Below are 57,671 nucleotides of genomic sequence, written 5' to 3'. Positions count from 1 at the left end.
TCGAAGGTCATGCCCTCGTTGTCGGACTTGCCGACAGAGTCGGCCACCGGATGACTGCCGACGGTCAACGCGGCAAAACCCGCGCCGACCGCGAGATTCGCCGACCACGCATCCCAGACCGTGGGCAGCACCACCGGGTTACCCGGCTGGTGCAGGGCCAGTAACGCCTCGGCCCGGGCCTGCAGTTCCTTGTTCTCGGCCATCCGTCCTCCGACTCCTTCGCTCATCAAAGTGATCTGTCTCACGCCCTACAGCGCTGATTTCGCTAGCATCGAGTGCGTACTGTGATCCATGACACCCTTCAGCCCAAGGAGGTCGCTTGTCCAATACCAGCAGCACCACCGAACTCGCCCAGCTTCACGATCTGATCGGCAGCCTACGGCGTTGCGTCACGTCGCTGGCGTCGCGATACGGGGACAGCCCAGCCACCCGTCGCATCGTCAACGACGCCGAGCGCATCCTCAACGACATCGACCGCCTGGACATCGACGCCGAGGAACTGGAACTCGTCCGCGGGGTCAGCCGGCACCAGCACGCCGCCGAGCGGATCGCGATCCCGGACACGCAGTACGACACCGATTTCTGGCGCGGCGTCGACGACGAGGGTCTCGGCGGAACCCGCTGAGCCCCGCGTGCCGTCTCCAGCGGCACGCGCGCGGGGGACATAACTTCATCGAAAGGTAACCGTGAGCGCACCCACCGCCGACCGCAAAGCGACCGGCGTCTTCTCTTCTGGCCGCGCCGAGATCTCGCAGCGCACGCTCCGGACCGACCGGTGGTGGATGTCGCCGCTGATCGTCAACCTGGGCTTCGCGGCGTTCATCATCTATGCGACAGTCCGCGCGTTCATGCAGCGGTGGTACTACGTCGCCGAGTACGGATACCTGACGCCGTTCTACTCACCGTGTGTGTCCAGCGGCTGCATCCCGGAGTCCTCGCATTTCGGCCAGTTCCTGCCGGACTGGCCGATCCTGCCCTATGCGGCGCTGTCCCTGCCGTTCCTGCTGCTGTTCCGGCTGACCTGCTACTACTACCGCGGCGCCTACTACCGCTCGGTGTGGCAGTCGCCGACGGCATGCGCGGTGGCCGAACCGCACACCAAGTACACCGGTGAGACGCGGATGCCGCTGATCATCCAGAACACCCACCGCTACTTCTTCTACATCGCCGCCGTCATCTCGGTGATCAACACCTACGACGCGATCATCGCGTTCCACAAACCGGACGGTGGTTTCGGCCTCGGCCTGGGCAACCTGGTCCTGGTGGTCAACGTCACCTTGCTGTGGGCGTACACGATCTCCTGCCACTCCTGCCGCCACATCGCCGGCGGCCGACTCAAGCACTTCTCCAAACACCCTGTCCGGTACTGGATGTGGACACAGATCAGCAAGCTCAACGTCCGCCACAAGATGTTCGCCTGGATCACCCTGGGCACGCTGATGTTCACCGACTTCTACGTGATGGCCGTGTCGGCCGGGTGGTTCTCTGACCCCAGATTCATCGGCTGACAACGTGATTCGGAGCATAGTGAGGATTGTGAATGGGTGACCTGGAACGGCACGAGTACGACGTCGTCGTGATCGGTGCCGGCGGGGCCGGACTACGCGCGGTGATCGAGGCGCGTGAGCGCGGCCTGCGGGTGGCTGTGGTGACCAAATCGCTGTTCGGCAAAGCCCACACCGTGATGGCCGAGGGCGGCTGCGCCGCGGCGATGCGCAACGTCAACACCAAGGACTCCTGGCAGGTGCATTTCGGTGACACCATGCGCGGCGGGAAGTTCCTGAACAACTGGCGGATGGCCGAACTGCACGCCCAGGAAGCCCCCGACCGGGTGTGGGAACTGGAGACCTACGGCGCGTTGTTCGACCGCACCAAGGACGGACGGATCAGCCAGCGCAACTTCGGTGGCCACACCTACCCGCGCCTGGCACACGTCGGTGACCGCACCGGTCTGGAGATCATCCGGACCCTGCAGCAGAAGATCGTGTCGCTGCAGCAGGAGGACAAGCGCGAACTCGGCGACTACGAGGCCCGGATCCGGGTTTTCCACGAAACGTCGATCACCGAGCTGCTCCTCGACGACGCCGGCAAGATCGCCGGAGCGTTCGGCTACTACCGGGAGACCGGCGATTTCGTGTTGTTCGAAGCGCCCGCGATCGTGCTGGCGACCGGCGGCATCGGCAAGTCCTACAAGGTGTCCTCCAACTCCTGGGAGTACACCGGCGACGGGCATGCGCTGGCGCTGCGGGCCGGATCGTCGCTGATCAACATGGAGTTCATCCAGTTCCATCCGACCGGGATGGTCTGGCCGCTGTCGGTGAAGGGCATCCTGGTCACCGAGGGCGTCCGTGGTGACGGCGGAGTGCTGAAGAACTCCGAGGGCAAGCGGTTCATGTTCGACTACATCCCCGACGTCTTCAAGGGCCAGTACGCCGAGACCGAGGAAGAGGCGGACCAGTGGCTCAAGGACAACGACTCCGCGCGCCGCACCCCTGACCTGCTCCCCCGCGACGAGGTGGCCCGGGCCATCAACACCGAGGTCAAGGAGGGCCGCGGCACCCCGCACGGCGGTGTCTACCTCGACATCGCGTCGCGGATGACACCTGAGGAGATCAAACGGCGGCTGCCGTCGATGTACCACCAGTTCATCGAGCTCGCCGAGGTCGACATCACCACCGACGAGATGGAGGTCGGGCCGACCTGTCACTACGTGATGGGCGGGATCGAGGTGGAGCCCGACAGCGGTGCCGCCGCCACACCGGGGCTGTTCGCGGCGGGTGAATGCGCCGGCGGCATGCACGGCTCCAACCGGCTGGGCGGCAACTCACTGTCGGACCTGCTGGTGTTCGGCCGGCGTGCCGGACTCGGTGCGGCGGACTATGTCCGGGCGCTGCCCGACCGCCCCAAGGTCACCGAGCAGGCCGTCACCGCGGCCACCGATATGGCGCTGGCCCCGTTCGACGGTCCGACGGACGGCTCGGCGCCGGAGAACCCGTACACCCTGCAGCTCGACATGCAGGACACGATGAACAATCTGGTGGGCATCATCCGCAAGGCCGACGAGATGCAGGAGGCGCTGGACAAGCTGCAGGAACTGCGGCAGCGCTACAAGCGGGTCAAGGTCGAGGGCGATCGCAAGTTCAACCCCGGCTGGCATCTCGCGATGGATCTGCGCAACATGCTGCTGGTCAGCGAATCGGTGGCCAAGTCGGCGATCACCCGCACAGAGAGTCGCGGCGGGCACACCCGCGACGACTATCCGTCGATGGACGCCGACTGGCGCAACCACCTGCTGGTGTGCCGCTCCGAGGGCGACGACCCGGTCGTGCCCGATGTGAGCGTGGCCCGCGAACGCCAGCCCACGATGCGGCCGGACCTGCTGTCCACCTTCGAGCTCTCCGAACTGGAGAAGTACTACACCGACGACGAACTCGTCGAACACCCCGAACGGAAGGGCTGAGACGATGGCCGGCTCCGCAGGAGCATATTCAGCGAAGATGCGCGTCTGGCGCGGTGACGCCACCGGCGGCGAGCTCAAGGACTACACCGTCGAGGTCAACGAGGGCGAGGTCGTCCTCGACATCATCCATCGACTGCAGCAGACCCAGACCGGCGATCTGGCCGTGCGCTGGAACTGCAAGGCGGGTAAGTGCGGCTCGTGTTCGGCGGAGATCAACGGCCGTCCCCGGCTGCTGTGCATGACCCGGATGTCGACGTTCGGTGAGGACGAGGTTGTCACCGTCACCCCGCTGCGCACCTTCCCCGTCATGCGCGATCTGGTGACCGATGTGTCCTTCAATTACGAAAAGGCCAGGGAGATACCGTCGTTCACCCCGCCGAAGGACCTTCAGCCGGGTGAGTACCGGATGGCGCAAGAGGATGTGAACCGGTCCCAGGAGTTCCGCAAGTGCATCGAGTGCTTTCTCTGCCAGAACACCTGCCACGTGGTGCGTGACCACGAGGAGAACAAGCTGGCGTTCTCCGGTCCGCGCTATCTGATGCGCCAGGCCGAACTGGACATGCATCCGCTCGACACTCACGGCCACCGCGCCGAGCAGGCACAGGACGAGAACGGGCTGGGGTACTGCAACATCACCAAGTGCTGCACCGAGGTGTGTCCGGAGCACATCAAGATCACCGACAACGCCCTGATCCCGATGAAAGAGCGGGCCGCGGACCGCAAGTACGACCCGCTGGTGTGGTTGGGCAACAAGCTGTTCCGCCGATGAGCGCTTGCGCGAAGAGGAAACGGGCGCGATGAGCGCTTGCGCGAAGAGGAAACAGGCGCGATGAGCGCTTGCGCGAAGAGGAAACAGGCGCGATGAGCGCTTGCGCGCGATGAGCGTGACGCCGGAGTCGGGAGCGGACGCGGGGCGCGCGGTCGTGCGCTCCTCAGGCACGGTGAACAGCTACGCGGTTGCGGGGTCGCTGTCGACCACCGACAGCGCCGTCGTCGCCGGGTCGATTGCGACGCAAAGCAGCGCGGTGGTGGCCGGGTCGGTGGCGACCGCAGGCAGCGCCGCGGTTGTCGGGTCGATCGCCACGGCGGGAAGCGCGGCGGTGGCCCGTTCGATCGCCACCTCGGGCAGCGCCGCGGTGGCAGGCTCCATCGCGACGGCGGGCAGCGCGGCGATCGCCGGCTGCATCCTGGTGGTGCTCTCGATCGCCTGCCGCGGGTGCCTGGCCTGTCTGGGATGCATCGCGTGCGTCAAGTGCAAGGCGTGTCTCGGATGCGTCGACTGCGAGGACTGCATCGGTTGCCTTGGCTGCGTGAACTGTTCGGGGCTACGCAACGCCGTCGGCCTGCGCAACGTGCACGCCGCCTGACTCTGCCAGCAACACCCCGTCGAGACTGCGGTCACGGCATATCACCCAGTTGAGACTGCGCTTACGGCGGCCTCTACTCGTACTTTGTCGCAGTGGCTGCAGTCTGAACGTCAGATGTGTGGGCGCACCACCCGCCCGGCCGCCGAGCTGGCCGGGGTCGACGTCGACGGGGCCGTGCATTGTCGGCGCCTCGCGTTCGAATGCCGCCGCGATGAGTGCGGCCCATGAGCCGAATCGCCGGAAGAGAGTCACCTCGTCGCTGCTCTGGGTTCCGCCGGCGGCTCAGGCATCACACGCTGACAGAGTGCTGGTGGCAAGCCGTTCAGGCGGGCGACAGCGAGCGTCCGGTCAGCGGGCTGGAGTAGACGACGTTGGTGGTGATCGGACCCAGTGTCGCGAGCCGGCCGGTGATGCGCTCGAGGTCGGCCATCGAACGGGCCAGCACCTTGAGGATGAAGCAGTCGTCACCGGTCACGTGGTGCGCTTCGATCACCTCGAGCGTGACGTCGAGCAGATCGTGTAGCGGCTTGTAGTTGCCCGACGGGTAAGCCAGCCGCACGAAGGCGGTGATGGTGTAACCCAGCGCAGCAGCCGAGACGGTGGCCGCATACCCGGTGATCACGCCGGCGTCGACCAGTCGCCGGACCCGGTCGGCGGTCGAACTGGGCGAGAGCGACACCGCGCGGGCCAGATCGGCGGTGCTCATCCGGCCGTCGCTCTGCAGCGCCTGCAGGATCGCCTCATCGGTGCGGTCCAGCGCGGGTCGTCGGTTCTCCGGCATACCGCCGATGATCGCATCGAAGCGCCGGATCGGCCCCGACGGCCGCGCTACATTCCACACATGTCGACGCCCCCTGGTCTGTTGCTGAATCCGAACACCTTCGATCCGCCCGGACTCGACCCGGAATCCGCCCGCCAACTGCGCGCCCTGATCGAGTGGTTCGAGGCGCGCGGCAAGACGCGACTGTTGCGCGACGACCTCGACGCCGCATGGGTCGGAGACTTCTTGGACTTCGTGAAACAGGAGCGGCTGTTCGCCACCTTCCTGACCCCATCGGAGTTCGCCGACGGGGATCCGGCCAAGCGGTGGGACACCTCACGCAACGCGGTGCTGAGCGAGATCCTCGGGTTCTACGGGTTGTCGTACTGGTACGCCGAGCAGGTCACCATCCTCGGTCTGGGCCCGATCTGGCAGAGCGACAACGTCAAGGCCAAGGAGCGGGCGGCTGCGCAACTGGAAGCCGGCGGCGTGATGGCGTTCGGGCTCTCCGAGCGGGACCACGGCGCCGATATCTACAGCACCGACCTGCTTCTCACGCCGGCGGCAGACGATGACGACGACGGTGTGGTGTTCCGGGCGTCCGGCCAGAAGTACTACATCGGCAACGGCAACGTCGCGGGCATGGTGTCGGTGTTCTCCCGCCGCACCGACATCGCAGACAGCGACGCCGCCGAACAAGACCCCGCCAAACAAGACGCCGCCGAACAGTACGTGTGGTTCGTCGCCGACAGCGCACACGAGAACTACGAGCTGATCGGCAACGTCGTGCACGGCCAGATGTTCGTCTCCCATTTCGCCCTGCACGACTACCCGGTGTACGAGGAGGACATCCTGTCCACCGGGGCGGAAGCGTTCTCGGTGGCGTTGAACACCGTCAACGTCGGTAAGTTCAACCTGTGCAGCGCCTCGGTCGGGATGTGCGAGCACGCGTTCTACGAGGCGATCACCCATGCCAACAATCGCATCCTCTACGGCCACCCGGTCACCGATTTTCCGCATGTACGCGCCAGTTTCGTCGATGCCTACACCCGGCTGATCGCGATGAAACTGTTCAGCGACCGCGCCGTCGACTACTTCCGCAGCGCCGGTCCTGACGATCGCCGCTACCTGCTGTTCAATCCGGTGACGAAGTCGAAGGTCACCTCCGAAGGCGAGCAGGTCGTGACCCTGCTCTGGGACGTGCTGGCCGCCAAAGGGTTCGAGAAGGACACCTACTTCTCGCAGGTCGCCCGGTTGATCGGGGCGTTACCGCGGCTGGAGGGCACCGTGCACGTCAACGTGGCGCAGATCCTGAAGTTCATGCCGAACTACATGTTCGCCCCGGCCGACTACCCGCAGATCGGCACCCGCGAGGATCCGGCCGACGACGTCTTCTTCTGGTCGCAGGGTCCAGCCCGGGGCGCGTCGAAAGTCCGGTTCGCCGATTGGGCCCCGGTCTACCGGCGCAACGCCGCCATCCCGAACGTGGACCGGTTCTTCGAGCAGGTGCAGGCCTTCAAAGATCTGCTGACCACCGCGGCACCTGATGCCGACCAACAGCGCGACCTCGACTTCGTGCTCGTCGTGGGCCACCTGTTCACGCTGGTGGTGTACGGCCAACTGATTCTCGAGCAGGCCGAGATCACCCGGCTCGATCCCGACCTGGTGGACCAGATCTTCGATGTCGCCATCCGTGATTTCTCCGCCTACGCCATCGCGTTGCACGGAAAGCCGAGCTCGACGCCCGCGCAACAGCGGTGGGCGCTCGACGCGGTCCGAAAGCCGGTGGTGGACGCGGCGCGGTTCGAGCGGGTGTGGGAGCAGGTGAGAGCCCACGACGGCGCCTACGCGATGCGGCCGTGACTGGCGGGCGCTGGTCGTGGCCGTCGACGTAAGGTCGTGGATCGTGCGGTGAAAGCTGACCCGAACCGGGGATACTGCGGCCGAATCCCCGTTCTTGCGCGGATCGTCTGTTCCGGCCGCGCAGGCGGCGCTGTTCGATGAACGCATGACAACCTTCGACACCTGCCCGGACGCACAGGCATTCTTCGCCGCCAAATTGGCCTATGAGATCGACGCGGCCGATCTCGCCGCCGCACGGTCGGCCGGTGCGGCACCGCTCGTGGTCGACACCCGCTCCCGCGCCGCCTGGGATCAGGGTCATCTCCCCGGCGCGCTGCACATTCCTGCCGCGGAACTCCCGCGGCAGGCCGCAGCCGCACTGCCGGATCTCACCGCCGACATCGTCGTCTACTGCTGGGGGCCGGGCTGCAACGGCGCCACCAAAGCCGCGCTGACCCTCACCGGCATGGGCTATCGACGGGTCCGTGAACTGCTCGGCGGCTTCGAGTACTGGGCCAGAGAAGGCCTGTCGATCGTCACCGCTCACGGCCGCGTCCGCCGTCGCCCCGATGAGCTGACCGCAGTCCGGGTGCACTGACAGGATCCAGGAGTACGCTGCGGGCAGCAGCCAATCACCGACGAAAGGCAGCTCCGATGTCGCTTCGGCAGCCCTACAGCATCAACGACATTCGCACTGCGATCCGCGAACTGAGCACCCGCGCAGACCTGGCCCGTAAGGAGGGTCGCAGCGCCGATGCCGCCGAGTTGGATCAGCGCGTCAGAAACTACCGCGACGAACTGGCCGCCCGTCCCTGACGGCCGGCACCGAGACCTCCGATCAGGCGCCCAGCCTGCGGAACGTGCTGCGGTGAAAGACAATCGGCGGTACATCAGGATGTACCGTGATGTCGCTGACCCGTAACACCACGATGGTGTGATCCCCGGCCGGGACCAGCTGCTCGATACTGCTCTCCAGCCACACGCTGGTGCCATGGATGAACACCGCACCGCGCTGCGTCGACGCCGTCTCCAGGCCGGCGAAACGGTCCCCGGTCTTGGCCGCCAGCGTGCGCGCGGCCTCATCGTGGGCTTCCCCGAGCACGCTGATGCCGAGGTAGGGCAAGTCCTTGAGCTTGGGCCAGGTGGTCGACGAGTTCTGCACACAGAACGACACCAGCGGCGGGTCCAGCGAGACCGGCACGAACGTACTGGCCGCCAACCCGACGCGGACACCGTCCACCTCGGCGGCGATCGCGATGACACCGGACGGGAAATGCCCGAACGCCTCGCGCAACGACGTCGGGCTGAGATTGGTCTCCGGGGGTGTACCTGGGCCGCTCATCGACGCCATCATCCCACGTCCCCGCGAGCGGCGACCGGGTCCCGGCGGGTCAGGAGAAGTCACCCCGCCATCGTCGCGGCGCATCGCCGAATTGGCCAGCGTCCGGATCGGCATGATCGCAAGCCGTTTCGGCCGGTAACGTGACGCCCACCATGTGGATCCCGCTCCTGATGATGGCCGTCGCGGTCAGCCTGGAGCCGTTCCGGATCGGCATGACGGTACTGATGATCAACCGGCCGCAACCCGCCCTTCAGCTGCTCGTGTTCCTCGCCGGCGGGTTCGTCATGGGCACCACCGTGGGCCTGGTCGTGCTGTTCGTGCTGCGGCCCGCGATGGGGTCGGCGCATTTCACGTTGCCCCGGGTGCAGATCGTGGTCGGGGCGGTGGTGCTGCTCAACGCCGCGCTGGTGGCGCTGGGGGTGCTGGGACGGGATCGGGCAGACGGATCACCGGGTCGGGTGAAACAGCTGCTGCTGCCGTTGCTGACCCGGGCCCGGCGCCTGCTCAATGGGCGTTCGCTGTGGACGGCCGGGGTCGCGGGCCTGGGCATCGCACTGCCCTCGGTGGACTACCTCGCCGCGCTGGCGCTCATCGTCGCCTCCGGCGCCGCGGCCGCCACCCAGTTCGGTGCGCTCGTGGCGTTCAACGTGGTGGCGTTCGCGCTGGTCGAGATCCCGCTGCTGTGCTACCTGGTTGCCCCGGACCGCACCCGCGCCGCACTGGCCGCGCTGTATGACTGGCTCAGGGCCCGCGGGCGCATCGGGGTCGCGGCCCTCCTGGCCGTGGTGGGCTGTGTCCTGCTCGGCGCGGGCGTGGCCGCGCTGTAGCCTGCCGAGCTCCGCGTCAGCGGGCCGGCTGATTGTTCAGCACGTACTGCAGGCCCGACAGCAGCTGCGACAGCGGGTCCGCGTCGCCGCCGAACGCGGCCTGCGTCGCCGGCGCGGTGACCTCCGCGGGGTCGTAGCCGTTCACCGGATCGACGGTGACCGGAGCGGACGCCGGGTCGTCGTTGCGCGAGTAGCCCGCATCGACGTAGGGCAGCAACACCTTGTCGAGCTCGATCAGGGTCTCCTGCGGGACACCGAGATATTTGAAGGGCAGCACCAGCGGCAGGTGCTCCTCGGGAATCATGAAGGTGGTCGTCTTGGCTCCGCGTGAATTCACGGTGGTCCGGATGTTCTGCGGCGGGACCATGCTCGGCTCGGTGAACGCGACCGCCGTGTGACCGGTCGCCAGCCCCACGATCGCGTTGGCGACCGAGATCCAATTGTCCGGTCGGTCCGGCCAGTCGGCGATGCTGTCGTAGGCAGAGATGAACTGATAGGTGTCGTACTGGCTCTCCACCGGCGGCGGGATCCGGTAGTCCAGCGACGGGACCACACTGCCGACCGGGAAGTTCTGGGTCAGGAAGCTCTCGCCGAACGCGTGTCGGGCCACCGGGTCGCCGTACATCGCGAAGCTCAGCTCATGCGGCGGCGGCGCGGCCGGATCGTAGGCCAGGCGCGCCTGCACGTCGTTGAGCACCATCGCGCCCTCGGACAGGCCGATCGCGGTGCCCGGCCCACCGGCCCTGATCGCGGCGATGGTGTCCGGGGAACCCACGTCGACCGACTCGCCGACACTGGGCCCGTCGATCCCCAGACCCGGGAAGTACTCGTCGAGTCGCCCGATGCCGGGGAACAACCGCTCCAGCGTGTGACCCTGAACCTGGCCCGCGGGGTAGTCCACGATCTGACGGTCCAGCCCCGGAAACCAGTCCGCACCCGTGCGCATGATGTATTCGTCGTACGGAATTCCCAGCACGTGCGCGCCGCCCAGGGCGTAGGCGCGTCCGGGTGTCCCCAGCGGCGGAGGGGCCTCGGCCGGCAGCAGCGGCGCCGGCGGCGGGGGCGCGGGTTGAGCTGCGGCGCTGCCGAATCCGAGACAGCCGGCCGCACCGAGTGTCGTCAGGGCGGTGCCGAACGCCAGAAGCCGCCTCATGCCTGTCCGACACCCACTTCCCGCCCCGTTCGGCCGGCCGGTCCGGCCGCGTCTGCAGACCAAGCTACCCGAGCGAAGCGATCGCTCACGGCTCAGGCGTCCAACCGGATGAACTGGTCCTGCCGGTAATGCTCGACACAGGCCGCGCGCCGGACCTTGCCGCTCGTCGTAGTCGGGATGGAACCCGGGGGCACCAGCACGAGGTCTTCGACGTTGAGTCCGTGCGCATTGGAAATCGCCGAGGTGACATCGCTTTTGACCTCGCTGAGCCAGCCCATCGCATCGCCGTTGAGGTCGACGCGCTTCTTGAGTTCGATCACGGTGACCAGCTTTTCGGTGCTGTTGACCGGCACCGCGATCGCCGCGACCCGGCCCCGGGTGATCCCCTGCACCGTCGCCTCGATGTCCTCGGGATAGTGGTTGCGCCCACGGATGATCAGCAGATCCTTGATGCGACCCACGATGAACAACTCGCCCCCGTCGACGAAGCCGAGATCGCCGGTGCGTAGCCACGGCCCCGGCGCGGTGCCGGGTGACGGGTCGACCAGCGTCGCGCCGAAGCACTGCTGGTCCTCCGGTGGTCGGCTCCAGTACCCGGCTGCGACGTTGCTGCCGTGCACCCAGATCTCACCGACGACGTCCGGCGGACACTCCCGGCCGGTGTCGACGTCGACGATCCGCACCACCGGCGACTGCGGCAGCGCATACCTGACCAGTTCCGAACCCGCTCCCGCCGGGCACCGCCGGACCCGGCCGGCGGACAGCTCGTCGGTGTCGAAGCGGGCGGGCTCGGCCGAATCGCTCCAGCTGCCGCTGGCCACGAACACCGTCGCCTCCGCCAGACCGTAGGACGGGCGCAGCATGTCATCGCGGAAGTTGAAATGCGCGAAGCGATCTGCGAACCGCTCCAGCGTTGCCGGGACGACACGCTCGGCGCCGTTGATGATGCCGAGGACCCCACCGAGGTCCAGACCGGCCAGATCGGCGTCGGTGGTCTTGCGCGCGGCCAGTTCGAACGCGAAGTTCGGCGCCCCCGAGAACGCGTCGACGTTCTGCGCCAGCGCCCGCATCCATCGCGACGGCTTCTCCAGGAACGCCACCGGACTGGTCAGCTTGGCGGGATGACCCCCGAGGATCGGTGCGCACACTCCCAGCACCAGACCCATGTCGTGATAGAAGGGCAGCCACGACACGATGGTCAGATTCGCTGTCGACCTGACCCGCGGCACCGTGAAGAGGCTGCGCATCAGCTGCTCGTAGTTCACCTGCAGGTTGCGGTGCGAGATCATCACCCCGGTGGGCAGCCGCGTGGACCCCGAGCTGTACTGCAGGTAGGCGATGTCGGGAAGATCCGATGCCGAGAGCCGCGTCTCGGCCTCGCTGTCGAGGTCGAGCGTGTCGATCGAGAGCATGGCCGGCGCGGTCGGCATGCCGCACCGGTCCACGTAGTCGCCCACGTCGGCGGCCACCGCGGAGGTCGTCAGCACCACCGTCGGTGACGTGTCTCCGAACACCGAACTCACCCGGTCACCACTGGAACCGCGGTGCGGCATCGGCAGCGGGACCGCGATCAGCCCGGCCTGCATCGACCCCAGAAACGCCAGGATGTAGTCCAAGCCCTGCGGCGCCAGGATCACCGCGCGGTCGCCGGCCGAGCCGTGGCGGGCGATCTCGCGGGCCACATTCATCGTGCGCCGTGACAGCTGCGACCAGGTCAGGCTCTCGACCACGCCGGCCGGGTCGGCGGCGTAGTCGGTGAAGGTGAACGCGACGTCGTCGGGCCGCAGGCTGGCGCGCCCGTGCAGCATCGACAGAATCGACGACCGGGACGCCGGCGTGGAGGCCGTCACTTCACATCCGTTGAATGTCCTGCGAGGAGCTTCATCCCTACCCCCGAACCGCCCGCTTGATTTCGTAGTTTCACATACATCCCGCGTGTTTGATAAACCGGCCGTCGCTATCCGGTCTCGGCCGGAACCCTCGGCTCGGACGGACGGGCGGCCACCTGTGAGGGCCACCAGTTCGCCCGGCCGAGCAGTGCGGCGATCGCGGGCACCGTGATCGTGCGGACCACAAACGTGTCCAGCAGGATGCCGACGCCGATCACGAAACCGCCCTGCACCACGATGCCGATGCTGGAGAACAGCAGACCGGCCATCGAGGCCGCGAAGATCAGTCCCGCCGCCGTGATCACCCCGCCGGTGGAGCCCAGCGTGCGGATCACCCCGAAGCGGACGCTGTGCGGGGATTCGTCACGCATGCGGGAGATGAACAGCATGTTGTAGTCCGCACCCACGGCGATCAGCACCACGAACGCCAACGGCGGCACACTCCAGTGCAACTGCTGCCCCAGCAACAGCTGGAACACCAACACACCGATGCCGATGGCCGCGAAGTAGGACACCACCACCGAGCCGACCAGGTACAGCGGCGCCACCAGGGACCTCAGCAGGATGCTCAAGATCAGCAACACGATGCACAGGGTCACCACGATGATGAATCTGATGTCGTTCTCGTAATAGTCGCGGGTGTCCCGCAGTGCGGCGGGGAAACCGCCCATCGAGATGGACGCGTCGGCGAGGGTGGTGTTGGGCTGGGCGCCCGCGGCGATGTCGCCGATCGCGTTGACCTGGTCCATCGCCTCGGAACTGAACGGGTTGAGGTTGGTCTGGACGAGGTAGCGCACCGAATGGCCGTCCGGCGAGACGAAAGCTTCCGAGGCCTTCTGGAACTCGACGGCGTTGAGCACTTCGGCCGGAATGCTGAACCCGGCCATGTTCGCGCTGGCCGCGTTGTCGCGCATGGTGAGCAGGAATGCCGCGGCCTGGTCGAGCCCGTCGGCCATCACCTTGATCTGGCCGACCAGTTCGTCGACGCCGCCCGCGACCTGCCGACTGCCGTCGGCCAGCCGGTCCGCACCGTCCTGCAGTTCGTCGAGGCCCGAGCGCGCCCCGGCGGGCGTGTCCAGGCCCATCGCCGAGATCGCCCCGGTCAGCTTCGCGAACGCGGTGTTGAGCTGGTTCACCGTCGCGGTCAGGCTATGCCGGTCGTCGACGCCCTGGAGTTGTCCGGCCAACTGGTTGATCTCGTCGACGCGGCCGTCGTTGCGCGCGTCGATCAGCATCTCGAACTGCCGGCGGGTCTCCACACAGGACGGATTCGCGTCACACACCTGGTTACCCTGCAGCGCCGTGAGGACAGGGCCGATCCAGGCGAACATGTCCCGCACGGCGCGGAAGTTCACGCCCATGGACAGCCCCAACTTGTTGACGCTGTCGACGAGCTTGGCGGCGGTGGCCACGTCGCGGACCAGCTTGTCGCCGCCGTACTCGGTGCGCACCGAGGAGAAGGTGTCGATCAGACCCGCCAGACTGGGCGCGATCTCGTTGACCTGCGCCCGCACGTCGCCCAGGGTGTCGGCCAGCGTGGCGGCACCGTCGCTCAAGGTCCGCAGGTCGCCGCTGCGCTGTCCGATCTGAGCCGACCCGGCGGCCAGCCGGTCACCGACGATGCCCGCTTGGAAGGTGGCCCGGAACTCCGCGGGCACCTCGCCCAGGGGCCGCGTGACGCCGCTGACCAGTGAGATGTCCGGCAGTTGGGCGATTCGCGACGCCATCTGCTCCAGATCCGCGAGCGCCCGCGGCGAGCGCAGGTCGTGCGGCGACTGGACCAGGATGTACTGCGGAATGGACTGGCTGATCGGAAAATGCCGCTCCAGTGCGGCATACCCGACCGAACTCGGCGCGGACGCGGCGACGGCCTTGCGGTCGTCGTAGTTGAACGTGGCGAACGCCGCGCAGCCGGCCAGCAGCGCCAGCACCAGCATGCTGGCCACCAGGTGCGGCACCGGCCGGCGCACGATGCGGATACCCGACCGTCGCCAGAACCTGGCAGTCAGCTCGCGGCGCGGGGTGACCCATCCGCGCGGCCCGGTCAGCACCAGGATGGCCGGCAACAGGGTCACCCCGGCCAGGTAGGCGACCCCGATGCCGATCGCCGCCGACACCCCGATCGTGCGGAACACGCCCATCTCGGCGAAGTTCATGGCCAGGAATGTGACGCCGACGGTGAGGGCCGACGCGGTGATGACCTTTCCGATCGACATCATCGCCTTCTTGACCGCCTCGGTGGAATCCGAGCCGGAGCGCACGTAATCGTGGTAGCGGCTGATCAGGAAGACCGCGTAATCGGTTCCGGCGCCGGCCAGAATCGCGCTGAGGAAGACGATGGACTGGTTCGACACACCCGCACCGGTGAGCTGCGAGTAGCCCGCCACCACGCCTTGGGCGATCAGCACCGAGGAGCCGATGGTCACCAGTGGCAACATCATGGTCAGCGGATTGCGATAGACCAGCAGCAGCACACCGAGCACCAGCACGGCGATGGCCAGTTCGATGGGCAGGCGATCCTGTTGCCCTGCGACGGTGAGGTCGGCCACCGTCGCGGCCGGCCCGGTGATGTAGACCGTCAGATCGCCCTCGTCCGCGGCGCCGTGGTCGGGCACGTTGTGACGGACGATGTCGGCGACGCGGTTGAAGGCCTCGTAGGCGCGCGGGGTCCCCAGCTCGCCGGCCAGGCTGACCGGCAGCACCCATGTCGTCTTGTCCTCGCTGGTCAGGAACTGACGCAGCTGGGGTGTGCTGACGAAATCCTGCACCGACACCACATCGGCGACGTCGTCGTGCAGCGCGTCGACGAGTTTTCGGTAGGCGAGCTCATCGGCCGGGGTGAGGCCGGTCTCGTTGATGAACGCGAGGACGACGAGGTTGTCCGACCCCGGCTCCTGGAACGCTTCGGCCATCTTGGTCGCGGTGACGCTCGACGGCGCGTCGGCAGGCAGGATGACCAGCGGATTTCGCTGGGCCATCTCGTTGAGCGAGGGGAACGACAGCGGCAGCGTGACAGCCATCGCCACCCACACCGCGATCACCGCCCACGGCCACCGCGCCACGATCTCGGCCAGACGTCGCATCTAGCCCTCACCCCCGACCGGAGTCCTGCGATCGCGGCCTGGCGCCGGAACGGTTAAGCGGTCACTGTGTCCCACGCTAGGCGACGCGTCCCCAGTGTCCGCCGTCGGCGACCAGTCCCGACACCGACTTCATGGTGTTCATATAGCGTTCGACCGATTTCTTGGCGACCGGATTGTCGGGGTGCATTATCGCCATCACGGTGCCCTCGCCGTACCGGAATATGTAGATCGTCAGCTGATAGGAATACCGGCCGTCGGGATAGATCCCGATATTGTCGGCCAGGCCCAATTCACCTGCCGCCAGAATGGCGTTCAGCGGTGCGGCCCCGCCGTGCAGGAAATTCGACACCGGGAAATTCGGCTGCGGCCATTTCAGCCACGGCGCCAACTCCAGCACCCGGTAGTACGGCACCTTTGCCATGTTCAGGCCCGAGTCGAAAGATGCCTGCGCCGCCCAGGCGGCCTCACCGAAGGAGGCCGCGCCGATCGGCACCACGATCGGGATCAACCCGGTGAACCAGCCCTGGGTCATGAAGTTGTCCGAGGCGTTGCGCGAATCCCGCGGGGTCAGGCCGTAATAGGTCAGCGCCCCGGTCAACTCGTGTTCCACCTGGGCCAGGCACGCGAACAGTCCGCCGACGAACCGCGCCCCGGCGCCGGCACAGGCCGCTTCGAAGCGCTCGGTCTGCGCGGTGTCCATCAGGACCTCGGACGTCATGGTGCTGCGCGCAGAATCCTTCGAATTTCCCAGCGGCAGCGGAAACTCCGGAAATCCGTCGCCGTTGTTCTCCGCGAAATCGATCCATGCCCGCACCCCCGGGGAATCCTCGGTCAGCTCCGAGGTGTGCTCCCGTTCGCGGACACAAAAGGCATCGAAGCTGCCGGCATCGGGCAGGACCAGCGCATCGCCGCCGCCGCTGAGCGCCGAATACATCCCGTTGGCCTCCATCATCGTGGTGCCGATCAGGGTGGCGTCACCGTGCACATGATCCATGGAGGCGAAGAAGCTGAAATGGTGCTCGTTCTGGATGACGCCGAAGGTGAAGCAACCCCATTCGAGTGGGCTCGGTATGTCGACGACGTGGGCGTGGATCTGGTCGACCGTCATGTGTCCGTGCTCGACCGGGACGAACTCGATGTCGGCCGGATCCTCCAGCGCATGCCGGATGAATGCGCTGTCCCCGGCGCGTTCGAACCAGCTGCGGAAGGTGTCGTGCCGGCGCAGGTAGGCGTTGACCGCATGGTCCATCGCCGCGATGTCGCACTGACCGGCGACATCACAGCTGGCGATGATCTGCCGGGAGAAGTTCAGCCCCTCGGCCGCCCGCTCGCAGTAGTTGCGCAGATGTTGGCCCTGCATGTAGCTGACGGGTACCGGGCTGACAGGCGCCTGCCGCGCCTTGTCAATTGACGCCGGCGTCGGATGCCAGGAGGTGACCGATCCCGGGCGCAGCGACCATTCTTCAAGCGCGCCAACCGTGATCTTGCCGATGCGCAAGGTTGTGGACCTCCCCGTTCAGCCGGTCCGGATCCGGCGGCACCCCGTGTCGCGGATCAACATACCCAACATCGCACCGGCATTGCCCCGCCCCGGGCGAAGCCCGGCAGCAACACCGCACACACCGTGCGGGCACGTGCGATAGTGAGGCGTCCGAGCCCGGTTCCCGGGTCTATATCCGTGGCAGTGAGTGTCATTGCGGCCGTCGATCACGATAACCTGACTGCCGAGTAAGGTGACCGCTGATTAAGGGGGAAGCGGCATGGAATCCGCAGTGCATCCGATCGAGCCGGCCCCGCGTTTCGCGGTGATCGGCTACGCGGCGCGACTCCCCGGCGCCCCGGATGCGGACGGGTTCTGGGAGCTGCTGCGCGACGGACGGGACGCAATCTCCGAGGTACCCGCGGATCGGTGGGACGTCGAGGACTTCTTCGACCCCGAACCGGGCGCCCCCGGCAAGGTCGTGACGCGACGCGCCGGTTTCGTCGACGACGTCACAGGGTTCGACGCCCCGTTCTTCGGCATGTCCGCGCGCGAGGTCCGGCTGATGGACCCCCAGCACCGACTGTTGCTGGAGACGGCATGGCAGGCCGTCGAGCACTCCGGCATCGCACCGTCAGCCCTGGCCGGCTCCAACACCGGTGTGTTCGTCGGCCTGTCCACCCACGATTACCTCGGAATGGCCTCCGATGAGTTGACCTACCCCGAGATCGAGGCCTACATGGCCATCGGGACGTCCAATGCGGCCGCGGCCGGCCGGATCAGCTACCGACTGGGGCTGCAGGGCCCCGCGGTCGCCGTCGACACCGCATGCAGTTCGTCGCTGGTGGCGATCCATCAGGCGTGCCAGGCGCTACGCCTGGGTGAATGCGACCTCGCGCTGGCCGGTGGCGCGAACGTGCTGCTCACTCCGGCCACCATGATCACCTTCTCCAGTGCCCAGATGCTCGCACCCGACGGCCGGTGCAAGACATTCGACGCCGCCGCCGACGGCTACGTGCGCGGCGAGGGCTGCGGCGTCATCGTCGTCAAGCGACTCGAGGACGCGGTGCGCGACGGGGACCGCATCCGTGCCGTCATCCGAGGCAGCGCGGTCAACCAGGACGGCGCGTCGGGCGGCCTAACCGTTCCCAACGGCGTTGCCCAGCAACGGGTTATCGCCGATGCGCTCACACGCGCCGGTGTCGAGCCCGCCGCCGTCGACTACCTGGAAGCCCACGGCACCGGGACCTCGCTGGGGGACCCCATCGAGGCCCAGGCAGCGGGCGCGGTGCTCGGCGCCGGGCGTGACCCGCGCCGGCCGCTGCTGATCGGATCGGCCAAGACCAAGATCGGGCACCTGGAGGCCGCCGCCGGGATCGCGGGCGTCATCAAGGTCATCCTGTCCCTGGAGCACCAGACCCTGCCCAAGCACCTCAACTTCACCAACCCGTCGCCGCACATTCCCTGGGACCGGCTCGCGGTCGAAGTGGTCCGCGAGACCATGCCGTGGGACAGCGACGGCACCCCGCGCATCGCCGGTGTCAGCTCGTTCGGATTCGCCGGGACCAACGCGCACGTCGTTCTCGAAGAGTCGCCCGGGGCGGCTCCGGTGTCCCAGGTCGCCGCCGGGGCGGCTCCGGTGTCCCAGGTCGCCGCCGGGGCGGCTCCGGTGCACAAGGTCGCCGCCGGGGCGGCTCCGGTGCACAAGGTCGCCGCCGGGGCGGCTCCGTACCTCCTTCCGGTCTCGGCGCGTACACCCGCGGCCCTGGCTCGGCTCGCCGGTCGCTACCGCAGCTGGCTGACCGCCAACCCGGACGCCGCGCTGGCCGACGTGTGCTTCACCGCCGGCACCGCGCGCGCCCACCTGGAACACCGCGCGGCGGTGGTGGCCGACAGCAGGGAGACCGCCGTCGAGCTGCTGGGGGCGCTCGCCGACGATCGCCCCGCGCCGGGCCTGGTCCGCGGCGAAGCCTACGAAGCCCCGAAGACGGCCTGGCTGTTCACCGGACAGGGCAGCCAGTACCCTGGTATGGCGCGCGAGCTGTTCGCCACCGAGCCGGTGTTCGCCGACACGCTGAAGCGGTGTGCCGCAGCGGTCGCCGATGTCGTCGACAAGCCGCTGCTGGACGTCATTTTCGCCACCGACGACCCCGACGCCGACCAGACTCTGCGGCAGACCCGCTACGCCCAGCCTGCGTTGTTCGCCGTGGAGATGGGTTTGGCCCATCTCTGGCAGTCGTGGGGTCTGCAACCCGATGTGGTGTTGGGCCACAGCGTCGGTCAGTACTCGGCGGCATGCGTGGCCGGCGTCCTCGGCGTCGAGGACGGCGCGCTGCTGATGGCCGAGCGCGGCCGGCTGTTCAGCAGCCTGCCCGCGGGAGGACGCATGGCTGCGGTATTCGGCGACCCCGACCGGGTCGAGGCGCTGACCGATGAGTTCACCGGCCTTTCCGTCGCGGCGTACAACGGCGCCAACACCGTGTTGTCCGGACCTGCGCACGAGCTGGAGCAGGCCGTGGACCGGCTGGTCGCCGACGGCGTGCGCTGCGACTGGCTCGAGACCAGCCACGCCTTTCACTCGGCGTTGCTCGATCCCATCCTCGACGAGTTCGAGTCCTACGCCCGACGCTTCACTTTCTCCGCGCCACAACGGATCCTGATCGACAATCGCACCGGCACCGCATTGGGCCGCAGTGTGGCACTCGACGCCGCCTACTGGCGCAGGCACGCCCGCCAACCGGTGCAGTTCGCCAAGAGTGTGCACACGCTGGCCGAACTGAACTGCAAGCTGCTGATCGAGATCGGTCCCCGACCGGTGCTCACCGCCGCGGCGTTGAGCACCTGGCCGGAGCCGGCCAACACTCCGCGGGTCATCGCCTCCCTGCGCCCCAACACGGCCGACCCGCGACAGATCACCGAAGCCGTCGCCGACGCCTATGTACTCGGCCACCTGCCCGACTTCACGGCGATCCACCCGCGGCACACAAACAAGCTCGACCTGCCGACCTACCCGTTCGAACATCGGCAGTACTGGTTCTCCGACCACCAGGATCAGGCCCGTCCCGCCGCACCTGCCGGCCCGCGCACCGAGACCGTACGCCTGCTCGAGGACGGCCGGATCGAAGAACTCGCGGCCCTGATCGACGGTGACAGCGGCGACGGTGGCACCCTCGATGTGCTGAACAAGCTTGCCGCCCAACATAATCAGCAACTCGCCAGCCAGTCCATCGCCGATGACCGCTATGAGATCCGGTGGACCCGAGCCGGCGCCGACATCGGAGCCGGCAGCGCCGAAGACTGCCTCTGGATCGTCGTCGGTGCCGACACCGGCGGCAGCGGTTCACCGGTCGACGTGGTCACCGCGCGCGGGCACCGGTGTCAGACCGTCGATCTGCCGGTGTCCGACGCCCAGGAAGACGACCTCGCCGAGACGCTGCGGGCGGCGGCCGCCGACGGACGCGAACTGCGGATCCTGCACGTCGCCGCACTCGACACCGATCCGGCCACCTCGATGAAGTCCCTGCTGCGCATGCAGCACCGCATCCTCGGCGGCACCCGGCGACTGTTGCGCGCGGCGAACGCTGCCCAACTGCGCGCCCCCGTCTGGTTGGTGACCCGGCGGGCCCAGCGCGTCACCGACGGTGACGCGGTCGCACCGGATCAGAGCTGCTTATGGGGTTTCGGCCGCGCGGCGGCACTTGAGCTTCCTCAGCAGTGGGGCGGTCTGGCCGACCTGTCCGACGGCGGCACCGATGAATGGGCCGGTCTCATCGACCGGATCACCGCCTCGCCGGGCACCGGTCCGCGTGAGGACCAGATCGCGCTGCGTGGACCGGCGGTCTACCTCCCGCGGCTGATTCGGCGGGACAGCCAATCTGACCAGCGTCCTATCGAAATACGCTCCGAAGCAACCTATCTGGTTACCGGCGGGCTGGGATCGTTGGGATTGGCGATCGCCGGTCAGCTGGCCGCGCGCGGCGCCGGGCACCTGGTGCTGACCAGCAGGCGAACGCCCGACGAAGCCACCCGCGCGCGAATCGACGCCCTGAGCGCCCAGCACGGCTGCGAGATCCGTGTGGTCGCTGCCGACGTCGCCGACGCCCACGACGTCGCACGCCTGTTGGCCGGCGTGACGGCCCAGCTGCCGCCGCTGGCCGGGATCGTGCACGCTGCCGGCGAGATCGGCACCACCGCGCTGAGCACCCAGGACGACGGCGAGATCGATCGCGTGTTCGCCGGGAAGGTCTGGGGTGCATGGCATCTCAGCGAAGCCTCGGCAGACCTGGACCTCGACTTCTTTCTCTGCACCTCCTCGATCGCCTCGGTGTGGGGTGGTTTCGGTCAGACCGCCTACGGCGCAGCGAACGCCTTCCTCGACGGTCTGGCCTGGCGACTCCGCGAGCAGGGCGTCCGCGGGATAAGCGTGAACTTCGGCCCGTGGTCAGCCGGTATGGCCGATGCGCAGGCGCGCGCCCGGCTCGACCAGCGCGGGGTGCGCGCCCTCTCCCCCGCGGACGCACTGGCGGCCCTGACCGACGTGGTCGCCGGCGCTGGACCTGCTGAACCGGCCCAGGCCGTGGTGGCCCGGATCGACTGGGCACGTTTCCTTCCGCTCTACCAGCAGGCAGGACGGCGGGCCTTCCTGTCGGAGTTGGAGCGTGAACTGCCCGCCGAGGCGCATGCGCCGGCCGCCACCACCCCGTCCGGGACGACACCACTGGTCGAGCAGCTCACCGCCGCGCCGGTTCAGCAGCGCAGGAAGCTCATCACCGACTACCTGCGGAACGCCGTCGCCGAGGTGACCCGGGTGGACGCCACCGAGATCCGCGAGGACGCCGGATTCTTCGATCTCGGTATGGATTCGCTGATGGCCGTCGAGCTGCGACGCCGCATCGAAGCAGGAGTGGGCCGTGAAATTCCGGTCACCCTGGTGATGGACCACCCACGCCTGTCGGATGCGGCGCACTATCTCCTCGGTGAAGTCCTCGGGCTGGCCGAACAGCCCGTGCCCGACCCAGCCGCCCGCACGGCGATGACGGCGCGCACCGACGAACCCATCGCGATCGTCGCGGTCTCGTGTCGTTTCCCCGGCGCCGCGGACCCGGAAGCGTTCTGGGAGTTGCTATCCGGCGGCGTCGACGCGATCCGGGAGGTGCCCGAGGACCGGTTCGACATCGACGAGTTCTACGACCCGGACCCCGACGCCCCCGGAAAGACGTACACCCGGTTCGGTGGTTTCCTGGACGGGATCGACGGATTCGATCCCGAGTTCTTCGGCATCTCCCCGCGCGAGGCGGTCTGGATCGAGCCGCAGCAGCGACTGGTGCTGGAGACGGTGTGGGAAGGCATCGAGAGGGCCGGGTACGCTCCGGCCGCGCTGCGCGGCAGCCGGACCGGGGTCTTCATGGGCGTCGCGGCCAACGAGTACGCGCATCTGCTCTCGGCCGAGTCGATCGACAAGATCGAACCGCACTTCATCACCGGTAACGCGCTCAATGCCATCTCGGGCCGGGTCGCCTTCGCGCTGGGACTCGAAGGTCCGGCGGTCGCCATGGACACCGCCTGCAGTTCGGCGTTGGTGGCCGTGCACCAGGCCTGTCTGGCATTACATTCCGGTGATTGCGATCTGGCCCTGGCCGGTGGAGTCAACGTCCTGCTCAGCCCGGTGACGGTGGTCGCGGCGTCCCGCGCCAGGATGCTCTCACCGGTCGGACGTTGCAAGACCTTCGATGCCTCGGCGGACGGTTACGTGCGCTCCGAGGGCTGCGGCGTCCTGGTACTCAAACGACTCAGCGACGCCGAACGCGACGGTGACCGGATCTGTGCGGTCATCCCCGGCAGCGGGGTCAATCAGGACGGCGCCTCCAGCGGCCTCACGGTGCCCAACGGGGGCGCGCAGCAGCGACTCATCGGGACGGTGCTGGCCCGGGCCGGTCTGACCGGCGGTGAGGTCGACTACCTGGAAGCGCACGGCACCGGCACCCCGCTGGGCGATCCGATCGAGGTCCAGGCGGCCGCGGCCGCCTACGGCGGTTCCCGTGAATCCGACCGGCCGTTGCTGATGGGGTCGGTCAAGACCAATATCGGTCACACCGAATCAGCCTCCGGCGCAGCCGGTCTGATCAAGGTCGTGTTGTCGTTGCAGCACGAGATGCTGCCGCAGAGCCTGCATTTCGACAACCCCTCCCCGCACATCCCATGGGACACACTCCCGGTACGGGTCGTCGACCAGGCGATGCCGTGGCACACCGACGGACGGCCCCGCCGCGCGGGGGTGAGTTCGTTCGGATTCACCGGCACGAATGCTCATGTGCTGGTGGAGGAGGCGCCCCGACCGGCCGTCCCCGCGCCCGTCGCCGACATCCCCGCTGAGCAGGACCGCCCGGCTGCCGAGGCGTCCCAGCAGCCGGTCGATGTGCTGCCCCTGTCTGCCCGGTCTCCGGAGGCCCTGGTGGCACTGGCCCAGCGCTACCAGGCCTGGTTGGCCGCGCACCCGGATGCCGACCTCGCCGACCTCTGTCGCACCGCCGGCGCGGGTCGCTCGCACTTCGAGCATCGCGCCGCCCTGGTGGTCGATTCCGTCGCCGCGGCCCGGGACGGACTTTCCGACCTCGCCGAGAACCGGCTGCGGCCCGGTGTCGTGCGGGGTGAGCACACCCACCACCCCACCACCGCCTGGCTGTTCACCGGCCAGGGCAGCCAGTACCCGCAGATGGCACGCGAATTGTTCGACGCTGAACCGGTTTTCGCCGAGACCGTGAACAGATGCGCCGAGGCGGTCGACGACATCCTACCGAGACCGTTGCTGGAGGTGCTGTTCACCACCGACCGGCGTACGGGAGAGTCCCTGCGGCACACGTCATTCGCGCAGCCGGCGATCTTCGCCGTGGAGATGGGACTGGCCCGGCTCTGGCAGTCATGGGGTATCGAGCCCGATGTGGTGCTCGGGCACAGCGTGGGGCAGTACGCGGCGGCGTGTGTGGCCGGTGTGTTCAGCCTCGAGGACGGTGCACGCCTGATGGCGCAGCGCGGCAAGCTGTTCGGCAGCCTGCCCGAGGGCGGGCGAATGGTGGCGGTGTTCACCGAGGCCTCGCAGGTCGAGGACGCCGCAGGTGAGTTCCCACGGGTGTCGGTCGGGGCGTACAACGGACCCAACACCGTGCTCTCGGGCCCCGGCGAGGACCTCGAGCAGCTGGTGGGCAAGTTCACCGACGAGGGCATCCGCTGCACCTGGCTGGAGACCAGCCACGCCTTCCATTCCGAGCTGCTGGATCCGGTGCTCGACGAGTTCGAGACCTACGCCGCGCAGATAGCGTTCGCCGCACCGACGCTGCCGTTGGTCTGCAACCGCACCGGCGCCGTCATCACCGGCCAGACCCCGCTGGACGCACCGTACTGGCGGCGGCATTCACGGCAGCCGGTGCAGTTCGCCGAGAGTGTGCGTACCGCGGCGGCGCTCGGGTGCTCGGTGCTGATGGAGATCGGTCCGCAGCCGGTCCTGACCGGTGCCGCGGTTCAGGTGTGGCCCGAGCACCTGCCGCCTCCGCGTGCGATCGCGTCCTTGCGCAAGAGCGTGTCCGACCGGCGTCAGATCGCCGACGCCTTGGCGGCCGCCTACATTGCGGGGCTGCGACCCGATTTCGCCGCGCTGCACCGGGGCGCCCCGCGCCGGCTCGAGCTGCCCACCTATCCGTTCCAGCGCCGCCGCTTCTGGCCCAGGACGGCCGGGATGGCCCTCGACGGCGGCGTCGGTCCGGCGGTGTCCGGAATTCTGGGCAGCGGCAAGGATCTCGCCTCCGGCGATTCGGTGTACACCAGCAGGCTGTCGGTGAAATCGGCGCCGTGGTTGGCCGACCACGTCATCTACGGCACCGTCGTGGTCCCCGGTGCGACATACGCGGCCATGGCGCTGGCCGCCGTCGGGACCCCGGCGCACGCCGACGACGTCTTCTTCTACGAGCCGATCATCCTGCCCGAGAAGAGTTCTCGGGAGGTACAGCTGACCTTGCATCCGCTCACCGACGGCGGGGGCTGGTCGTTCACGGTGCACAGCCGGCCATACGGCGAGCGCGCCGCAGAGTGGTCCCTGAACGCCGAAGGCAAGGTGTCCACCGGGCTTGCGGACGGGCTCGGGGACGGCTCGCGCGACGCCTCGGGCGACGACAGAGCTGAGGTCGACGCCGTTCCGGTGGACGAGGCGATCGAGCGTTGCACCCGGCTGCGCCCCCAGGAGTTGTTCGAGACGTTCGCCGATCTGGAACTGGCGTGGGGGCCGACCTGGTCGGGGTCGCTGAAATCGTTGTGGCTCGGCGACGGCGAGGCCATCGGCGACATCCTCGTCGGCGAGGAACTGGCCGAACAGCTCGGTACCGAACCGATGCACCCGGTGCTGATGGACCTGTGCACCGGCGTGGCCTTCCCGGCGTTCCCGGCGCTGCTGGCCGCCGAGCAGGGAGTCAACGACCTGTTCCTGCCGTTGCGGTACGGGCAGGTGACGCTGAAGGAGAAGATGCCGCGGCGGTTCTACTGCCGCGCCCGCTGGCGCAGCGGTCCGCTTGACAGCGAGACCCAGGTCTTCGACATCGACTATGTGGATCGGGACGGCCGAAACCTGGGCGGCATCCGGGAATTCACGGTCAAACGCGCGCCCCGCGAGGCACTGCTGCGCGGCCTCGGCGGTGATTCCACTCGATTGCTCTACACCCTCGGGTGGCATGAAGTCCCCCCGCCCGCCCCGGATGGCGGCCCCGTCGGCGGTTGGCTGGTTGCCGGTTTCGACGAACTGGCCACCCGAATGCCGGGTTGTATCCCGTTCGACCGCAACACCGACTCCGAGCTGCTGGGGCAACTGCTGGCGCAGGCCAACCACCGGGGCGTCCCGTTCTCCGGGGTGGTGTGGCGTTGCGCCGGCGCACCGACCGGCACCGGCCCTGCGGGTGCGAGGAGTTCGCCGGCCGCGAGCGCACGCATCGAAGCCGAGATCTCGCAGTTGCTGAGCGCCGTGCACGCAGTGCAGAGCGACGGGGTGAAGCTGCCCGGCGGGCTGTGGATCGTCACCGAGCGCGCCGTGGCCACCGAATCAGGTGAACCGGTCGACCCGGCGCAGGCCGCGGTGTGGGGATTCGGACGCACTGCGATCAACGAGGAGCCCGCACTGCACTGCAGGCTGGTCGACTGCGACGGCTCAGCGGAGGCGGTGCACGCGCTCGCCGATCTGCTGGCCGCGCCCGTCGACGAGCCGGAGATCGCGGTGCGACAAGGCAAACTGCTGGCTTCACGATTGCTGCCGTGGTCGCGCAGCGGACACCTGACTGTGCCGCGCTCCACCGACTACGCCCTGGCCCCCACCGAGCGGGGTGCCATCGACAACCTGCGGCTGACCGAGGCGGAGGTGCCGGCTCCGGCCGAGAACTATGTGCAGGTCCGGGTGGAGGCCGCCGGCTTGAACTTCCGGGACGTGCTCAACGTTCTGGGCCTCTACCCCGGTGATCCCGGGCCGATCGGCGGGGACTTCGCCGGCACCGTCACCGCGCTGGGCGAGGGCGTGACCGGCCTGGAGGTCGGCCAGCGTGTCTACGGGTTCATGCAGGGCGCCTTCGCCAGCCGGTTCAACGTGCCCGCACAGCTGGTTGCGCCGGTCCCCGACGGGGTCACCGCCGTCGAGGCAGCCACCATTCCCGCTGCGGCACTGACGGTTCGGCTCGCGTTCGATTGGGCGCAGCTGCGTCCCGGCGACCGGGTATTGGTCCACGCCGCCAGCGGCGGCGTCGGTTTGGCCGCGGTGCAGATGGCCCAGCAGTGCGGCGCGACGGTCTTCGCGACCGCCAGCACCTACAAGCGGGCGACACTGCGCGAGCTGGGTGTCGATCACGTCTACGACTCGCGCAACACCGATTTCGCCGACCAGATTCTGGCCGATACCGACGGCGCCGGCGTGGACGTGGTACTCAACAGCCTCACCAGCGAGGGGTTCCTGGACGCGACGGTGCGCGCGACGGCCCGGGGCGGCCGCTTCGCCGAGATCGCCAAGCGCGATATCTGGACACCCGAGCAGATGGCCGAAGTCCGTCCCGACATCGCCTACGAGATCGTGGCGTTGGACACCGTGACCATGGTCGAACCCGAACGGATCCGGCGGCTGCTGACCGAGGTGTCGGAGGGGCTGGCCAAGGGTGAGTGGACCCCGCTGCCCGCCGAGGTGTACCCGCTGACCGAGGCTCGCGCCGCCTTCCGGCGTATGCAGCAGGCCCGCCACATCGGCAAGATCGTGCTGCAGACACCGCAACCGTTGCAGCCGCGCGCCGACCGTAGCTACCTGATCACCGGCGGCCTCGGCGCCATCGGCCTGCACACCGCCGCCCACCTGGCCCAACTCGGTGCCACAGACCTGGTGTTGACCAGCCGACGCGCCCCCGACGCGGACGCCGAACGCCGGATCGCGGAAATCACCGAGCGCCACAAGTGCCGCATTCACGTCTACCCCGGCGATATCGGTGACGAGGGTGAGGTCACCGGGTTGCTGGAGCGCATCCGCGCGGAGTTGCCGCCGCTCGCCGGGGTTGTGCATCTGGCCGGTGTGCTCGACGATGCGCTGCTGTCCGCGCAGACCGTGGATCGCTTCCGAACTACGCTCACGCCGAAGGCTTTCGGCGCCCTGCATCTGGATCGGCTGACCGCTGAGGACGATCTGGACTTCTTCATCGTGTCCTCGTCGGTGTCGAGCTTGTTCGGCTCGCCGGGGCAGGCCAACTACGCGACGGCCAACGCGCTGCTCGACGGACTGGTCGCGCAGCGCAGGGCCGCGGGCCGGCCGGCGACGGGTATCAACTTCGGCCCGTGGGCCCAGGGCGGGATGGCCTCGTCCGAGGCCGCGACCGCCAATATCAGCGCCCAGGGGCTGATACCGCTGGACCCCTCGGCCGCGTTGAGCGCGCTCGTCGAGGTCCTTGCCAACGGCACCGGCCAGGCGACGGTCATCAAGGCCAACTGGGCACGTGCGGCGAAGGTGCTGGGTAGCTCGCGCCCCCCGATCCTCGATCTGGTGTTGCCGAGTGCGGCCGGGGAGGTGGTCGGAGACAGCGAGTTGCTGCGGCAGCTGCAGGAGATTCCGGTCCCGCAGCGCGCCGCGTTCGTCACCGAGTTCCTGCAGCGGGAGGTGCAGAACTTCCTGCGGCTGGCCCAACCGCCCGCCGCGACAAGTCGATTCCTCGACCTGGGCACGGACTCGTTGATGGCGATCGAACTGCGCAACCGGCTGCACAGTCAGTTCGGTGGCGCGTTCACGATCAACGCGACCGCGGTGTTCGACTATCCGACCATCGGCGGTCTGGCCGACTACCTGGTGAACCAGCTACCCGACGCGCAACCGCAACCGGAGGACCCTGGTCCCGACGTCACCGAATGACCACAACCGCGCTCCGCGGAGCGCGGGCCGGCTGCGGTAGCGTGCCGACCATGGAGGCCGAGTCCACACGTACGCGGTCCACCCGCACCCGCCCCACGTCGATGGTGGCCTTGGCCGTCTCGGTGCTCGCGGTCGTCGCGGTTTCGGCGATCGGTGGGTTGGCGAGCAGCAACTCCGCCGAGGAGTACGGCCGATTGCAGCAACCCGCATTCGCGCCGCCGTCGTGGGTGTTCGGCCCGGCGTGGACCCTGCTCTACGGGCTGATGGCGATCGCGGCATGGTTGGTGTGGCGCACCGGACCGTCTCCCGAGACGCGGCGCGCCCTGACGTTGTACGCCATCCAGCTGGTGCTCAACGCCGCGTGGACCCCGTTGTTCTTCGGTTTGGGTTGGCGCGGAATCGCGTTCTTCGAACTCTGCGCGCTGCTGCTGGTGCTCCTCCTCACCGTGGTCATGTTCTGGCGGCGCAGCGCGGTCGCGGGGGCGCTGTTGCTGCCCTACCTGGCCTGGTCGGTCTTCGCGTTGTGTCTCAACTTCGCGGTGTGGCAGCTGAACTGAACTCCTCGAGGAGCACGATGACGAAGTCGGTGTTCATCACCGGAGCAGCGACCGGAATCGGGCGTGCCACAGCGCTGCTGTTCGCGCAGCGCGGCTACCTCGTCGGCGGTTACGACATCGACGAGGCGGGTCTGGAGGTGCTGGCCGCCGACGTCACGGCGGTCGGCGGCACACCGGTGGTCGGCCGGCTCGACGTCACCGATCCCGACCAGGTCGCCCAACGGCTCGCCGAGTTCGTGGACGCGGCCGGCGGCCGGCTCGACGTGCTGATCAACAACGCCGGGTTGCTCAACGCCGGCCGCTTCGAGGAGATCCCGCTGGAGGTCCACCACCGGGAGATCGAGGTCAACGTCAAGGGGGTGGTGAACGGGCTGCACGCCGCGTTCCCCTACCTGGCCGGCACCCCGGATGCCGTGGTGGTCAACCTCGCCTCGGCGTCGGCGATCTACGGTCAGGCCGAACTGGCCAACTACAGCGCCACCAAGTTCTTCGTCAGGGCGATCACCGAGGCGCTCAACCTCGAGTGGGGTCGCCACGGCGTCCGCGTCGTCGACATGTGGCCGCTCTATGTGAACACCGCGATGACCAAGGGGGTCAAGACCGGCACCACCGAGTCGCTCGGAATCCGGCTGACGGCGCAGGATATCGCCGAGGACATCGTCGCCGCGGTCGATCCCACGCTGCCACGAAAGGTGCTGCGCCAGGTGCACTTCCCGGTCGGCATCCAGGCCAAGGCGCTGGCCGCCGGAGCGCGTTTCTCCCCGGCCTGGCTGACCCGGCTGGTCAACAAGCGGCTCGCTCGAAGCTAGGCCCAGCGGCCGGCTTCCGCTTGCGGTGCCAGCGCCGAGCGCAGCGGCACCTGCAGTCCGTCGTAGATGCCGGGCTTCTGTTCCACCAGCCAGTTCAGCGCCCCGAGCAGTCGGTTGGCCGCGGTGGTGTTGCCGCCGTCGGCGCGGGTGCCCCCGGAGACATCGGCGCGGGTGGTGATGGTGAGCTGCGGGTCGCCGTCGACGATGACCCGGTGATCACCCACTCCCTGGTCCGGCTGCGGCCAGTCCGGGGCGCAGGACGGGTGAATCCGGGTGATGTGCTCGATGACGACGCGGCGCCGCCCACCCGACCAGCCGACCACCTTGAGGAAGAACGCGCCCTGGGTGCCCTTCTCGAACGGGCCCATCACCGTGTCCACGGTCTCCTCGAGTGGAAGGCGTTCGACCCCCTCGGTGATCTCGTCGATCTCGATGCCCAGCCCCCGGCCGATCAATCGGACGTTGCCGCCCCACACCATCGTCGGGATGGACGGCAGCAGCATCATCGGTGTCTCGTCCATCGACCCTCCGAAACCGCAGGACACCTTCACCGCGAACGGCTGGTTGTAGGTCGAGTAGTCGAAGATCTCCTGGCAGGTGATGGTGCGGATCCGGGTGCACAGGCTGGCCGCGGTCACCGCCAGCGCGTCGTTTCCCCAGCCCGGATCCACTCCGCTGACCAGCAGTGTGACGCCGCCCTCCTCGGCGGCAGCAGTCAACCGCTCCAGCCATTCGGTCGGCGCCGATGCCGGATCGTAGAGCGAGTACAGCGACGGCGTCACCACATGCTTGCCCGCGCGCAGGCATCGTTCGATATCGGTGATCGCCTCCTCGGGCCGGATGTCACCGGAGGCCATGTAGGCAACCGCGTCACAGCCGGACAGCACGGCGTCGACGTCGGTGCCCGCGGTGATGCCGGTCGGCGCGTCGAGCCCGGCAAACGATGCCGCATCCCTGCCGGCCTTGTCCGCCGACGATGTGATCACCCCGGCCAGCGCCAGGCCCGGGAAGGCCGTCACCGAGCGGATCGCCGTCGCTCCCATGTTGCCCGTACCCCACACCGCGACCGCGGTCGATGCCTGCATGACACCACCCTATAGGCCAAACGTGACTATCATCACATGACCTCAAAATCCCAGTTCAGGCGGCATTCATCGGCGAAAAACGAGGCCCGGCCAACCGCCCGGTCGGCAGGCGGGCAGAAATTGCTCACACTCGTCTTGCGTTGACGTTACCGGACGGTATAGTCAGCATCAGTTACTGGTGGGTAACTTAGCCGACAAGTACCCAACCGAAGGTGGCGTTCTCGATGAGGAGGAACCCGTGAGCCATTACAAGAGCAATGTCCGTGACCAGGTATTCAACCTGTTCGAGGTCCTCGGCGTCGACAAGGCGCTCGGCCAGGGCAGCTACACCGATCTGGACCCCGACACCGCCGCGGAGATGCTGGCCGAGATGGCTCGCCTTGCCGAGGGACCGGTTGCCGCCTCCTTCGAGGACGGTGACCGCAACCCGCCCGTCTTCGACCCCAAGACCCACACGCTGACGTTGCCGGAGTCGTTCAAGAAGTCGGTGCGCGCCGTGATCGACGGCGGCTGGGACAAGATCAGTGTCAGCGAGGAGCTCGGCGGCATGCCGATGCCGCGCGCACTGTCGTGGGCCCTGCAGGAGCACATCCTGGGCGCCAACCCCGCCGTGTACATGTACGCGATGGGGGCCGGCTTCGCCGACATCTTCTATCACCTCGGCACCGAGGAGCAGAAGAAGTGGGCCATGCTGGCCGCCGAACGCGGCTGGGGTTCGACGATGGTTCTCACCGAGCCCGACGCCGGTTCCGACGTCGGCGCCGGACGTACCAAGGCAGTCCAGCAGCCCGACGGCACCTGGCACATCGACGGCGTGAAGCGCTTCATCACCTCGGCCGACTCTGACGATCTGTTCGAGAACATCATGCACCTGGTGCTGGCCCGCCCCGAGGGCGCCGGTCCGGGCACCAAGGGTCTGTCGCTGTTCTTCGTGCCGAAGTTCCTCTTCGATCCCGAAACCGGCGAACCGGGCGAGCGCAACGGCGTCTTCGTCACCAACGTCGAGCACAAGATGGGACTCAAGGTCTCCGCGACCTGCGAGCTGTCGCTGGGACAGCACGGCACGCCGGCGGTCGGTTGGCTCGTCGGCGAGGTGCACGAGGGCATCGCGCAGATGTTCGACGTCATCGAGCAGGCTCGAATGATGGTGGGCACCAAGGCCATCGCGACGCTGTCGACCGGCTATCTGAATGCGCTGGAATACGCCAAGGAGCGAGTCCAGGGCGCCGACCTGACCCAGATGACCGACAAGACCGCACCGCGCGTGACTATCACCCATCACCCGGACGTGCGCCGCTCGCTGATGACCCAGAAGGCCTACGCCGAAGGTCTGCGCGCGCTGTACCTGTTCACCGCGACCCACCAGGACGCGGAAGTGGCCACGACGCTGTATGGCATCGAGCCGGAGCTGGCGGTCAAGGTGAACGATCTGCTGCTGCCGATCGTCAAGGGTGTGGGCTCCGAGCAGGCCTACGCCAAGCTCACCGAGAGCCTGCAGACCTTCGGCGGCTCGGGATTCCTGCAGGACTACCCGATCGAGCAGTACATCCGCGACGCCAAGATCGACTCGCTCTACGAGGGCACCACGGCCATCCAGGCGCAGGACTTCTTCTTCCGCAAGATCGTCCGCGACAAGGGTGTGGCCCTGTCGCATGTGGCCGGCCAGATCGAGCAGTTCGTCAAGGCCGAGGCCGGCAACGGTCGGCTCAAAGCAGAGCGGGCTCTGCTGGCCACCGCGCTGGAGGACGTGCAGGGCATGGCCGCGTCGCTGACCGGCTACCTGATGGCCTCGCAGGAGGACCCCAAGAGCATCTACAAGGTGGGCCTGGGGTCGGTGCGCTTCCTGATGAGCGTCGGCGACCTGGTCATCGGCTGGCTGCTCCAGCAGCAGGCTGCGGTGGCGATCGAGAAGCTCGACGCCGGTGCGTCCGGTGACGACCGGGCCTTCTACGAGGGCAAGGTCGCGGTGGCGTCGTTCTTCGCGAAGAACTTCCTGCCGCTGCTCACCAGCACCCGGTCCATCATCGACAACCTCGACAACGAGGTCATGGAGCTGGACGAGGCAGCCTTCTAGAAGAACCGCCTCTTCCGTACAGCCAGGACGCCCCCGGACTCTTCCCGGGGGCGTCTTGCGTTGCGGTGCAGCACTTCCACCGTGCGCCGGGGGCGATCGGCCGCCGCCGGGCTTCTGCGCCGTCCACGTCCCGTCCACGTCCCGTTCACGGCCCTCTCCCGCCGGCCGGCACGGAGGACGGGCCCATCGATCGCACCGATCCACGTTGTGCAGGGGAAGTGCGAGTAGACCTCTGCACTACGTGGATCGGTCAGGCGGGTCGGGGTGCCACGGCGCCGGGGCGGGGCTACTTCGCGGCCCGGCTCTTGGCGACCGCGACGAGTCCCGCGGCGAGGAAGCCGACAGCGATACCGCCGAGCAGGTAGCGCGACCAACCGAGCCGGTCGACGGCAAGTGCGGCGAAAAATGCGGCGCCGGCGGTCATCGCCAGCCCCGAGTACAGCCGCGTCGTACGGCTTCGCTTCGCCGGGTTCGCCTCCCGCGGCGCCACCACCGCGTACCCGAGCAATCCCAGGAAGGCCACGAAGGCGAGCAGCTGCAGGACGCTGAGGACCGTCATCGCTGCTCTGTACCGGACACGTCGACAACGTGCCCGTGGGCACCGCGCACTGCGACAACGCATCCGTGGGCAGTGCGCCCGGCTTTACTGTGCACTCGCGTCACAAGCCCCGACTTCGCACCGTGTCCGCGACATGAGGGCGGGTTCGGGAGGACACCTGGGTGCGTCTCTTTATCTCTCGCGCGTCCGACTTTCATCCCTTGTCGGCTCTTCGGATCAGTCACTCCCGAACCCGTCGTGCCCGAAAGTCTACGCCTACTGTGATCCACGCAACAGGGGTGAGCGACGGAAAATTCGGCGACGGGAGTGCCCGTCCCCGAGCGGTCACACCGAACCGTCGACGTCTCGGAGCAGGGCGCGCGTGCGTGCTCTGCCCTCCTCGGAGCTGTCGAACGTCGCGCCGACGTACTCGTCGACCCCGGCGTCCCGCAGTTCGGCCAGCCGGTCACGCACTGTCGTCTCGTCGCCGATGATCGCGGCGTCCTCGGGACCGGCGTAGCCCTCGCGGTCCAGCATCGCGCGGTAGGACGGCAGGGTGCCGTACATCGCGAACTGCTCAGCGGCCCGCTCTCGTGCCGCGGCGACGTCGTCGGTGACCGCGATCGGTAGGGCTGCCACCACGCGCACCGCGTCCTGGGGTCTGCCCGCGTCCGCCGCGGCCTGCCGCAAGGCCGGGCTGACGTGTTCGCGCAGCGTCTTCGGTCCGGTCATCCACGTGCAGGTGCCCGAGGTGCGCCGGCCGGCCAGTCGCAGCAGCTGCGGACCGAGTGCGGCGATGTAGACATCCGGACGCGCCGCGCCGGGGATCGCCAGGGCACCGCGGGTGGTGACGGTCTCACCCGTCGCGTCGGCGGGGTCGCCCGCCAGCAGCGGCAACAGCCCGTCCAGGTATTCGTTGAGGCGACGGACCGGCTTGTCCCAGGGGATACCCCACATGCCCTCGGTGACGGCGGCGTGGCTCATGCCGAGCCCGAGGATGAAACGCCCGCCCGAGGCCACGCTGACGGTCAATGCGCGTTGGGCCAGCTGCATGGGGTGCTGGTTCTGGATCGGCACCACGCCGCTGGCGACCTCGATGGTGTCCACCTCGTGCAGAGCCACCGCCAGCACGGTGAGCAGATCCGCCTCATTGGGCAGCTGACTCATCCAGACCCGGGCGAAGCCCTCGTCGCGCAACTGGGAAAGATAGGCGATGGTGGCGTCGATCGGATTGCCGCCGAGCCCGCTGATCTGTCCGAACATGCTGATCTGCATGTCCTCAAAGTTAGTGCCCCGTGTTGCCGTCGGGTCGGGGGGTCAGACGGCAACACGGAGCTATCCCATGTATCGACGCACTGGCGATGGGCGTTACAGCGATCCGGAAAGTTTTTTCCCGCGCCCGGCTCAGGCCTCCAGGATGGCCGTCACACCCTGCCCACCTGCGGCGCACACCGAGATGAGGCCGCGCACGGGGCGCCCGGTCGGCCCGGAATTCTCGGCCTTCTTCTCGGCGAGCTGCTTGGCCAGCTGGGCGACGATGCGCCCGCCGGTCGCGGCGAACGGGTGCCCGGCGGCCAGCGACGAGCCGTTGACGTTGAGCTTGGACCGGTCGATCGCGCCGAGGGCCCCGGCGAGTCCCAGCCGCTCCTTGCAGTACTCGTCGGACTCCCAGGCCGCCAGCGTCGCCAGCACCACCGACGCGAACGCTTCGTGGATCTCGTAGTAATCGAAATCCTGCAACGTCAGGTTGTTGCGGGCCAGCAGCCTCGGCACGGCATAGGTCGGTGCCATCAACAGGCCGTCGCGGCCGTTGACGTAGTCCACCGCCGCGGTCTCCCCGTCGACGAAATAAGCCAGCACCGGGATCGAACGCTCGGCGGCCCACTCCTCCGACGCCAGCAGCGCCACCGAGGCGCCGTCGGTCAGCGGGGTGGAGTTGCCCGCCGTCATGGTGGCGTCGCCGTTGCGGACCCCGAAGACCGGCTTGAGCTTCGCCAGCTTTTCCGGCGACGAGTCCGGCCGCAGATTGTTGTCCCGGTAGATCCCGAGGAACGGGGTGACCAGGTCGTCGAAGAAGCCGCGGTCGTAGGCGGCGGCCATGTTGCGGTGACTCGCGGCGGCCAGCTCGTCCTGGTCGACGCGTTTGATCTTCATCTCCTTGGCGGTCACCGCGGCGTGCTCGCCCATCGACATCCCGGTACGTGGCTCGCTGTTCACCGGAATCTCGATGCCCAGAGCGGCCGGGAGCCTGCCGACCAGCTTGAGCCGCTCAACGTTGGACTTTGCCCGCCGCAAACCGAGCAGCACGCCGCGCAGATCGTCACCGAAGGCGATGGGTGCGTCCGAGGCGGTGTCCACGCCGCCGGCCGCGGCGACCTGGTAGCGACCCATCGCGATACCGTCGGCGGCGGCGATCGCCGACTGCAGCCCGGTCCCGCAGGCCTGCTGCAGGTCGAACGCCGGGGTGTAGGACGACAGCGAGCTGCCGAGCACGCATTCGCGCATCAGGTTGAAGTCGCGGCTGTGCTTGAGCACCGCCCCGCCGATGACCGCGTCCAATCGCTCGCCGTGCAGGTTGAAGCGGTCCACCAGACCGTCGAGCACCGCAGTGAACATGTCCTGGTTGGATGCCTTGGCGTAGGCGCCGTCCGAACGCGCGAACGGAATCCGGTTACCGCCGAGAACCGCTACCCGGCGCGTTGTCTTGCTGTCAGCCACGTCTGCCTCCCGGCTTGCTCATGGGGTGTCGAGGGTCATACTACCCACGGTTCTTACTCTGGAGTAAGTTCGTGAGGGATGTAACGGTGATGGGTAACCCCATCAGCGTCGAAGTAGAACTACCCGGATCTCGTACCCAGGTCACCAGAAAGGCAGCACTGTGGCTTCCGATCTTCTCTCCCAAGTCGTCAACTCCGGACCTGGCTCGTTCCTCGCCAAACAGCTCGGGGTCCCGCAGCCCGAACAGCTCCGCCGCTACCGGCCGGGTGACCCGCCGCTGTCGGGTTCCCTGCTGATCGGTGGGTCCGGCCGGGTGGTGGAGCCGCTGCGTGATGCGCTGGCCGACGATTACGACGTGGTCGCCAACAATCTGGGCGGGCGTTGGGCCGATTCGTTCGGGGGGCTGGTCTACGACGCGACCGGCATCACCGAACCCGAGGGTCTCAAGGGCCTCTACGAGTTCTTCACCCCGCTGTTGCGCAACCTCGGACGGTCCGGTCGCGTCGTGGTGATCGGCACCACCCCCGAGGAGACCTCCACCGTGCACGAGCGCACCGTGCAGCGCGCCCTGGAGGGTTTCACCCGGTCGCTGGGCAAGGAATTGCGCAACGGGTCCACCGCCGCGTTGGTCTACCTGTCGGCCGACGCCAAACCCGCCGCGACCGGCCTGGAATCGACGCTGCGCTTCATCCTGTCCGGGAAGTCGGCCTATGTCGACGGCCAGGTTTTCCATGTGGGCGCCGCCGACGCGACCCCGCCCGCCGATTGGGACAAGCCGCTCGACGGCAAGGTCGCCGTGGTGACCGGCGCCGCCCGCGGTATCGGTGCGACGATCGCCGAGGTGTTCGCCCGTGACGGCGCCAAGGTCATCGCCGTGGACATGGAGAATGCCGCCGAAGCCCTCGCCGAGCTGGCGACGAAGATCGGCGGCACCGCGCTGGCCCTGGACGTCACCGCGGCCGACGCCGTCGACCGCATCGCCGAGCACGTCCGCGAACATTACGAGGGCAGACTCGACATCCTGGTCAACAACGCAGGCATCACCCGCGACAAGCTGCTGGCCAACATGGACGAGTCTCGCTGGGATTCGGTGATCGCGGTGAATCTGCTTGCGCCGCTTCGTCTGGCCGAGGGTTTGGTGGGCGACGGCCTGATCGGGGACGGCGGCCGGATCATCGGACTGTCGTCGATGGCAGGTATCGCCGGCAACCGCGGACAAACCAACTACGCCGCGACCAAGGCCGGCATGATCGGGCTCACCGACGCGTTGGCGGCGCAGTTCGCCGGGAAGAACATCACGGTCAACGCCATCGCCCCCGGCTTCATCGAGACCAAGATGACCGACGCCATTCCGCTGGCCACCCGTGAGATCGGCCGACGGCTCAATTCGCTGTTCCAGGGCGGCCAACCGGTCGACGTCGCCGAGGCGATCGCGTACTTCGCCAGCCCGGGCTCCAATGCCGTCACCGGCAACACCATCCGGGTGTGCGGCCAGGCCATGTTGGGGGCCTAGGCATGAGTGATCAGCAGCCCTCAGGGCTGAAGAATCTCGTGCTGGCGGCGGTCGGCGCGCTGCCGATCGTGCGGCGCGGTGACACGTTGCCCGCCCGCACCCTGACCGTCGACGATCTGAGCATCGATGCGGTCGACGTCGCCGAATACGCCAACGTCACCGGTCTGCGTTTCGGCAACGAGGTGCCGCTGACCTATCCGTTCGCGCTGACGTTCCCGACCGTGATGTCGCTGATCACCGGGTTCGACTTTCCTTTCGCCGCAATGGGTTCGGTGCACCTGGAGAACCACATCACCCAGTACCGCCCGATCGCGGTGACCGACACGGTCTCGGTGCGCGTGCACGCGGAGAACATGCGCGAACACCGCCGGGGACTGCTGGTCGACATCCTCACCGATGTCAGCGTCGGCAACGAACTGGCCTGGCACCAGGTGACGACGTTCCTGCATCAGCAGCGCACCAGTCTGTCCGGTGAGCCGAAGGCGCCGCCGCAGAAGCCGCCGAAACTGCCACCGCCGAACGCGGTGCTGCACATCACCCCCGGGCGGATCCGGCACTACGCGTCGGCCGGCGGGGACCACAACCCGATCCACACCAACGCCCTCGCGGCCAAGCTGTTCGGATTTCCGACGGTCATCGCGCACGGCATGTTCAGTGCCGCGGCGGTGCTGGCCAACGTCGAAGGCCAGCTCCCCGACGCGGTCACGTACTCGGTGCGGTTCGCCAAGCCGGTGGTGTTGCCCGCGCGGGCCGGGCTGTACGTGAACCGCACCTCCGAGGGCTGGGATCTGACGCTGCGCCATCTGACGAAGGGCTACCCGCACCTGTCGGCGACGGTCGCTAGCTTGAGATGACGGCCGTGGCGTCGGTGGCTTCGGCGTCCAGCGAAGCGGACGGCGCCCCCTTGAGACCCAGCCAGAAGAGATTGATCATCAGCTCGGCCGCCTCGTCGACGTCGGCGTCGCCGGTGCTCACCCGCGAGGCGATCGCCTCCCCCGCACCGACGAGTGCCACGGCCATCATGTCGAAATCGGTGTCCGGCTCGGGGTGCCGCGTGCCCGAGCGCAGCAGCCGGCCGACGAGTTCGATGATGCGCTCGCGGCCCTCACGCACGGTGTGGGCGAACGCCTGCGAGCTGGTGGCCTGGGTGTAGAGCACCATCCACGACGCGCGGTGGGCGTCGATGTACTTGAGAAACGCCAGCACCGCGGTGCGCAGCAACTCCTTGGGCGCCGCGGTGAAGTCGATGTTGCTGTTCACCTCGTCGACGAACCGGCCCAGCTCACGGTTCAGACAGGCGCCGAACAGCTCCTCCTTGGAGCCGTAGTACAGGTAGAGCATCGGTTTGCTGATCTGTGCCTCGGCGGCGATCGCGTCCATCGAGGTCTCGTGGTAGCCGTTCACGGAGAAGATCTCCACCGCGGCATCGAGCATCTGCTGCTCGCGGACGGCACGCGGCAACCGCTTGGTCCCACCTGCCATACGCGTGCCTTCCTGACCGATAAGCGACGAAAGTTTTATCACAGGGTAAGCACTGACCGACGGGTCAGCCGCCGCAGCGCGGAGAGGGCCCCTTCATCGCGATGATGCGCATCACGGCCTCGTCGATGCGGGGCATGGTCAGTTCCCCGGCGGCGACGGCCTGTTCGAGCCGGTCCAGCACTGCGGGCACCTCCGCGGTGGTCAGCCACAACGCGACGTCGGCGCCGGCCTGCAGACTGCGCAGGACGGCGTCGGCAACGCCCAAACGGTCGGTGATCGCCTGCATCCCGGACAGGTCGTCGGTGAACACCGGACCGGTGAACGGCGGGCCGCCGTAGTTGCCGGACCGCAGCAGCGCGTAGGCAGGCGGGCTGAGGCTGGCCGGCTCACTGCCGGTGAGACCGGGGACCTCCAGATGGCCGACCATGACGCCGACCGGCGCCTGGGCGGTCAGGGTCCGGTACGGGACCAAGTCGTCGGCTTGCAGTTCGGCCAGCGGCGGCGTCACGACACTGCCGGTGTGCGAGTCCCCGTCACCGCTGCCGTGGCCGGGGAAATGCTTGAGCACCGGCAGCAGACCGGCGTCGCGCAGGCCGCGAGCGTATGCACCGGCGAAATCGGTGACCACCGCCGGATCGGCGCCGAACGACCGGTCCCCGATCACGGTCCCGTCGGGGGCGTCGGTGACGTCGACGACCGGAGCGAAATCGATCGTGATGCCGAGGCTGCGCATCTTGCGGCCCCGGTCGAGCGCGACCTGGTACACCTGCTCGGGGGTGCTGGAGGCTGCCAGCCGGCGCGGCGACGGCTGGGCACCGATCAGGCCGGACAGCCGCGACACCCGGCCGCCTTCCTCGTCGACACTGACCGCCAGCGGCAACGGCGTGGCGTCGGCGGCGATACCGGCCAGCGAGTTGTCCGACAGCATCGACAGGTCGCTCCAGCTGCCGACCATGACGCCGCCCACCCGGTGGTTGTCGACGACCGAGCGCGCGTCCGCGGCACCGGTCACGCCGACCATCAGCTGCTGAGCCAGCTTGTCGCGGGTGGACATCGCCGCGACGATGGCCGCCGGGTCGCCGCACGCCGGCACGGCCGGCGCCGGCGCTGCTGGGGCGGGGGCTGGGCCGACCGCCATCCACGGCGTCGCCCGGGGGGCGGGCGGCTCGGAATCGGCGGGTGTGGTGCAGCCCGCAAGCAGCGCCGACGCCGCCAGTACACCGACGAGAGCTTTCGGGACGTTCCGTCGCGCAGCCATACGTCCTGACCCTAACGGCAGCGGCGCCCGCGATCACGTCCCGGGTGGGCACGCCACCCGAAGGTGCCCGCCGCGCACCTTCGACCCAATATTCTGTCGGTACGAGGAGCGAAGAACAGGAGCGTCGATGCCCGGCCCCGCAGCACGGGACAGGAAGACAGTGATGGTCATCGCCTTCGACGGGTCGCCGACCGCGCGTCGCGCCGTACAGTACGCCGGCCAGTTCCTCACCGCCGACCGCGCCGTGGTGCTGACCGTGTGGTCGCCGATGGACCGGGGTGACAACCCGGGAGGCTACGACTACGACCTTGACGGACCGCCGGATCCGAGCGATGACGACGAGATCGACATCGCGCTCGCCGAAGCTCAGCGGATCAACGACGAGGGTCTGGAACTCGCGGTGGCCGCCGGACTTCCCGCCGAACCGATGCGCCGGGCGGTCACCTTCACGGTGTGGCAGACCATCATCGAGGCCGCCGACGACCTCGACGCCGACCTGATCGTCACCGGAACCCGGGCCACCACCGGGTTGCGGTCTCTTCTGCAGTCCAGCGTGGCCGACCATGTGCTGCGTCGGGGGCACCGCCCGGTGCTGATCGTGCCACCCGAGCCGTGATTGCGCCGCTCGCGGACGCCCACCCCGATTGCGCCGCTCGCGGACGCCCACCCCGATTGCGCCGCTCGCGGACGCCCAGGCGCGACGGACCACCGTGCTAGGTTGGCCGCATGGACCGGTTCCTCGTGCCCGCTGCAGCCAGCATCGTCGTCGGCCTGCTGCTCGGTGCGGCGGCCGTCTTCGGGGTGACGCTGATGGTGCAGCAGGACACCAGGCCTCCGCTGCAGGCGGGCGATCCGGCGTCATCGGTGCTCAACAGGGTCGAGTACGGCGACCGAACCTAGAGTCCCGGTCGCTACGCTCCTGCCCCCCGAACCCCAACTGATCGAGCCGCTGTCGCGGCGCTGGCTGTGGCCGGCCGCGGCGGCCGCGCTGGTCCTGACCTTCGCCCAGTCACCAGGCCAGATCTCCCCCGACACCAAGCTCGATCTCACCGCCAACCCGCTGCGCTTCCTGACGCGCGCGTTCAGCCTGTGGAACAGCGAGCTGCCGTTCGGGCAGGCGCAGAACCAGGCGTACGGGTATCTGTTCCCGCACGGCACCTTCTTCCTGGCCGGCGACCTGCTCGGGGTGCCGGGATGGGTGACCCAGCGGCTGTGGTGGGCGCTGCTGCTGGTCGCCGGGTTCTGGGGCGTGCTGCGCGTTGCCGAAGCGCTGGGTATCGGTACCACGACGGCGCGGGCGATCGGTGCGCTGGCGTTCGCGCTGTCGCCGCGGGTACTGACGACGATGGGCGCGATCTCCTCGGAGACCTTGCCGATGATGCTCGCGCCGTGGGTGCTGCTGCCGGTGATCCTCGCCCTGCGCGACCCCACCGTCGGGGACCGGGGCGATCCCCGGGTCCGGATACTCGCCGCGCGCTCGGCGCTGGCAGTCGCGTTGATGGGGGCCGTCAACGCCGTCGCGACGCTGACGGCATGTCTGTGCGCGGTGGTCTGGCTGCTGTGCCACCGGCCCAACCGCACCTGGCGCCGCTTTGTGGCGTGGTGGCTGCCGTGTGTGGCGCTTGCGGTGACCTGGTGGGTCGTCGCCCTGCTGCATCTGGGCCGGATCAGCCCACCCTTCCTCGACTTCATCGAGTCCTCCGGTGTCACGACCCAGTGGATGTCGCTGACCGAGATGCTGCGCGGCACCGGGGCCTGGACGCCGTACGTTGCACCGAGTGCCACCGCCGGCGCACCGCTGGTGACCGGTTCGGTGGCGGTGCTGGCCACCGCTCTGGTGGCGGCGGGCGGTCTGGCCGGTCTTGCGCTGGTGTCCATGCCGGCCCGGGGCCGGCTGGTCACGATGCTGGTGATCGGGGTGGTGCTGCTCGGTGCCGGCTATTCCGGCGGGCTGGGGTCTCCGATCGCACACCAGGTGCAGGCGTTCCTGGACGCCGACGGCACCCCGCTGCGCAATCTGCACAAGTTGGAACCGCTGCTGCGGTTGCCGATCGCCCTGGGGCTGGCGCACCTGCTCGGGCGGGTGCCGCTACCGGGCAGCGCACCACGGCGGGTGTGGCGTGACGCGTTCGCCCACCCCGAGAACGACAAACGGGTGGCGGTCGGCATCGTGTTGCTGGCCGCGCTGACCGCGGCCACCTCGCTGGCCTGGACCGGACGTCTCACCCCGCCCGGCGCATTCGACGGCATCCCCTCCTACTGGCACGAGGCGGCGGCCTGGCTGGACGAGAACAACGTCGAAGGCAGGGTGCTCGTCGCCCCCGGGGCGCCGTTCGCCACCCAGCTCTGGGGCAACAGCCACGACGAACCCCTGCAGGTGCTGGGCGAAAGCGCTTGGGGAGTAAGGGATTCCATTCCGCTCACCCCACCCGAGACGATCCGCGCGCTGGACTCGGTTCAGCGCCTGTTCGCCGCGGGGCGGCCATCGGCGGGTCTGGCCGACACCCTGGCCCGCCAGGGCATCTCCTACGTGGTGGTACGCAACGACCTGGATCCGGAGACCTCGCGGTCGGCCCGACCGATTATGGTGCACCGCGCGATCGACGGGTCGCCGGGGCTGACCAAGGTCGCCGAGTTCGGCGATCCGGTCGGCCCGGGCACCCTGGCCGGGTTCGTCAGCGACAGCGGGCTGCGTCCCCGCTACCCAGCGGTGGAGATCTACCGGGTCGACCCCGCGGGTTCGATGAAACCCTATCTGGCCGAGGCTGATTCGATGGCCCGGGTGGACGGCGGCCCCGAGGTGCTGCTGCGGCTCGACGAGCGACGGCGGCTGGCCGGGCAGCCACCCCTGGGGCCGATGCTGCTGACCCAGGATGCCGTCCGGTCCGGGTTGGCGGTCCCCCTGGTGACGGTCACCGACACGCCCACGGCGCGCGAAACCGACTACGGCCGTGTCGACGACCACTCGTCGGCCATCCGCGGTCCCGACGATCCGCGCAACACCTTCAACAGAGTGCCCGATTATCCCGCCACCGGCGCCGACCTGGTGTACGGGCAGTGGGACGGGGGCCGGGTGTCGGTGTCCAGCGCCGCCTCGGATGCCACCGCGCTGCCGAACGTGTCACCGTCCTCCGGGCCGCCCGCCGCCATCGACAGCGATTCGTCGACGAGCTGGGTGTCCAACGCGTTGCAGACCGCGCTGGGGCAATGGCTGCAGGTGGATTTCGATCGTCCCGTCACCAACGCCACGCTGACCATCACCCCGAGCGCCACCGCGGTGGGTGCGCAGGTTCGGCGGATCGAGGTGTCGACGGTCAACGGCACCAGCACCGTCCGGTTCGAGAACGCAGGTGAACCGCTGACCGTGGCGTTGCCCTACGGCGAGTCGCCGTGGGTACGGATCACCGCCACCGGAACCGACGACGGTTCACCCGGCGTGCAGTTCGGTATCACCGATCTCAGCGTCACCCAGTACGACGCCAACGGCTTCGCCCACCCGGTGAACCTGCGGCACACCGTCGACGTTCCCGGACCACCACCGGATTCCGCTGTCGCCCAATGGGATCTGGGATCGGAATTGCTGGGACGAGCCGGCTGCGCAGAGAGTCCGACCGGTACCCGGTGCTCCGCGGCGATGGCGCTGGCGGCCGAGGAGCCGGTGAACCTCAGCCGCACCCTGACCGTGCCCGAACCGACCCCGGTGATCCCGACGGTGTGGGTGCGGGCCCGCCAGGGCCCCAACCTGGCCGACCTCATCGCGCAGCCGGAAACCAGCCGAGCCTTCGGCGACGCGGACCCGATCGACGTCCTGGGTTCGGCGTATGCGGCCACCGACGGGGATCCCGGCACCTCCTGGACCGCCCCGCAGCGCACTGTGCAGCCCCGCACACCGCCGGAGTTGCAGCTCAAACTTCCACAACCGCGCGAGGTTTCGGCTATCCGGGTCACCCCGAGCCGATCCCCGCTGCCCGCGCATCCGACGCTGATCGCCGTCGATCTCGGCGACGGGCCGCAGGTGCGGCGCATGACCGCCGGAACCGAGACGTTCCGGCTGCACCCACGGGTCACCGATACCGTCACCATCGCGCTGCTCGACTGGGACGACGTGATCGACCGCACCGCACTGGGTTTCGATCAGCTCAAGCCACCTGGCCTGGCCGAGGTGGTCATGCTCGACGAGCGCGGGGTGCCGATCGGTGCGGCCGACGCGACGGCCAACCGCACCCGCGCGGTGACCCTGCCGTGTGGGCGCGGCCCGGTCATCGGCGTGGCGGGTGAGTTCATCCAGACTTCGGTGTCCACCACGGTCGGCGCGCTGCTCGACGGGAGCCCGATCCCGGCCCGGGCGTGCCGTGGCGAACCCATCCCATTGCCGGCCGGGCAGCAGGAACTGGTGGTCAGCCCCGGCTCGACGTTGATCGTCGACGGTGTCCAGCTGTCGACTCCGCGGGCCGGTGAGGTGCGCCCGGCGACAACCTCGGCGGTCACCGTCGATCGGTGGACCAGTGTCGCGCGGCAGGTCACGGTGGACGCGTCGGACACCTCGCGGGTGCTGGTGGTACCGGAGAGCGCCAACCCGGGGTGGGTGGCACGCACCGAGGGCGGCCAGACGCTGACCTCCGTCACCGTCAACGGGTGGCAGCAGGGCTGGGTGCTGCCAGCCGGCACCGCGGGCACCCTCACGCTGGACTTCGCATCCGACGCCACCTACCGCGCCGGGCTGATCGGCGGGCTGGCGCTGCTGCCGCTACTGCTGGCGCTCGCCTTCGTCCCTGCACGTCGTCCCGGCCGTCCCGGGCCGGCCGCCCAGCCGTGGCGCCCGCGTCCGCTCGGGGTCGGCGCCGCCGCGATCGCCGCTGCCGCGGTGATCGCGGGAGCAGGCGGGGTTCTGGTGGCGGCCGCCGCGGTCGGTGGGCGCTATCTGCTGCGTCGACGGCAGCACCTGTGCGACGCGGTCACGGTGGGCACCGCGGCATTCGGTCTCATCCTGGCCGGCGCCGTCCTGAGCCAGAACCCGTGGCGCTCGGTGGACGGATACGCCGGGCACTCGCCGGGGGTGCAGTTGCTCGCGCTGCTGTCGGTCGTCGCGGTGGCAACCTCGCTGGTGACGTTCCCGGAACCGGGGGACGGTCGCCCAGGCCGCGCGACCTGATCGACGACCGGTCCCGTTCACCGAGCCCGGGCGGGCTCGACCTCGTCGCTGACCGAAGAGTCCAGCGGCGTCGGGTGGTTGCGCCGCTCCCAGCGGCGCAACGCGTTCCGGCACGGCGACTCCACCAGCGCGTAGCTGACCGCGGCGATGGCGAAACCGAACAACACCGTCAACGCCAACACGACGGTGAAGTGCCCGTTGAACGGGAACGCGCCGATCATCGGGAACACCATCGCCAGTGCGGCCAGATGCCAGACGAACAACCCGTAGGACCAGCGGCCCAGCGTCACCATGACGGGACTGCCCAGGATGCGGTGTGAGGTGTCGAGGCGGTCGAGCACCAGCGGGGCCAGCAGCGCCCCCGCCACGACCGCGCCCATCGCGGTCTTCAGGGTCACCTGTGCGACCGAGCCGGGATGCAGCCCCTCCCGGCCGGCCAGCGGCGACGCCGCCACCAGGAACGCCGTCGCCGCGACGGCGGCCATCAGCACCCGCCGGCGGGCCATCCGGTGCATCCAGCCGACCGGGCTGACGGTCAGTTCCGCCAGCACCATGCCCGCGGCGAACCACGAGAAGAACGCCGGCGGCCAGTTCCACAGGTTGTGCCCGGAGTCCGGGTCGAACGGGATGTGCACCCAGAACAGGCTCGCCACGGCGAATGTCACCAGCACCGGGATGCGGGCCCGCACCGGCAGCCGGCGCGCCAGCAGTGCCAGCATCGGCAACACCAGGTAGAAGGTCATCTCGACCGACAGGCTCCACATCTGGGTCAGGCCCGCGGTCAACGTCAGCGGCACATAGATCTGCGTCAGCGTGAGATTGGCCAGCCACACCGTGAAGTCGGCGTTCACATCCGGTAGCAACGTCATGATGACCACGACCGCGACCAGATAGCCCGGCATGATCCGCACGATGCGCGACCGCAGATAGTGCCCGGTCTCCGGACGCTCCCGCAGCCCGCGTGCCGCCGCGGCGTGACCGCGCCACAACAGAAATCCCGACAACGCGAAGAACACCGCGACGGCCAGGTCGAAGCGACCGAGTACCCGGCCGACCACACCGCCGCTCTCCCCGGTCTGGAAGGCGACGTGGGTGACGACGACCCCGATCGCCGCGCAGGCGCGCATACCCTCCACGGCGGGGAGGAACCCACGGGTCCCGCCGACGGCGCCGGCGTCGCGCCCGGTGTCGGTGTCGGTCACGCCGAACAGTGTGCCCGCATCACGACCACCGCGCGCAATCCCGCCGGTGAAGTGCAATCCTGTGGATGAACGGGTAGTCCTGCGCTGCCGGCGAACGTCTCGGCGTAAGCGACGACCTTAATCTGTGCTGTTAGGGTCGAACGGACTTTTGGGCGTCTGGCTGGCGCCGCCACCGCCACGTCCGTGGCGGCGCGCGAAGGGAGACACGGTATTGAACCGCGCAGTTGCGCTGAGGATCGCCGCGTGCGGAATCATGGGCCTCGGAGCTGCCCTGCTCATCGCTGCGCTGCTCTTGTCCACCTACACCCAGGGCAAGATCTCCAAGATTCCGCTCGACACCGATGCCACCCTGGTCAGCGACGGGACCGGCACCGCGTTCGAGCCGGCGTCACTGCTCGGTGAACGGTTCGTCGTCGACGAGGACGTTCCGGTGGTGATGCAGCAGCAGATCAGCGTGGAGTCCCCGGCGAACGCCGATGTCGTCACACTGCAGGTCGGCACGTCGCTGCGGCGCTCGGATCAGCAGCAGGACAACGGACTGCTGCTGGCCATGGTCGACACGGTGACGGTCGATCGCTCGACCGCGCTGGCGGTGTCCAGCGAGACCAACCCCGGTGGCTCGGTGCAGAGACCGCGCGCCATCGAGGAGGAGAACCCGCCGACGAACATCGCGCTGCCGCACGAGGGGCTGGCCTACCGGTTCCCGTTCGACACCGAGAAGAGGACCTACCCGGTCTTCGACCCGATCGCGCAGGAGGCTTTCGATGCCAATTACGCGGGCGAGGAGGACGTCAACGGCCTGACCACGTACCGGTTCACCCAGAACGTCGGCTTCGACGCCGACGGCGAACTCGTCGAACCGGTCCGGTACGCGTCGCTCTACGACGACGACGCCGACAGCCAGGTGACGGCGCGGGCCGCGCTGTGGGGCCTCGAGGGCGACCCCGAGGAGATGATCACCATGACGCGGTATTACGCCGCGCAGCGGACGTTCTGGGTCGACCCGGTCTCGGGCACGATCGTCAAGGAGACCGACCGCGGATTCCACTACTACGCCCGCGAGGCGTTGGAGCCCGAGGTCACGTTCGTCGACTACACGGTGACCTCCACCGAGGAAACGGTCGAAGCGCAGGTCGCCGCCGCGCAGGACGAGCGCGACCGGGTGTCGCTGTGGGGACGCATCTTGCCGATCACGTTCACCGCCCTGGGTCTGGTCGCGTTGGTCGGCGGCGCGCTGCTGGGCTCGTTCAGCCTCCGGGCCGAGTCCCAGCTGATCGATCCCGGCCTCGATGACACCGGCAACCGGTTCTTCGGCCGGCGTGGCGACGACGACGAACCGGTGCCCGGCGCGGAGGCCAAGACCGAGAAGCTACCCGCCCAGCGACCGTCCGACCTGCCGCCGGACAGACCGGTCTGATCGCGTCGATTCCGGCGCTTCGATGGCGCGCACTGATCGCGCCGGGTTACGCGTTGGCGTTGACGCTGGGCGTGACCGCGCCGCTGCTGGCTCCCGGGTATCTGCTGCTGCGTGACGCGGTGTCCACCCCGCGGTCCTATCTGACCGACGCGGCGCTGGGACTCACCGAGGCTGCGCCGCGCGCACTTCCCCAGGATTTCGCGGTGGCGCTGGCCTCGGCGCTGGTCGACGGCGGCGTCGTGGTCAAGGCGCTGCTGGTGTTGGGCCTGTGGCTGGCCGGCTGGGGCGCCGCGCGGCTGGTGGTGCTGTGCCTGCCCGACGCCGGGCCGACCGGCCAGCTGGTGGCGGTCACCGTCGCGATCTGGAATCCGTATGTCGCCGAGCGGCTGCTGCAGGGCCACTGGAGCCTGCTGGTGGGATACGGGTGCCTGCCGTGGGTCGCGGCGACGGTGCTGTCCCTGCGCGGCGCGGCGGACGGCGGACGGCCGGACCGCACCCAAGGCGAGCTCGGCAGGGTCGGGGCGCTGCTGTTCTGGGTGGCGCTGGCCGGGTTGACCCCGACCGGGCTGATGCTGGCTGCGACGGTCGCCCTCGCAGGTGCGCTGGCTCCGGGCACCGGCCGGCCGCGGTGGTGGTGTGCCGGCGCAAGCCTGGCAGCCGCGGCGACGGCTGCGGTGCCGTGGCTGGTCGCGTCGGCGGTGGCCGGCGGCTGGGCCGGCGCGGTGGACCAGCGGCCCGGGATCGAGGCATTCGCCGCGCGGGCGGAGCCGGGTCTGGGCACCTTCGGCAGCCTGGCCGGTCTCGGCGGTATATGGAATGCCGAGGCGGGACCTGCCTCCCGGACAACGCTTTTCGCGGTGGCGTCGACGTCAGTGCTGCTGGCGTTGGTGGCGGTGGGGGCCACGGTGCTGGTCCGTCGCCGCACCGCGCCGCCGCTACTGATCCTCGCGGTGGTGTCCGTGGTGGTGCCGGCGCTGATGGCCACCGGACCGGGTTTGGCGGCCGCCGAGGCGGTGATCGGCGCCGTGCCCGGTCTCGGGGTCGTCCGCGACGGGCAGAAGTGGGTGGCGCTGGCGATGCCCCCCTACGCGCTCGCCGGTGCCGGCGCGGTGATCGCGTTGCGCCCTCGCCTGCCCTCGGTGGCCACTGCGACGGTGTTCTGCGCCGCGTTGGTCGCCACGCTGCCGGATCTCGCCTGGGGCGTCGGAGGGCAGGTCAGGTCGGTGCAGTACCCGCCGGGTTGGCAGGCTGCCGCATCGATCATCAACGCGCGCCCGGCGCCGGTTGCCGTACTGCCCGTCGACAGCATGCGACGATTCCGGTGGGCCGGGACGGCGCCGGTGCTGGACCCGTTGCCGCGCTGGCTTCGCCCCGACGTGCTGAGCACCGGTGATCTGCTCATCGCCGGGCAGACCGTGCCGGGTGAGGGAATCCGGGCCCGCGCGGTGCAGCGGCTGCTGGTGTCCGGCGCCGGCGCCGAAGAGCTCGCCGCGGCGGGGGTGGGCTGGGTCGTCATCGAAAATCAGGCAGGTCCGGCGCCGGAACTCGGACTTCCGGTTGCCTACTCCGACGACGATCTGACGGTGTACGACGTGGGCGGCGACACCGCACCCTCACCCCATCGGCCCCTGTTGCTCGCGGCACACGCGGTGTGGCTCACCCAACTCGGCATCGGACTCCTGGGGCTGGTACTGGGCAGGCGCCGGCAGACCTCGACGGGCAGAACCCGGCTGCCGTCCTGACGGATCCGAGCTCAGATGACGCCGCTGACCGGACGGCCCGCGCGCACCGAGTCCAGTACCGCGCGCAACGCGTCGGCGCTCTGATCCCAGGAGAATTCGCCGCTGCGCACCTGGGCTTTGGCGCCCAACTGTTCGCGCAGCACATGGTCACGCAGCAGCCGCTCCAGGCTGTCGACCAGTTCGTCGCCGTCGTCGACCAGCATGCCGGTCACGCCGTCGACCACCGAATCGGTGAGTCCACCCGAGCAGCGGTAGCCGATGGTCGGCACCGCGTGCTGGGCCGCCTCGACCACCGACAGTCCCCAGCCCTCCTTGCGCGACGGCAGGATGTGCACCCAACTGCGCTGCAACACAGCGTGTTTGGTGGCATCGTCGACATGCCCGTGGAAGGTGACCAGGTCAGAGATCCCGAGCCGGTTCGCATGGTCGACGAGCCGCTGCGCCCACCAGCCGTCGCCGAGTACGTCCAGATGCAGGTCGGGGATCCGAACCCGCAGCCGCGCCACGGCGTCCAGCGCGTCCTCGATCTGCTTGTGCGGCACCAGCCTGGACAGCACGACCACCCGCGGCGTCGCAGAACGTGGGACGGTCAGGGTGCCTTCGGGCGCTGCATCGACACCGTTGCGCACCACCGCGATCCGCTCCGACCGCACACCGAGCAGTGCCAGGTCGCGAGCCGACGGCAGCGACACCGTGACGTACTGGTTGTGCCGGTGCAGGCGCGGGGAGAGCCGGGATTCGACGAACCAGCCGATGCGGCTCATCACCGGCCCGGCCACCGGCCACTGCTCGCGGTGACAGTGGTGCACCAGCACCACGGTGCGCCTGCCGTAGACGAGTCGGGACAGGAACGGCAGCCCGTTCTGGGTGTCGATGACGACGTCGGGCCGGACCCGGCGCATCGGGCCCAGGCCGATGCGGGCGGCGGCCATCGCCAGCCCCGCCCAGACGTACACCGTGTACGGCCCGCCCCGGCGCTGGATGCGCACACCGTCGACGGTCTCCCGGCGCGCGGAACCGGGATAGCGCGCGGTGCGCAGCGTGACCCGGGTACCTGCGGCGGCGAGCTGGGCCCCGATGCGCTGCAGGTAGGTTTCGCTGCCGCCGCCCTGGGGGTGGCCGGTGTCACGCCAACAGAGCAGCAACACCGAGCGGACGGGCAGGTCAGACATCCCCGCCAGCGTAGCGGCAGGTCTGCGTAGGGTGTCCGGGTGGCAGCTACCGATCGCTTCGCCGACCGGGCGACGCTGGCCCGGTCGGTTCGTCTGCTCGCAGCGTTCCGCTTCGAGCAGCGCGAACCGGACCGTTTCTACGGCGCGTTGGCCGCCGACACCGTCGGGCTGGTCGCTGACCTGTGGCATTCGACCGTCGGGACGCCGTCAGCAGGGCTGGTGTTGCTCGATGTCGGCGGCGGACCCGGATACTTCGCGTCGGCATTCACCGACGCCGGTATGCACTACATCGGCGTCGAACCCGACCCCGCCGAGATGCATGCCGCCGCCCCGCGCAGCCATGACCCGGCCGGAACGTTCGTGCGGGCCTCGGGGACCGCACTGCCGTTCGTCGACGACAGCGTCGACGTGTGCCTGTCGTCCAACGTCGCCGAACATGTCCGCGACCCGTGGGCGCTCGGCAACGAGATGCTGCGGGTCACCCGGCCCGGTGGGCTGGTCGTGCTGTCCTACACGGTGTGGTTGGGTCCGTTCGGCGGGCACGAGATGGGATTGACGCACTACCTGGGCGGACGTCGCGCCGCCGAGCGCTACACCCGCAAGCACGGCCACCGGCCCAAGAACGACTACGGATCGTCGTTGTTCGCGGTGTCGGTCGCCGCGGGCCTGCGCTGGGCGGCCGGGACCGGCGCACTGGTCGCCGCATTTCCCCGCTACCACCCGCGATGGGCGTGGGGAGTGACGCAGCTACCCGGAGTCCGGGAATTTCTGGTGAGCAATCTGGTGCTGGTGTTGCGGCCTTCTTGACGGCTGTACTGCAACAGGTTCTCGTTTCGCCGTTCCGTCGGTAGTGTGACGGTGACGACATCGCGCACGCAGGCAGCGACATGCCACCGCGCGCGCACGGAGACCAATCGCGCACGCAAGGAGCGACATGACACAGAGCACCGCGTTCAGGACCGAGTGGGACAAGCTGTTCATCGGCGGTAAATGGGTCGAGCCGGCCACCTCGGACGTGATCGAGGTGCACTCCCCCGCCACCGGCGAGCTGGTGGGCAAGGTGCCGCTGGCCTCGGCCGCCGACGTCGACGCGGCCTGCGCCGCGGCCCGCAAGGCCTTCGACGAGGGTCCCTGGCCCCAGATGTCGCCGGCCGAGCGCGCCGAGATCCTGGGCCGTGCCGTCAAGATCATGGAGGAGCGCGGCGACGAGCTGAAATTCCTGCTCGCCGCCGAGACCGGCCAGCCGCCGACCATCGTCGACATGATGCAGTACGGCGCGGCGATGTCGGCGTTCCAGTTCTACGCCGGGGCCGCCGACAAGTTCACCTGGCAGGACATCCGCGACGGTGTCTACGGCCAGACTCTGGTGGTGCGCGAACCGGTCGGTGTCGTCGGTGCCGTCACGGCGTGGAACGTCCCGTTCTTCCTGGCCGCGAACAAGCTGGGCCCGGCGCTGCTGGCCGGCTGCACGCTCGTGCTCAAGCCGGCGTCGGAGACACCGCTGTCGGTGTTCGCGATGGCCGAGATGTTCGCCGAGGCCGGTCTGCCCGAGGGCGTGCTGTCGATCGTGCCGGGCGGCCCGGAGACCGGTCAGGCGCTGACCGCCAACCCCAACCTCGACAAGTACACGTTCACCGGATCGTCGGGTGTCGGCAAGGAGATCGCCAAGATCGCGGCCGACCGGCTCAAGCCGTGCACGCTGGAGCTCGGCGGGAAATCCGCCGCCATCATCCTGGAGGACGCCGACCTGGATTCCACGCTGCCGATGCTGGTGTTCTCCGGACTGATGAACTCCGGTCAGGCCTGCGTCGGGCAGACCCGGATCCTGGCACCGCGCTCGCGCTACGACGAGGTCGTCGAGAAGTTGGCCGCGGCCGCGGCCGGGATGCAGGCCGGCCTGCCGGACAATCCCGCCGCCATGATCGGTCCCCTGATCAGCGAGAAGCAGCGGGACCGGGTCGAGGGCTACATCGAGAAGGGCATCGAGGAAGGCGCGCGGGTGGTCACCGGCGGCGGCCGGCCCGAGGGCCTCGACAGCGGCTGGTTCGTCCAGCCGACCGTATTCGCCGATGTCGACAACTCGATGACGATCGCGCAGGAGGAGATCTTCGGTCCGGTCCTGTCGGTGATCCCCTATGAGGACGAGGAGGACGCGGTGCGGATCGCCAACGACTCGGTCTACGGGCTTGCCGGCTCGGTGTACACCACCGACAACGACCGGGCGTTGAAGATCGCGCGGCGCATCCGTACCGGGACCTACGCGGTGAACATGTACGCGTTCGACCCGTGTGCGCCGTTCGGCGGCTTCAAGAACTCCGGCATCGGCCGCGAGAACGGCTGGGAGGGCATCGAGGCATACTGCGAGCCCAAGAGCATCCTGCTGCCCTTCGGGTACACCCCGTCGGCCTGAGTCACCCCCGGGTGTTCCGCCGCAAGGCGGCGCCCGTCCTCAGTCGGTGGTCGCGAACGAATGGTGTTCATGCGCGATCAACCAGCGCCCGTCCACCTTTCGTAGGCCCAGTGTGAGGCGCAGGCGGTTACCCGGGTTGGTTGCAAGGAACTCGGGCCGACCGCACCGCAGCAGCGCGTACGCGTAGGCCACTCGATCCCCGGTGACCACATCGAGGTTCGCCAGTTCGAATGTCGCTCCGGTGGCGAGGAATTCGAAGAACGGTGGCCAGGATTGCCGATATTCGACGATTCCGCGGATCCCGTCGTGTGGCGGCGGCACGTCGAACATCACGATGTCGTCGGCGTGGGCCGCGACGACGCCGTCGATATCGCGGGCCCGGATCGCCTCGACCCACGCGACGACGGTTCGGGTGATCTCGGTCTGGTCATCGCTCATGTGGGTGTAGACCGCCGCCACCGGCGGAACTCACCGCGCCCGCCGACTCGACACGAACACGATGTCGTCGGCCGGGCGGGGAGCTGCCCCGATCTAGAAGCCCGCTTCGGAGAGCTCCATCGCGGTCAGGTCCACCGCCTGCAGCACGGTGCGCTGCGCGGTCAGCTGCGGTAACACGTTGCGGGCGAAGAACTTCGCGGTGGCCACTTTGCCACTGTAGAAGGCACGGTCCCGCTCGCTGACGTCGTGATCCAGCGCGGCCAACGCGGTCTGGGCCTGCTGCAACAGCAGCCATCCCAACAGCAGGTCCCCGACCGCGAGCAGGAACGGCACCGATTCCAGTCCGAGCCGGTAAAGCTCGCTGGGGTTCTCCTGCGAGTCGACCAGGTATTTGGTCATCGCCGTGACCATCGCCTGGACGTCGTCGACGGCCGTTGCCAGCAGTGCCCGCTCGGCGTGCAACTCGTCTCGGCCCGACGGGTCGTCGAGGTACCCGCGTATCGCGGTCACCAGATGCAGCAGCGCACCGCCCTGGTCCCTGGCGATCTTGCGGAAGAAGAAGTCCTGCGCCTGGATGGCCGTGGTGCCCTCGTAGAGGGAATCGATCTTGGCATCACGGATGTACTGTTCGATCGGGTAGTCCTGCAGGAATCCGGAACCGCCGAAGGTCTGCAGGGACTCCGTCAGGCACTGGTAGGCACGTTCGGAACCGACACCCTTGACGATCGGCAGCAGCAGGTCGTTGACGCGGCCGGCCATCGACGCGTCGGCGCCCGAGACGATGTCGGCGACCACCCCGTCCTGGTGCACGGCGGTGTACAGGTAGAGCGCCCGCAAGCCCTCCGCATACGCCTTCTGCATCAGCAACGCGCGTCGCACATCGGGGTGGTGGATGATGGTGACGCGCGGTGCGGCCTTGTCCGTCATCTGCGTCATGTCCGCACCTTGAACCCGGGTCTTTGCGTACTCCAGCGCGTTCAGGTAGCCGGTCGACAGCGTGGCCATCGCCTTGGTGCCCACCATCATCCGGGCGTACTCGATCACCTTGAACATCTGGGCGATGCCGTTGTGGGTGTCGTTGACCAGGTACCCGACTGCAGGAACTCCGTGCTGGCCGAAGGTCAGCTCACAGGTGGCCGATGCCTTCAGTCCCATCTTGTGTTCCAGCCCGGTGACGAAGACCCCGTTGCGTTCCCCGGGTTCGCCGGTCTGCGGGTCGAAGTGGAACTTGGGCACCAGGAACAGGCTCAGGCCCTTGGTTCCCGGTCCGGCGCCCTCCGGCCTGGCGAGCACGACGTGCAGGATGTTCTTGAACAGGTCATCGGTGTCGCCGTTGGTGATGAAACGTTTCACCCCGTCGAGGTGCCAGGTACCGTCGGGCTGCGCGACGGCCTTCGTGCGGCCGGCCCCGACGTCGGAGCCGGCGTCGGGTTCGGTGAGCACCATCGTCGCACCCCAATTGCGCTCGATCATCAGCGCGGCCCAATGCCGTTGCTGCTCATTACCGATCGCGTTGAGGATGTCGGCCATCTTCGGCCCGGCCGAGTACATGAAGACCGCCGGTTGGGCACCGAGAGCCAGTTCGTTGATCGCCCACTCCAGCATCGACGGTGCCGGCACCCCACCGATGGCTTCGGCCATGCCGACGCGGAACCATTCGGCGTCGTGCCAGGCCCGGAACGACTGTTTGAACGGTTCGGGGATGGTGACCACATGGGTGGCCGGATCGAAGGACGGCGGATGGCGGTCGGTCTCGGCGAATGCCTCGGCCAGCGGGCCTTCGGCGAGCCTGGCCGCCTCCTGGAGCATCTCGCGCACCGACGGGGCGTCGAGGTCACCGAATTCGCCGCTGGCGAGTACCTTTTCCAGCGCAAACATCTCGAAGAGGTTGAACTCCAGGTCGCGGATGTTGCTCTTGTAGTGGCCCATACGGCGCCCTCCAGATTGTCCGAGTCTGCCGCCACACTACGACGGTCGGGGCGGTCGCGTCAGGCCCGTCTCCAGTGTGCGCACACGAAGTCGGCGTTGACCGCCGAGGAGACCAGCACCCATTCCGAGCGGATCGGCAGCACGCGCGATCCGGCGCCGAGCGTGCACGGGGCGTAGGAGACGATCATCTCGTCGACCAGTCCGGCGGCGACGAACTGGGCGGCCACCTCGCCGCCACCCACCACCCAGACGTTCCTGCCCTGCGCCGCGGACACCAGCACCGGGTGCAGGTCGGCGACGTCCCCCGCGAACGTCGTCACGTCGTGGCCTTCGGCGATGATTTCGGGCCGGTGGGTGAGCACCCACGTGGGTTGGGCGTACATCCACTGGCCCGGGTGGTTCTTCAGGATCCACTCGTAGGTGTCGGCGCCCATCACCAACGAGCCCACCGTCTCCATGAACGGGTCGATCGCAAACGGCCCGTCGGCGGCGATGTCGCGCGAGACCAACCAGTCCAGGCTGTCGTTCTCGTCGACGATGTAGCCATCGAGGCTGGACGCGGTGTAGTACACGGTCGCCATCTAGTTTCCTCTCATCCAATCCAGTGGGTCCCCGAGACGTGTGGTCACGCCGTGGCCGGCCAGCATGGCGCGAGCGAGTTCACGGCGGTGCGCCGAATAGGTGAGGACGTGCGCGACGATGCCGTAGAGCTGGAAGGACTCCGGCGGATCACACAGCGCGTCGATCACCGTGTCGCCGAGCCGGCCCGCCGCGGTGTACTCGGAGACCATTGTGCGCCAACGTTTCCCGATGTCGTCGTGATGGGCAGCCAGTGTTTCGGCGTCGACGAACTCGGGTTGTGTGCAGGCCCGGGCGGGGAAGTCGTCGCCGGCGATGGTCGCCAGCCACACCTGTTTGGTCCACACGATCGCACCCAGTACCGCGCCTACACTGGGCTCGGGCCCGTCCCATTCGAGTACCGTCCGGCCCGGCGCGACCTCGGCCACCCACTGCTGCGGGCTCAGCAGTGCCGCCTGCCCGAGCAGGTGCGCCGTGTCGGCGATGTCGTGGTCGATCATGAGCGCGGTGATGTCGGATGTGTGCGCCCCTGGAGTTGGGCTGTCGCCGGGATCGCTGTCCAGCCAAAGCGATTGTGGCGGATGGAAATGCAGACCGTTGGGGGCGGGCAGCCGGAAGTGGACCTCGGCTGCCTGCGACGGTGGCAGCCCGTACACCCGCCGGAACGCCCGGGAGAAGACCTCCGCCGAGGACCACCCTTCGTCGGCCGCGACCGCGGACACCGCCTCACCGCGCTGCAGGCGCCACGCCGCGCGTTCCAGCATGACGCGGCGGCGCAGGGACGCGGGCGACTCACCGGTCAGCCGGCGCACCTCGCGGGAGAAGTGGAACTCCGAGGCGTAACTGCTGCGGGCCATGTCGCCCACATCGGTGTTGGCCGAATCGGTGACGGCGTCGAGCAGTTCCCGGAGCCGGTCGCGGCCAGTCTGGTCCGGATGATTGCTTGCACGAAGAGCAGAGGGCTCCGGCGGAGCCGGGTGCTCGGGCGA

General features: G+C 68.6%; 42 protein-coding genes (1 of these 42 only partly in view). 22 read left to right on the top strand and 20 right to left on the bottom strand.

Features of this window, described 5'->3' with window-relative positions:
- Window positions 1-227, bottom strand: partial view of an isocitrate lyase/PEP mutase family protein gene (locus ACNUDN_RS01610; RefSeq protein WP_431959211.1) — the start only. It extends 559 nt beyond the left edge of the window; only the first 227 of its 786 coding nucleotides appear in the window; it begins with the start codon at window positions 225-227; the stop codon falls past the left edge of the window.
- A 92-nt stretch (window positions 228-319) separates the two neighbouring features.
- Between ACNUDN_RS01610 and ACNUDN_RS01605 the strand changes: the two genes are divergently transcribed.
- The 5 genes from ACNUDN_RS01605 (at window position 320) to ACNUDN_RS01585 (ending at window position 4,827) form a co-directional block, all read left to right on the top strand.
- On the top strand, window positions 320-625 hold the full coding sequence (locus tag ACNUDN_RS01605; protein ID WP_419120313.1) for an Rv0250c family protein: 306 nt from the start codon (window positions 320-322) through the stop codon (window positions 623-625).
- Window positions 626-686: 61 nt separating this feature from the next.
- Window positions 687-1,508 (top strand): succinate dehydrogenase subunit SdhC, encoded by an 822-nt coding sequence (gene sdhC / locus ACNUDN_RS01600; RefSeq protein ID WP_419120312.1) that lies wholly within the window; start codon window positions 687-689, stop codon window positions 1,506-1,508.
- 32 nt (window positions 1,509-1,540) lie between these two features.
- Window positions 1,541-3,460: a fumarate reductase/succinate dehydrogenase flavoprotein subunit gene (locus tag ACNUDN_RS01595; protein ID WP_419120311.1), complete on the top strand. Its 1,920-nt coding sequence runs from the start codon at window positions 1,541-1,543 to the stop codon at window positions 3,458-3,460.
- A 4-nt stretch (window positions 3,461-3,464) separates the two neighbouring features.
- Window positions 3,465-4,229 (top strand): succinate dehydrogenase/fumarate reductase iron-sulfur subunit, encoded by a 765-nt coding sequence (locus ACNUDN_RS01590; protein WP_419120310.1) that lies wholly within the window; start codon window positions 3,465-3,467, stop codon window positions 4,227-4,229.
- A gap of 109 nt (window positions 4,230-4,338) precedes the next feature.
- Window positions 4,339-4,827 (top strand): RodZ family helix-turn-helix domain-containing protein, encoded by a 489-nt coding sequence (locus ACNUDN_RS01585; protein ID WP_419120309.1) that lies wholly within the window; start codon window positions 4,339-4,341, stop codon window positions 4,825-4,827.
- Here the strand turns inward: ACNUDN_RS01585 and ACNUDN_RS01580 are convergent.
- Window positions 4,786-5,079 carry a hypothetical protein gene (locus ACNUDN_RS01580; protein ID WP_419125349.1) on the bottom strand — a complete coding sequence of 98 codons (294 nt, stop codon included), beginning with the start codon at window positions 5,077-5,079 and terminating at the stop codon, window positions 4,786-4,788. The two genes, ACNUDN_RS01585 and ACNUDN_RS01580, sit on opposite strands and share 42 nt — an antisense overlap.
- Before the next feature lie 70 nt (window positions 5,080-5,149).
- Window positions 5,150-5,608 (bottom strand): Lrp/AsnC family transcriptional regulator, encoded by a 459-nt coding sequence (locus tag ACNUDN_RS01575; protein ID WP_419120308.1) that lies wholly within the window; start codon window positions 5,606-5,608, stop codon window positions 5,150-5,152.
- Window positions 5,609-5,668: 60 nt separating this feature from the next.
- On the opposite strand from ACNUDN_RS01575, the gene ACNUDN_RS01570 reads away from it, so the two are divergent.
- The 3 genes from ACNUDN_RS01570 to ACNUDN_RS01560 all read left to right on the top strand — a co-directional run bounded on the left by ACNUDN_RS01570 (window position 5,669) and on the right by ACNUDN_RS01560 (window position 8,245).
- Entirely contained in the window at window positions 5,669-7,450 is a 1,782-nt protein-coding gene (locus ACNUDN_RS01570; RefSeq protein WP_419120307.1) for an acyl-CoA dehydrogenase family protein, read from the top strand.
- A gap of 145 nt (window positions 7,451-7,595) precedes the next feature.
- Entirely contained in the window at window positions 7,596-8,027 is a 432-nt protein-coding gene (locus tag ACNUDN_RS01565; protein ID WP_419120306.1) for a rhodanese-like domain-containing protein, read from the top strand.
- A 56-nt stretch (window positions 8,028-8,083) separates the two neighbouring features.
- Complete coding sequence (locus ACNUDN_RS01560) at window positions 8,084-8,245, top strand: hypothetical protein (protein WP_419120305.1); 162 nt, start codon at window positions 8,084-8,086, stop codon at window positions 8,243-8,245.
- 22 nt (window positions 8,246-8,267) lie between these two features.
- Here the strand turns inward: ACNUDN_RS01560 and ACNUDN_RS01555 are convergent, their stop codons facing one another.
- Window positions 8,268-8,771: a flavin reductase family protein gene (locus ACNUDN_RS01555; RefSeq protein ID WP_419120304.1), complete on the bottom strand. Its 504-nt coding sequence runs from the start codon at window positions 8,769-8,771 to the stop codon at window positions 8,268-8,270.
- A gap of 152 nt (window positions 8,772-8,923) precedes the next feature.
- Here ACNUDN_RS01555 and ACNUDN_RS01550 point away from each other — a divergent pair, with 152 nt between their 5' ends.
- Window positions 8,924-9,598, top strand: coding sequence for a GAP family protein (locus ACNUDN_RS01550; RefSeq protein WP_419120303.1), 675 nt, complete (start codon window positions 8,924-8,926; stop codon window positions 9,596-9,598).
- 16 nt (window positions 9,599-9,614) lie between these two features.
- On the opposite strand, the gene pe is transcribed toward ACNUDN_RS01550, so the two are convergent.
- From pe to ACNUDN_RS01530, 4 genes are all read right to left on the bottom strand, one after another.
- Entirely contained in the window at window positions 9,615-10,751 is a 1,137-nt protein-coding gene (gene pe / locus ACNUDN_RS01545; protein ID WP_419120302.1) for an acyltransferase PE, read from the bottom strand.
- A gap of 92 nt (window positions 10,752-10,843) precedes the next feature.
- On the bottom strand, window positions 10,844-12,601 hold the full coding sequence (locus ACNUDN_RS01540) for an AMP-binding protein (RefSeq protein ID WP_419120301.1): 1,758 nt from the start codon (window positions 12,599-12,601) through the stop codon (window positions 10,844-10,846).
- A 107-nt stretch (window positions 12,602-12,708) separates the two neighbouring features.
- Window positions 12,709-15,723, bottom strand: coding sequence for an MMPL/RND family transporter (locus tag ACNUDN_RS01535; protein WP_419120300.1), 3,015 nt, complete (start codon window positions 15,721-15,723; stop codon window positions 12,709-12,711).
- Between the two features lie 76 nt (window positions 15,724-15,799).
- Window positions 15,800-17,221: a condensation domain-containing protein gene (locus ACNUDN_RS01530; RefSeq protein ID WP_419120299.1), complete on the bottom strand. Its 1,422-nt coding sequence runs from the start codon at window positions 17,219-17,221 to the stop codon at window positions 15,800-15,802.
- Between the two features lie 262 nt (window positions 17,222-17,483).
- Here ACNUDN_RS01530 and ACNUDN_RS01525 point away from each other — a divergent pair, with 262 nt between their 5' ends.
- From ACNUDN_RS01525 to ACNUDN_RS01515, 3 genes are read left to right on the top strand one after another with little or no spacing between them, the layout of a single operon-like run.
- A complete protein-coding gene (locus tag ACNUDN_RS01525; RefSeq protein ID WP_419120298.1) occupies window positions 17,484-28,607 on the top strand; it encodes an SDR family NAD(P)-dependent oxidoreductase in 11,124 nt (3,707 codons plus the stop codon).
- Window positions 28,608-28,657: 50 nt separating this feature from the next.
- Entirely contained in the window at window positions 28,658-29,164 is a 507-nt protein-coding gene (locus tag ACNUDN_RS01520) for a TspO/MBR family protein (RefSeq protein ID WP_419120297.1), read from the top strand.
- 17 nt (window positions 29,165-29,181) lie between these two features.
- Window positions 29,182-29,973 carry an SDR family oxidoreductase gene (locus ACNUDN_RS01515; protein WP_419120296.1) on the top strand — a complete coding sequence of 264 codons (792 nt, stop codon included), beginning with the start codon at window positions 29,182-29,184 and terminating at the stop codon, window positions 29,971-29,973.
- Here the strand turns inward: ACNUDN_RS01515 and ACNUDN_RS01510 are convergent.
- Window positions 29,970-31,058: an NAD(P)H-dependent amine dehydrogenase family protein gene (locus ACNUDN_RS01510; RefSeq protein WP_419120295.1), complete on the bottom strand. Its 1,089-nt coding sequence runs from the start codon at window positions 31,056-31,058 to the stop codon at window positions 29,970-29,972. The two genes, ACNUDN_RS01515 and ACNUDN_RS01510, sit on opposite strands and share 4 nt — an antisense overlap.
- Window positions 31,059-31,296: 238 nt before the next feature.
- Between ACNUDN_RS01510 and ACNUDN_RS01505 the strand changes: the two genes are divergently transcribed.
- On the top strand, window positions 31,297-33,132 hold the full coding sequence (locus ACNUDN_RS01505; protein ID WP_419120294.1) for an acyl-CoA dehydrogenase: 1,836 nt from the start codon (window positions 31,297-31,299) through the stop codon (window positions 33,130-33,132).
- Between the two features lie 286 nt (window positions 33,133-33,418).
- Here the strand turns inward: ACNUDN_RS01505 and ACNUDN_RS01500 are convergent, their stop codons facing one another.
- The 3 genes from ACNUDN_RS01500 to ACNUDN_RS01490 form a co-directional block, all read right to left on the bottom strand.
- Window positions 33,419-33,691: a hypothetical protein gene (locus tag ACNUDN_RS01500; RefSeq protein ID WP_419120293.1), complete on the bottom strand. Its 273-nt coding sequence runs from the start codon at window positions 33,689-33,691 to the stop codon at window positions 33,419-33,421.
- Window positions 33,692-34,015: 324 nt separating this feature from the next.
- Complete coding sequence (locus ACNUDN_RS01495) at window positions 34,016-34,945, bottom strand: TIGR03564 family F420-dependent LLM class oxidoreductase (RefSeq protein WP_419120292.1); 930 nt, start codon at window positions 34,943-34,945, stop codon at window positions 34,016-34,018.
- A gap of 129 nt (window positions 34,946-35,074) precedes the next feature.
- Window positions 35,075-36,388, bottom strand: a complete 1,314-nt coding sequence (locus ACNUDN_RS01490) for an acetyl-CoA C-acetyltransferase (RefSeq protein WP_419120291.1) — start codon at window positions 36,386-36,388, stop codon at window positions 35,075-35,077.
- A 160-nt stretch (window positions 36,389-36,548) separates the two neighbouring features.
- Here ACNUDN_RS01490 and ACNUDN_RS01485 point away from each other — a divergent pair, with 160 nt between their 5' ends.
- Together ACNUDN_RS01485 and ACNUDN_RS01480 are read left to right on the top strand one after the other, a co-directional pair.
- Window positions 36,549-37,901: a 3-oxoacyl-ACP reductase gene (locus ACNUDN_RS01485; protein ID WP_419120290.1), complete on the top strand. Its 1,353-nt coding sequence runs from the start codon at window positions 36,549-36,551 to the stop codon at window positions 37,899-37,901.
- Between the two features lie 2 nt (window positions 37,902-37,903).
- Complete coding sequence (locus tag ACNUDN_RS01480) at window positions 37,904-38,755, top strand: MaoC/PaaZ C-terminal domain-containing protein (RefSeq protein ID WP_419120289.1); 852 nt, start codon at window positions 37,904-37,906, stop codon at window positions 38,753-38,755.
- Here ACNUDN_RS01480 and ACNUDN_RS01475 read toward each other — a convergent pair.
- Window positions 38,742-39,383 carry a TetR/AcrR family transcriptional regulator gene (locus ACNUDN_RS01475; RefSeq protein ID WP_419120288.1) on the bottom strand — a complete coding sequence of 214 codons (642 nt, stop codon included), beginning with the start codon at window positions 39,381-39,383 and terminating at the stop codon, window positions 38,742-38,744. The genes ACNUDN_RS01480 and ACNUDN_RS01475 overlap by 14 nt on opposite strands.
- Window positions 39,384-39,447: 64 nt before the next feature.
- Entirely contained in the window at window positions 39,448-40,641 is a 1,194-nt protein-coding gene (locus tag ACNUDN_RS01470; RefSeq protein ID WP_419120287.1) for a glycoside hydrolase family 3 N-terminal domain-containing protein, read from the bottom strand.
- A gap of 127 nt (window positions 40,642-40,768) precedes the next feature.
- On the opposite strand from ACNUDN_RS01470, the gene ACNUDN_RS01465 reads away from it, so the two are divergent.
- The 3 genes from ACNUDN_RS01465 (at window position 40,769) to ACNUDN_RS01455 (ending at window position 45,793) form a co-directional block, all read left to right on the top strand.
- Window positions 40,769-41,257, top strand: coding sequence for a universal stress protein (locus ACNUDN_RS01465; protein ID WP_419120286.1), 489 nt, complete (start codon window positions 40,769-40,771; stop codon window positions 41,255-41,257).
- 110 nt (window positions 41,258-41,367) lie between these two features.
- The gene (locus ACNUDN_RS01460; RefSeq protein WP_003889056.1) at window positions 41,368-41,541 is read left to right on the top strand and encodes a DUF2613 domain-containing protein; all 174 of its coding nucleotides are present in this window, start codon (window positions 41,368-41,370) and stop codon (window positions 41,539-41,541) included.
- 40 nt (window positions 41,542-41,581) lie between these two features.
- Window positions 41,582-45,793, top strand: a complete 4,212-nt coding sequence (locus tag ACNUDN_RS01455; protein ID WP_419124971.1) for an alpha-(1->3)-arabinofuranosyltransferase — start codon at window positions 41,582-41,584, stop codon at window positions 45,791-45,793.
- A gap of 17 nt (window positions 45,794-45,810) precedes the next feature.
- On the opposite strand, the gene ACNUDN_RS01450 is transcribed toward ACNUDN_RS01455, so the two are convergent.
- Window positions 45,811-46,920, bottom strand: coding sequence for an acyltransferase family protein (locus ACNUDN_RS01450; RefSeq protein ID WP_419124970.1), 1,110 nt, complete (start codon window positions 46,918-46,920; stop codon window positions 45,811-45,813).
- Window positions 46,921-47,206: 286 nt separating this feature from the next.
- On the opposite strand from ACNUDN_RS01450, the gene pgfA reads away from it, so the two are divergent.
- Together pgfA and ACNUDN_RS01440 are read left to right on the top strand one after the other, a co-directional pair.
- Complete coding sequence (gene pgfA, locus ACNUDN_RS01445; RefSeq protein ID WP_419120285.1) at window positions 47,207-48,412, top strand: cell envelope lipid trafficking protein PgfA; 1,206 nt, start codon at window positions 47,207-47,209, stop codon at window positions 48,410-48,412.
- Window positions 48,413-48,447: 35 nt separating this feature from the next.
- On the top strand, window positions 48,448-50,154 hold the full coding sequence (locus tag ACNUDN_RS01440) for an MmpA family trehalose lipid delivery protein (RefSeq protein WP_419124969.1): 1,707 nt from the start codon (window positions 48,448-48,450) through the stop codon (window positions 50,152-50,154).
- Between the two features lie 11 nt (window positions 50,155-50,165).
- On the opposite strand, the gene ACNUDN_RS01435 is transcribed toward ACNUDN_RS01440, so the two are convergent.
- Entirely contained in the window at window positions 50,166-51,326 is a 1,161-nt protein-coding gene (locus ACNUDN_RS01435) for a glycosyltransferase family 4 protein (RefSeq protein WP_419120284.1), read from the bottom strand.
- 39 nt (window positions 51,327-51,365) lie between these two features.
- Between ACNUDN_RS01435 and ACNUDN_RS01430 the strand changes: the two genes are divergently transcribed.
- Both ACNUDN_RS01430 and ACNUDN_RS01425 read left to right on the top strand, forming a co-directional pair.
- On the top strand, window positions 51,366-52,133 hold the full coding sequence (locus ACNUDN_RS01430; protein WP_419120283.1) for a class I SAM-dependent methyltransferase: 768 nt from the start codon (window positions 51,366-51,368) through the stop codon (window positions 52,131-52,133).
- Between the two features lie 127 nt (window positions 52,134-52,260).
- Entirely contained in the window at window positions 52,261-53,736 is a 1,476-nt protein-coding gene (locus tag ACNUDN_RS01425; RefSeq protein WP_419120282.1) for an aldehyde dehydrogenase, read from the top strand.
- A 39-nt stretch (window positions 53,737-53,775) separates the two neighbouring features.
- Here the strand turns inward: ACNUDN_RS01425 and ACNUDN_RS01420 are convergent, their stop codons facing one another.
- The 4 genes from ACNUDN_RS01420 to ACNUDN_RS01405 form a co-directional block, all read right to left on the bottom strand.
- Window positions 53,776-54,174 (bottom strand): YybH family protein, encoded by a 399-nt coding sequence (locus ACNUDN_RS01420; RefSeq protein ID WP_419120281.1) that lies wholly within the window; start codon window positions 54,172-54,174, stop codon window positions 53,776-53,778.
- 93 nt (window positions 54,175-54,267) lie between these two features.
- Window positions 54,268-56,103: an acyl-CoA dehydrogenase gene (locus ACNUDN_RS01415; RefSeq protein ID WP_419120280.1), complete on the bottom strand. Its 1,836-nt coding sequence runs from the start codon at window positions 56,101-56,103 to the stop codon at window positions 54,268-54,270.
- 59 nt (window positions 56,104-56,162) lie between these two features.
- Entirely contained in the window at window positions 56,163-56,684 is a 522-nt protein-coding gene (locus tag ACNUDN_RS01410; protein WP_419120279.1) for a dihydrofolate reductase family protein, read from the bottom strand.
- On the bottom strand, window positions 56,685-57,584 hold the full coding sequence (locus ACNUDN_RS01405) for a helix-turn-helix domain-containing protein (protein ID WP_419124968.1): 900 nt from the start codon (window positions 57,582-57,584) through the stop codon (window positions 56,685-56,687).
- Window positions 57,585-57,671 lie beyond the last annotated feature (87 nt).

Origin of the sequence: Mycobacterium sp. smrl_JER01, assembly GCF_048513595.2 — a bacterium.
Taxonomy (GTDB): Bacteria; Actinomycetota; Actinomycetes; order Mycobacteriales; family Mycobacteriaceae; genus Mycobacterium.
This window is presented reverse-complemented; position numbering and strand designations above follow the sequence as displayed.

Excerpts from the sequence above, each read along its gene's own strand:
- ACNUDN_RS01565 (WP_419120306.1), top strand. The coding sequence starts at position 7,596 with ATGACAACCTTCGACACCTGCCCGGACGCACAGGCATTCTTCGCCGCC.
- ACNUDN_RS01425 (WP_419120282.1), top strand. The coding sequence starts at position 52,261 with ATGACACAGAGCACCGCGTTCAGGACCGAGTGGGACAAGCTGTTCATC.
- ACNUDN_RS01520 (WP_419120297.1), top strand. The coding sequence starts at position 28,658 with ATGGAGGCCGAGTCCACACGTACGCGGTCCACCCGCACCCGCCCCACG.
- ACNUDN_RS01475 (WP_419120288.1), bottom strand. The coding sequence starts at position 39,383 with ATGGCAGGTGGGACCAAGCGGTTGCCGCGTGCCGTCCGCGAGCAGCAG.
- ACNUDN_RS01510 (WP_419120295.1), bottom strand. The coding sequence starts at position 31,058 with ATGCAGGCATCGACCGCGGTCGCGGTGTGGGGTACGGGCAACATGGGA.
- ACNUDN_RS01555 (WP_419120304.1), bottom strand. The coding sequence starts at position 8,771 with ATGAGCGGCCCAGGTACACCCCCGGAGACCAATCTCAGCCCGACGTCG.
- ACNUDN_RS01535 (WP_419120300.1), bottom strand. The coding sequence starts at position 15,723 with ATGCGACGTCTGGCCGAGATCGTGGCGCGGTGGCCGTGGGCGGTGATC.
- ACNUDN_RS01465 (WP_419120286.1), top strand. The coding sequence starts at position 40,769 with ATGCCCGGCCCCGCAGCACGGGACAGGAAGACAGTGATGGTCATCGCC.
- ACNUDN_RS01410 (WP_419120279.1), bottom strand. The coding sequence starts at position 56,684 with ATGGCGACCGTGTACTACACCGCGTCCAGCCTCGATGGCTACATCGTC.
- ACNUDN_RS01525 (WP_419120298.1), top strand. The coding sequence starts at position 17,484 with ATGGAATCCGCAGTGCATCCGATCGAGCCGGCCCCGCGTTTCGCGGTG.
- ACNUDN_RS01460 (WP_003889056.1), top strand. The coding sequence starts at position 41,368 with ATGGACCGGTTCCTCGTGCCCGCTGCAGCCAGCATCGTCGTCGGCCTG.
- ACNUDN_RS01590 (WP_419120310.1), top strand. The coding sequence starts at position 3,465 with ATGGCCGGCTCCGCAGGAGCATATTCAGCGAAGATGCGCGTCTGGCGC.
- ACNUDN_RS01415 (WP_419120280.1), bottom strand. The coding sequence starts at position 56,103 with ATGGGCCACTACAAGAGCAACATCCGCGACCTGGAGTTCAACCTCTTC.
- ACNUDN_RS01420 (WP_419120281.1), bottom strand. The coding sequence starts at position 54,174 with ATGAGCGATGACCAGACCGAGATCACCCGAACCGTCGTCGCGTGGGTC.
- ACNUDN_RS01450 (WP_419124970.1), bottom strand. The coding sequence starts at position 46,920 with ATGCGCGCCTGCGCGGCGATCGGGGTCGTCGTCACCCACGTCGCCTTC.
- ACNUDN_RS01570 (WP_419120307.1), top strand. The coding sequence starts at position 5,669 with ATGTCGACGCCCCCTGGTCTGTTGCTGAATCCGAACACCTTCGATCCG.
- ACNUDN_RS01595 (WP_419120311.1), top strand. The coding sequence starts at position 1,541 with ATGGGTGACCTGGAACGGCACGAGTACGACGTCGTCGTGATCGGTGCC.
- ACNUDN_RS01515 (WP_419120296.1), top strand. The coding sequence starts at position 29,182 with ATGACGAAGTCGGTGTTCATCACCGGAGCAGCGACCGGAATCGGGCGT.
- ACNUDN_RS01435 (WP_419120284.1), bottom strand. The coding sequence starts at position 51,326 with ATGTCTGACCTGCCCGTCCGCTCGGTGTTGCTGCTCTGTTGGCGTGAC.
- ACNUDN_RS01500 (WP_419120293.1), bottom strand. The coding sequence starts at position 33,691 with ATGACGGTCCTCAGCGTCCTGCAGCTGCTCGCCTTCGTGGCCTTCCTG.
- ACNUDN_RS01550 (WP_419120303.1), top strand. The coding sequence starts at position 8,924 with ATGTGGATCCCGCTCCTGATGATGGCCGTCGCGGTCAGCCTGGAGCCG.
- pe (WP_419120302.1), bottom strand. The coding sequence starts at position 10,751 with ATGAGGCGGCTTCTGGCGTTCGGCACCGCCCTGACGACACTCGGTGCG.
- ACNUDN_RS01575 (WP_419120308.1), bottom strand. The coding sequence starts at position 5,608 with ATGCCGGAGAACCGACGACCCGCGCTGGACCGCACCGATGAGGCGATC.
- ACNUDN_RS01470 (WP_419120287.1), bottom strand. The coding sequence starts at position 40,641 with ATGGCTGCGCGACGGAACGTCCCGAAAGCTCTCGTCGGTGTACTGGCG.
- ACNUDN_RS01560 (WP_419120305.1), top strand. The coding sequence starts at position 8,084 with ATGTCGCTTCGGCAGCCCTACAGCATCAACGACATTCGCACTGCGATC.
- ACNUDN_RS01585 (WP_419120309.1), top strand. The coding sequence starts at position 4,339 with ATGAGCGTGACGCCGGAGTCGGGAGCGGACGCGGGGCGCGCGGTCGTG.
- ACNUDN_RS01480 (WP_419120289.1), top strand. The coding sequence starts at position 37,904 with ATGAGTGATCAGCAGCCCTCAGGGCTGAAGAATCTCGTGCTGGCGGCG.
- ACNUDN_RS01495 (WP_419120292.1), bottom strand. The coding sequence starts at position 34,945 with ATGCAGATCAGCATGTTCGGACAGATCAGCGGGCTCGGCGGCAATCCG.